The sequence below is a fragment of the Nocardia neocaledoniensis genome (genome assembly GCF_003182135.1).
In the GTDB taxonomy this organism is placed as follows: Bacteria; Actinomycetota; Actinomycetes; order Mycobacteriales; family Mycobacteriaceae; genus Nocardia; species Nocardia neocaledoniensis.
The window spans coordinates 1-56110 of record NZ_QGTL01000020.1 but is presented as its reverse complement, the minus strand read 5'-3'; the positions used below and the strand labels follow the sequence as shown (position 1 = coordinate 56110).

Below are 56110 nucleotides of genomic sequence, written 5' to 3'. Positions count from 1 at the left end.
ATGTTGAACAGGATGTTCTTGGTCCGGATCAGCCGGTGCGCGAGCCCGGCGGGCAGCAGCTCGCGGATCTTGTCGGCCTGTTTGTCGCGGCCGGGGACGGCGCTGATCCAGGTGGGCGTGCGCTGCAGCATGGTGACGTGCTCGGCCTCGTCGGCCAGCGAGGGCACCAGGGTGACCGCGGTCGCGCCGCTGCCGATGACGACGATCCGCTTGTCACGCACGTCGAGGTCGGTGGGCCAGAACTGCGGGTGCACCAGGGTGCCCGCGAAATCCTCGCGGCCGTCGAAGTGGGGGTCGTGCGGCTGCTGATAGTCGTAGTAGCCGGCGCAGGTGTAGAGGAATCCGCAGGTCAGGGTGCTCAGCTCGGGGCCGTCGGGACCCTCGTGGGCGATGGTGAGCTGCCAGCGCGCCCGCGCCGACGACCAGTCGGCGCCGATCACCCTCGACCCGTAGCGGATGTGCCGGTCGATCCCGTTCTCGCGCGCGGTCTCGCGGATGTAGTCCAGGATCGAGGCGCCGTCGGCGATCGACTTGGCCGCGCGCCACGGCTTGAACGGGTAGCCGAGGGTGAACATGTCGGAATCGGAACGGATGCCCGGGTACCGGAACAGGTCCCAGGTGCCGCCGAGATCGGCGCGGGCCTCGAGGATCGCGTAGCTGCGCCCGGGGTGTTCGGTCTGCAGCCGGTAGGCGGCCCCGATCCCGGACAGTCCGGCCCCGACGATGACGACGTCGAGGTGTTCGGGGGCAACGGCGGAGTCGGTCATGGGGTCCAGTGTGCCGTGTCTCGCCTATTCTCGGTGCCGTGTCGATCTTTCGCCGGGCGGGCTGGTCGTTCGTCGGCGTACTGGTCATCGCGGTGACGGCCGCGGTCGCCGGGTGGCCGGTGTTCGTCCGGCCGCAGCTGGATCCGTTGCGGCGCGCCGAGGTGATCGTCGTCCTCGGCGGTGTGCCCTACGAGCGGTTCGACCTCGGGATCGAGCTGGCCGAGCGCGGTTTCGCGCCCGAGGTGCTGATCGCGCAGACCTCCCCCGACGATCCGAACATGGATCGATTCTGCGGCGGGCGCTTCGCCTTTCGCGTCTCGTGCTTCGTGCCCGACCCGACGCGCACCGACGGGGAGGCGAGGGAGATCGTCCGGCGGGCGACGATCTACGGCTGGCGTCATCTGATCGTCGTCACCGCGACCACGCACGTGTCGCGGGCGCGCTACCTCGTCGGCCGGTGCTACGACGGCGAGCTCACGATGGTGGGCAGCGGCGCCGGGGACGGCCTCTCGTTCTGGTCCAGGGTGTACGTGCGCCAATCCGCCGGGTATGTCCGGGCTTTCGTGAACCAGCGGTGCGACGAGGTCGTTTAGGCTGGTCGGGTGCCGGACTCGCCGATCGACACCCACCCGCACGAACCCCACGCCGAGGGGCTGGCCTCCCGGCTGAACTGGCTGCGCGCCGGGGTGCTCGGCGCCAACGACGGCATCGTGTCCACCGCCGGACTGGTGGTCGGCGTCGCGGCGACGACGAACGACAGCACCACGATTCTCGCCGCCGGTGTGGCCGGACTCGTCGCCGGCGCGATTTCGATGGCGGCCGGTGAGTACGTGTCGGTGAGCACCCAGCGGGATTCGGAGAAGGCGCTGCTGGCCAAGGAACGGCGCGAGCTGGCCGACTTCCCCGACTACGAACTCGCCGAGCTCACCGAGATCTACGAGGCCAAGGGCCTGAGCCCGGCGACCGCGCGGCAGGTCGCCGAGGAGCTGACCGCGCACGACGCCTTCACCGCGCACGCCGAAGCCGAACTGAAGCTGGACCCGGACGAGCTCACCAACCCGTGGGCGGCGGCCGGATCCTCGGCGATCGCCTTCACCTGCGGCGCGCTGTTGCCGCTGCTGGCGATCGTGCTGCCGCCCGCGCAGTGGCGGGTGCCGGTGACGTTCGTGGCGGTGCTGGTCGCGCTCGCGCTCACCGGCTCGCTCAGCGCGCGACTCGGCGGCAGCAGGCGCGGCAGGGCGGTGTTGCGGGTGGTCGTCGGCGGTGCGCTCGCGATGGCGATCACCTACGCGATCGGCACGCTCACCGACACGCTCGGCGGCTAGCGCATCGGGCCGAGATCGAGCCTGCGGGTGACCCGGTCGACGACATCGGGCGGCATCCCCGGTTCACGGCGCGCCGCGAGCGCCTCGCGGCGGCCCGCCTCGACGACCGCTTCCCTGGCCGCGCGCATCCGCGCGGCGAACTTGCGCTCGTTCTCCATGGCGGCCTTGGCGTCGGCGTCGGCGGCTTCGGGGTCGGCCTTGGCGGAGACCTGGCGCATCCGATCGCGCAGGTTGTCGTAGACGTCGGGCGGCAGGTCCTCGGTGTCGGCGATCCGCTGCAGTTCGGCCAGTTCGGCGCGGCGCACCCGGATCCACAGTTCTTTCTCGAGCGCGCGTTCCCGCTTGGTGTCGGCGTGCACGCCGGTGATCCGGACGACCAGCGGCAGGGTGGGCCCCTGCACGAGCAGGGTGAACAGCACGACTGCGAAGGCCACGAACAGGATCTGCGAGCGGGCGGGGAAATCGGCGCCCGACTCGATGGTGAACGGCACGGCCAGCGCCAGCGCCACCGTCGCGACGCCGCGCATCCCCGCCCACCAGGTGACGATCACCTCGCGCCACGTGAACGGCTCGTCGGTGAGCCGTCCCAGCTTCCTGCTGATCACCCAGGTGGCCAGCAGCCAGGCCAGCCGCAGCAGGACCACGACCGCGAGGACGGCGACGGTGACGCCGGCCAGCCCGGACCAGTCGTGGCCGGTGGTCTCGATGACCACGCGCAGTTCCAGGCCGATCAGCGCGAACGCGAAGCCGGTGATCAGCATCTCGGCGATGTCCCAGAAGGCGTCGGCGACCAGCCGGTATTCGCGATCCCCGATCTCGGTGACAGCGTCGGTCAGATACAGCGCGCACACCAGCACCGCGAGGACGGCCGAGCCCTCCCAGTGCTCGGCGACGCCGTAGGCGACGAAGGGCAGCAGCAGGCTGAGCGCGACCTGGCCGGTGGCGTTGTCGAGGTATCCGGTGAGGCGACTGCCCAGCCAGCCGAGGGCGAGGCCCACGACGAGCCCGACCACCGCGGCGAGCACGAAATCGCCGAGCGCGTGCCACGGCGAGAACAAGCCCGTGACCACGGCCTGGATGCCGACGGTGTAGATGACGATCGCGGTGACGTCATTGAACAGGCCCTCGCCGCCGAGGGTGACGATCAGGCGGCGCGGCAGGCCGAGGCGACTGGCCATCGAGGTCGCCGCGACCGGGTCGGGCGGCGCGACCAGCGCGCCGAGCACCAGGCCCGCGGCGACGGCGGTCGCCGGGTTCCAGGCATGGAACACCGCGGCGACCGCGACGGCCGTGACGATCACCAGGCCGACCGCGCGCAACGCGATGATCTGCCAGTTCTCGGCGAACTGCCGCCACGAGGTGCGCCGGGCCGCGGCGTAGAGCAGCGGCGGCAGCACCAGCGGGAGGATGAGTTCGGGCGGCACGTTCAGGCTGGGCACCGCGGGAATGAGCGCGAGCAGGCAGCCGAAGACGGTCATCAGGATCGAGGGCGCGACCCCGATGCGGCCGCCGAGCGATTCGGCCAGTACCGCGGCGAGCAGGATCACCAGAGTGAGCACCAACTGGTCCATAGCGGATCAGTCTCATCGACGGCGACGGCGTGCGCGGGGCGACCCGCCGACCGTCAGGGCCGAACGGCGGCCGCGGGCGGGACGAAGATCGGCGGCAGCGGGAACGGCAACTGGATGACCGGCGGCGGGGGCGGCGGCGGGGGCGCGGGCAGCGGCTCCGGCGCGGGTACAGGTTCGGGTTCCGGCGGCGGGGGCGGCTCGTAGGCGGGCGGTTCGTAGACCGGCGGCTCGTTGACGGGCGGCGGAGGCGCCTGGATCGGCTCCGGTTCCGGCGGCGGGGGTGGCGGCGCGGGGGCCGGCGGGACCGCGGCGTCGGGCGTGGTGACGGTGCAGTTCCAGGCGCCTGCCTCGTCGACCCGCCAGTGCGCGACGATGCCGCCCGCCGAACAGTTACCCCCGACGCGCCGCGCGGGCCACGGCGGCGCGAAGGCCACGGCCTGCCCGGAGGCCTCGTCCGCCGAGACCGGGGATTCGGCGCCCATCTGGTTGACCCGGTCGTTCTCGTCGCCCTGGTTCGCGCGCATGACCAGGCCGAGCGCGACGACCAGCGCGAGCAACGCGGCGAGTACCGCCGCGATCGCGATCACCCGGGTTCTGCTGCTCTCTGCCATCACACCGCCTTCGCCCGCGGATCTGGACTCCCCTCGTCCAGCAGGCTACCGCACGGTTGCTCGATGACGACCCTGGTCGAGTGGACTGCACTGGCCAGGGCACATACGTATATTCAGTGGTTGCCAGATGTTTACTTGATCGCGACCCGCACCTTCACCGCGTCGGCGTCGGTGTTGTGCAGGGCCTGGGCGATCAGCGCGCTCAGATCGAGTTGTGGCCCGGTCGCGGTGATCGACTCGGTGAGCGGCCGCAGCCCGGGCAGCAGGGCGGAGAGTTCGGGTCCGATCTCTTCGAGCTTGGCGGTGAGCTCCTGCAGGAACGGCACGAGGCCACCCTCGCGCAGGTACATCTCCGGGTCGCCACCTGCGGCGCTGACCCGGCCGACCGACTCGACGAACTCGTCGATCACCTGGCTCAGGCGCACGAACGCCGGCGCCGCGGCGGAGGTGGCCGGGCCCGCCCAGCCGATGTCACCGGAGACGTACTCGAAGTTGTTCTGCAGCTCGGCGATCGCGGGCGCGCGGCTCATGATCGCCGCCGCCAGCAGGTCGCCGGCGCGCGCCAGCTCCGGGATCACGTTCTCGGTGCCGGTCATCGCTTGACCGAGCGTGTCGACCAGCGATCCGACGACGGCGGGATCGAGCTGCTCGACGGTCTTGGTGACCAGCCGCGCGACCTCGGGGATCGACATCGGGGTGCGCACGTTCTCCCCCGCCAGCCGCTGCCCGTCGCTCAGGTAGGGGCCGTTCGCGTCGCGCGGCACGAACTGCACGTACGGCTCGCCGAGCGAGGACAGGTGCTCGATGGTGACGATGCTGCTCATCGGCACCTTGTTCTCGGCGCCGAACCGGAAGCCGACCTCGACGCCGCCGGACGCGGCGGTGTCGACGGCGGTGACCTTGCCGATCTCGATGCCGGTCAACAGGATCGGCGAGCCGACGCTGAGACCGCCGGAGTTGGCCAGCTCGATCGAGGCCTCGGTGTAGTCGGCGAACGGGTCGACCTTCACGACGCCGAAGGTCAGGTAGCTCGCGCCGAGCACCGTGATGGCGGCGATCCCGGTCAGCGAGGCGAGGGCACCGATCTTCATCGCACCATTCCGATCATCCGCAGCGCGGTCACGATCTGCTCCACCTGTTCCTGCTCGGACAGCTGGACGCTGGTGACGTTCACCTTCGGCCCGCGCTCGGCGAAGGGAATCACCTTGTCGCGCAACAGCGCGGTGAGCAGCGCCATGTTGGTGGAGGAGCGCAGGTCGGCCGAGCCACCCGTGGCCAGGGGCAGGAAGGCGGTCGCCGCCGCGTCGCCGGCGCCCGCGATCGGGGCCAGCCAGGTCAGCGAGGAGCCGACCGGGCCGAGCGCCTGGAAGATCGTCATGGTCTTGGCGATCGAGTCCTGGTTGCCCGTGAGCGAGCGCACGGCCTCGGGGGTGAGGATGTTCGTCAGTTCGGCCTCGATGCCCACCATGACCTCGGCGTTGGCGGCCAGCCCGTTGACCAGCAGGTCCACCTGGTCGAGGTTGGCGGCGAGGTCGGCGGCGTCGGCGCCCATGACGGCGGAGATGCGCGCGGTCTCCTTCGGATCGCGCGGCATCACCGAGTTCACCCGCCCGATCATGTCCTGCAGCTGACCGATCGCGCCGCCCTGCACGAACAGGGCCATGGTGGCCATCGTGTCCTCCAGCTGCACCGGCGGTTTCGTCTGGTCGATGCCGATGGTGCCGCCGTCGCGCAGCAGCGAGCCGAAGCCGTCCTTCGGGGTGGTCAGCGAGACGTGGATGTCGCCGAGGATGGTGTCCTGGCGCAGCTCGGCGATGGTGGAGGTCGGCAGCTGGACCGAGTCGCGGATGTCGGCCTCGACGACGACGTAGCCACCGCGGCCGGCGGGCGCGTCGGCCGGCTGGATCACCCGCACCTCGTCGACGGTGCCGATCTCGGCGCCGTTGGCGATGACCTTCGACTTGGCGGGCAGGTTCAGCGCGCTGCTGAACTCGATCTGCACCCGGTAGGTCGGTCCGCTCACGCTGGAGCCGGGCACCGGCACCTCGGCGGGGTCGAAACCGCAGCCGGCGACCGCGAGCCCGGCCGCGAGCGCGAGGGCGATCGCGGTGCGCCGCACACTCTTCCGTCGCACGTTCATCGGGCACCTGCCATTCCCAGCACCACCTGGACGAGGTTCACATCGGTCAGTCCCGCCGCGGGATCGGCGCACTGCCCCGGGACGAGCGCGTTGAGCGCGCCGCACACCTGGTCGGCCTCGGCGGTGGGCAGCGCCACCTTCGGCGGGGCGTAGGTGATCGCGGTGCCGCCGGCGACGCTCTGGAACGCCGAGGTCAGCGCGGGCATCTTCAGGACCACCTCACGCAGCGATCCGACGTTGGCGCGCAACAACTTCACCAGCGGGACCGCGCCGTCGAGCGCGCCGATCAGCGGGTCACCGAGGATGGTGGCGAAGTCGTTGAGCATCGGCAGCAGCTCGCGCAGGCCGTCGAACAGCGAGGTGGCGGGGCCGAGCAGGTCGTCGGAGGCCTGGTTGAGCAGCGGCGCCAACCGCACCAGCATGGTCTGCAGGTCGCCCCAGTTGGCGGCGACCCGGTTCGAGACCGAGGCGAACGCGTCGAAGAGCCCGGCCAGGTGGCCGATGTCGGCGTCGGGCTGGTTCATCGCCGAGCCGAGCTTGTGCACCAGTTCGTTGATCGTCGGGCCGGTGCCGACGGTCGCGCGGTCCAGCGAGGCCAACCCGTCGACGAGCGCGCTCGGCTGACCGGCCTCGGCGCCGGAGAGCTGTTCGGACAGGCTCGCCAGCGCGGTGAGGGTCTCGGTGATGCTCTTGGGGGTCAGCGTCTTGGTGATGCACCCGCCCGACAGCCGCTCGGTGTTCGCGCCGCTGGCCAGCACGGCCAGATTGCGGTCGGCGGCAACGGAATACGCGACGGTGGTCGCGGAAGCGTCGGCGTAGACCGGGTATTCGGCGTCGACCTCGAACTCGACCCGCACCTTGGGGCCCTCGTTGCGCACCGCGGTCACCTCGCCGACATCGATGCCGCGCATCGTGACGTGGTTGCCCGGGTAGAGCCCGATCGCGTCGGGCATGAGCGCGCAATAGGATTCGGTCTTCTTCAGCGGATCGAAGGCGACGAAGTAGCCGCCGATCACCAGGGCCACCAGCACGGCGACGCCGGCGATCGACATGAACGCCTGGGATCCGAGGAGTCGTTTCAGCATCAGCACGCCTTCCCCGGCAGCGGCACACACACGGCGGACTGGTCGACCACGATGCCCGCCTCCGGCGTCGCCAGTTCCGAGAGCTTGGTCTGCAGGCTCGACACCGTCCCGAGCAGCGGCTCGAACCGGCCCTCGAGTTCACGCAGGCGCGGCAGCGCGTCGGCCAGTTCCTGCGCCTTCGGTTTCAGGGTGGAATCCCAGCTGGGGGCGAGCCCGGCGAGCCGGTTCACCACCGAGACCAGCAGGCGGACGGCCTCGGCCAGTTCGGCCTTCTTGCTCAGCAGCACGTCCTCCAGCAGGTTGACGTTGTCCATGAGTCTGCCGAGATCGGACTTGGCGCCGTCGTACATGGAGATGTACTCGTCGAGGATCGCGATCGAGGTCGACACCTGCGAGCGCTGGCGATCGAGCATGTCGACGTACTTGCCGACAGTGTCGAGGGTGGAGCGCAGCGCCTCCGGGGAGGCGGCGATCGCGGAGTTGGCCGCGGCCAGGTTCTGGCGCACGGTGTCGCCGTCGACGGCGGCCAGCGGCGCGGTCGCGTCCTGGAAGGTCTCGATCAGGCTGTAGGGCAGGCGGATCCGGTCCGCGTGGATCGGCTCGTCGCCCAGCGGGCGCGAACCTGCCGGGTACAGCGCGACGTAGTGGCCGCCGACCACGGTGAGCATCCGGATGTCGAGGGAGGTCTGGTCGCCGACGAACACCTCGCGGTCGACGGTGAACTCCATCAGCACCTTGTCCGGCTTCAGCTCGAGCGAGGTGACGCTGCCGACGGAGATGCCGGCCAGGCGCACGTCGTCGCCCTCGCGCACCGACTGCGCCTCGCTGAGCTCGGCGGTGTAGGTGTGCTTGCCCAGCGGCACCACGTAGACGATGCCCGCGCCGATGATGAACAGGACGACCAGGCTCAGGCCGATGATGCCCATCCGCAGTTCGCGGGCGCGCTTGCTGGCTTCGTCCATGATCGGGCGATCGCCCGAGAAGAACTTCAGGCGTTGCATACCGTCACCTTCTGTCCGGCGATCAGCACCTGCAGCGGGGCCGGCACCTCGGCGGCGCCGTTGCTGCAGGTCGGCGTGAAGTCGGCGAAATCGCGCGAGAGCGTGGAGTCGACGGTGGCCAGCAGGCCGGGCAGGCGCCCGAACACGGCGACGGCTTCCCCCGGATCCGGGAACAGGCCGCGGATCAGCGCGTCGACCTCGGCGCTGCCTCCCTCGACCAGGCCGAGGGAGGCGAGCAGCCGGTCGACCGGCGCGAGCACCGAGGGCGCGGTGGCCGCGAACTGCGCGACGCCGCCGATGTTGCGCTGCATCGCCTCGAAGATGTCGGTGAGCCGGGCCAGCAGCGGTAGCAGGTAGCCGACGCGGCCGCCGTGCCGGTCGCCCAGCGTCGACAGGTTGCGGATGAGGGTGTTGATCACCTGCTGGCGGTCCTCGGCGTAGCTCGCGAGCTGGTCGATCGCGGTGAGCGCGGGGCCCAGGCCGCTGCCGTCGCCCTCGATGACGGCGAGCATGCTGGCGGTGAACTGGTTGATCGCCTCCGGCGACAGCGTCGCCAGCACCGGCTTGAGGCCGCTGAACAGGCTGGTCACGTCGAAGGACGGCACGGTCATGTTCGCGCCGATCCTGGCGTCGGCCGCGATCCGGTTGCCCGGGGTGGGCGCCTGCTGCAGGTCGATGTAGCGCTGGCCGGTGAGATTCTGGTAGCGGATGGCCAGCTTGCTGTTGTCGTAGATCGGGGTGTCGGTCTTGACCGTGAGGTGCACCTTGGCCTTGTCGCCCTCGAGGCTGATCTTCTCGACCTTGCCGACCTGCACGCCGAACATCCGCACGTCGTTGCCGACCTTGAGGCCGTTCGCGTCGGTGAACAGCGCGTCGTGGGCCTCGGTGTCCCCGGAGACCGGGCGCTTGATCAGGGTGAAGACGAGTCCGAGCACGGCCAGCATGACCAGCGCGAACACACCGAGTCGCAGGGCGACGCCACCGACCTTCATCACGCACCGGCCTTTCCGAACAGCGGCACCGCGATCGCGGGCACGCCGCTGAGCTCGACGTCGAGGTTGAGGACGGGGCCGTTCGGACCGTCGGGCATGGCGCCGCGCAGGTTGGCGAGCAGGGCGGCCAGGTCGGCGCCGGTCTGCCGTGGGTTGGGCGACATCTGGGCCAGCGCGTAGAGCATCGGCGCGAGCATGTCGGTGGTCTCGGCGAAGTGGCCGCCCGCGGTGGTCAGGGTGGTGGTCAGGGCGGGCAGGATGTCGCCGCCGATCACGCCGACGCCGATGTCGTAGCGCTCCTTGTCGACCTGGGTCACCTTGATCTCGCTGAGCCGGTCGATCACCTGCATGGTGGCGCCGGCGAACTGGCCGCCGCCGTCGAAGGCGGCACCGAGCTTGCCGAACAGTTCCGAGGGCGCGACGTCCTGGTTGTCGGCGATGGTCTTGGCCACCGTGATCAGCGCCTGGACCAGCGGGGTGAACGCCTTGAAGTCGGCGGCCAGCTGGGAGACGACCGTGGCCATCTGCGGGCTGGTCACGGTCATGCCGACCTGGGAGAGACTGCGCAGGATGGCGCTCATCGTGGCGTCGTAGACGCGGCCGGAGTTGGCGCCGGTCAGATCGAGCTCCGCGCCGGGGCGCAGCGGGCTGCCGCCGGCGCCACGGCGCAGTTCGATCTCGGCGATGCCGAACAGGTTGGTGGGGGCGTAGTCGACGGCGAGGCTGTCGTCGACGCCGTGCAGGCGGTCGGCGTCGAGCAGCAGCGAGATCCGCTGGGTGCCGCGCTCACCGGGGGTGACCTCGGCGACCTCGCCGACGGTGACGCCGTCGACGCGGACCTGGCTGCCCGCGCTGATGCCGTCACCGAGGTGCTCGGTGCGCAGCGCGATCCGCAGGCCCTCCTCGGTCTTCAGATTGTTGTAGGCGACGGTGGCGAGCAGGACCGCGGCGATGACGCCGAGGATGATCGCGCCCGTCAGCCGCGACGTGCGCCGATCGGCCGCGACGCCGGGCATTCCATAGTTAGGCACGCACTCACCCCGTAAAACTGATCGCCGAGTTGAAGCCCCACAGCACGATCGACAGCACCATGTCGATGGCGACGATGGCCACCGAGCTGGCCCGCACCGCGCGGCCCGACGCGATGCCGACGCCCTCGGGGCCACCGGTGGCGAAGAAGCCGAAATAGCTGTGCACCAGGATCACGACCGTGCCGAACACGGCGACCTTGATGACGGCCGCGATCATGTCGAAGCCGGAGATGAACTGGAAGAAGTAGTGGTCGTACACGCCGGCCGACTGCCCGTAGACCATCGTGAGCAGTCCGCGGCAGGCGCCGTAGGACAGGATCAGCGCGATCAGGAAGGTCGGCACGATGGCGATGGCGCCCGCGATCACGCGGGTGGTCACCACGAACGGCACCGAGCGCAGGCCCAGCGCCTCGATCGCGTCGATCTCCTCGGAGATGCGCATCGAGCCGATCTCGGCGGTGATCCGGCAGCCCGCCTGGGCGGCGAAGCCGATGGCGGCCGCGATCGGGGCGAGCTCGCGGGTGGTGGCGTAAGCCGAGATGACGCCGGTCACCGGGCCCATGCCGAGCATGTCGAGCGAGGCGAAGGATTCGACGCCGACCGAGGCGCCCATCACCAGGCCGAGCACGATCATCATCGGGACGGTGCCGCCGCCGACGATGATCGACCCGCGGCCCCAGGTCATGTCGGTGACCGCGCGCAGCGTCTCGTCGCGGTAGCGGCGCAGCGTCAGCGGCACCGAGGACAGCACCTGCCAGACGAAGACCGCGATGAAGCCGAGTGATTCGCCCGCCGAGGCGATGCGCTTGCCGACGCGGGCGGGCTTGCGCAGCCAGTGCAGCGAGGTGGGGATGTAGGAGGAGGCAGCCATCACGCCAGCTTCGTCGGCAGGAACATGGCGCTGATCTGCGTGCCGAGCAGATTCACGATGGCGATCGAGACCACCGAGAGCACGACGGCGGCGTTCACCGCGTCGGCGACACCGCGTGGTCCGCCCTTCGCCTCGAGCCCTCGCTGGCAGGCGATGACGACGACGAGGAAGCCGAAGATCAGCGCCTTGAGCAGGGACACCCACACGTCACCGACGGTGGCGAAGGAGCCGAAGGTCGACCAGTAACTACCGGGCGTCACACCCTGGCCACCGACGGCGACCGCGTATCCGGCGATCACGCCGACGAAGATGATCAGCACATTGAGCATCGGCGCGACGATCAACATCGCCGCCATCCTGGGAATGACCAGCCGGTGCACCGGGCTGATGCCCATGGTGTTGAGAGCGTCGATCTCCTCGCGGATGGTGCGCGCGCCGAGATCTGCCGCGATCGCGGCGGCGCCTGCGCCACCGAGCAGGAAGCCGGTGGCGATGGGCGCGCCCTGCTTGATGACGCCGAGACCACCGGTGGCGCCGAGCATCGAATCCGCGCCGAGGCTGTGGATCAGATTGCCCACCTGCAGCGAGACGATCACGCCGAACGGGATCGCCATCAGGATCGCGGGAATCGCGGTGACCGTGATCAGGCGCCAGGCCTGCAGGAGGGTCTCGCGCCACTGGAAGTGGCCCCGGGCGACATCGGAGACCGAGCCGGTGACCGATTCCTTGGCGAGGTCCACGGCCCGCCCGAAAGTCCGCAACGACGACACGATGGTGTCGGTGAAGTTCTCGCGGACGATCCGGGTGGCGGAATCCGGCTTCGCGGAATGCAGATCGGCGGACATCAGAAACGTCCCCGGCCCGCTCGCGAAGCGCGGTGCATGGTGAATTTCATACCGCACTCTCTGGCTTCGGCGTCGGTGCCAACTCCAGCAAGCTAACCGGTACTCTGCGTCACAACAAAATTTCGGGGTGGTGACCCTCGTCGCTTTTCGACGGTTCCGATGACAAAACCATTGTTGATGTGATCTGCCACACCCGCACTACGGACTTGCGGCGAGGAACACGAAAGCGGCGAACAACGCCAGGTGAACGCCGCTCTGCAGCAGGGTGGCACGGCCGGGAACGACCGTCAGGGTGCCCACCACGACCGTCAACGCCAACAGCACCATCTGCGTGGCGCCCAGTCCCAGGATCAGCGGACCACTCAGCCAGATCGAGGCCACCGCGATCACCGGGATGGTGAGACCGATACTGGCCATCGCCGAGCCGAGCGCCAGATTCAGGCCGATCTGCACCTGGTGACGCCGGGCGGCGTTGACCGCGGCCAGCGTCTCCGGCAGCAGCACCAGCATCGCGATCACCACACCGACCGCCGAGGGCGGCAGGCCGGCCGAGGCGATCGCCGTCTCCAACGCGGGCGAGACCACCTTGGCCAGCCCGACCACGCAGACCAGGGCGAGCACCAGCAGCCCGAGGCTGGTCAGCGCGGCGCGAGCGGACGGCTTCGCGTCGTGCGGATCGGTGTCGTCCACCGCGCCCGCGTCCTCGACCGGCAGGAAGTCGTCACGATGACGCACGGTCTGCACCATCACGAACAGGCCGTACAGCGCCAGCGAGGCGACCGCGGCGAAGGCCAGCTGCGCGGGCGAGAACTCCGGCCCCGGCAGGCTGGTGGTGAAGGTCGGCAGCACCAGACTCAAGGTGGCCAGCGTCGCCACGGTGGCCAGCGCGGCGCCGGTACCTTCCGAGTTGAACACCGCCACCCGGCGCCGGAGCGCGCCGACGAGCAGGACCAGGCCGAAGATGCCGTTACAGGTGATCATCACCGCGGCGAAGACGGTATCGCGGGCCAGCGAGGCCGCCTTGTCGCCACCGGAGATCATCATCGTCACGATCAAGGCCACTTCGATCACGGTGACGGCGACCGCGAGGATCAGCGAGCCGAACGGCTCACCGACCCGGTGGGCGACCACCTCGGCGTGATAGACCGCGGCCAGCACCACCCCGACCAGCGCCACACTCACCACGGCCACGACTCCCCCGGGCACATCGCGACCCCAGGTGAGCAAGAGCAGGAGGGCGGCTAGGAAGGGGGTGAACATGGTCCATCTGGTCGTCAGTGCGGCGATCATGACCTCCATCGTTCCAGGTCCGCGCGCGTGACCCCGGATACGCGGAGCGAAGATCGCCCGATGGATTCCCCGGGACCGCCCCCATGGGGAACAATTCAGCCCGTGCGGACCCAGTTCACCCTCGAGCTCGTTGCCCTGTCCAACGATCTCACCCTGATGTCGCGCCTCGCCCACGATTCGACACAGCGGGTCACCGAGGCACTCGCCGGGGCCGACCTCACCGCGGCCTACGAGGTCTTCGCCCTCGACGAACAGCTCCAGGAGATGTTCGCGGCCTGCGAGAATCGCACGATGGCGCTGCTGGCCCTGCAGGCGCCGGTCGCGCGCGACCTACGCCATGTGGTGACCGCGATCCAGATCGCCGGGGAACTCTCGCGCATCGGACGACGCACCGAAACCGCCGGTCAGTACGTGTATCGGGCGCATCCGCGCGCCGTCGCGCCGGAGCCGGTCGTCGACCAGCTGGTGGCGATGGGCACCCTCACCGCCGAATGCGTTGCCCGCGTTGGCGCTTCGGTGGCCACCGGCCGCTTCGTCGCCGACGACGGGACCGCGGCCGCGACGATGGAGCAACGCTGCCGCGAGTTGCGCACGATGCTCGCGGACACGGAGACGGGCGTCGACGCAGGCGCGGCGATCGATCTGGCCTTGCTGGGCAGTCAATTCCAGCGCTGCGTCGACCACGCCGCCCGCATCGCCCGGCTGATCCGATTCCTGGACACCGGCATCCCACCGGAGACCGGCACCCTGCCCGACTGATCCACCCGTGATGTGATGTCGGTCACTCCGGGTTTACGCCGCGTTCCGGCAGGTCACCTCCGTCGATAGGTGAACGCTATTGAGCCGCAATTCCTTTGCGCTGTCCTGTGCCGAAGGTCATAGCCGACAATCGGATACGACGCCGCGCGCGGCCGTTAGGTTGTGCCGGTTCATTTTCGACGAAGCGTGTGGGTGGTACGGGCATGAAGTGGTCCTCGATCAGTGGCTCTCCTCTGGGCAGGGCGCTGTTGGCGCTGGCAGGCGCGGTGCTGCTCGCCGTCGTACTGACCGTCGCGAACTCGTTGCTGGACAAGGTGAATCCCACCGCGCCCGGGCCCGGGTCGGCGACCGCGGCGACGGTCTCGGGCAAGGAGATCGGTGACCTGATCGGCAAGCTCGTCGTCGCGAAGGAAGGCCCGATGACGGGCTACACGCGCGAGCAGTTCCCGCACTGGGACACCAACAAGCCCGAGCACGGCTTCACCGGGGACCTGGCCCAGTACGCCAAATGCACCAGTCGCGAGGTGATGATGCTGCGCGACGCCACCGGCGGGGTCACCCTCGACGCGAAAACCTGTGAGCTGAAGGTGCCTTCGGGCGCCGGCTGGCAGGACCACTACGGGTTCATCGACAAGAAGACCGGTCAGCTCGGCCCGTACAAGTTCATCACCGACCCGGCCAAGGTGGACGCCGAACACATCGTCGCGCTGGCCGAGGCCTGGCGCTCCGGCGCCGCCGACCGCGACGTGGACACCCGCCGTCGCATCGCCAACGACTCGATGAACCTGGTCGCCGCCGATCCCTCGGCCAACCGTTCCAAGGGCGATCAGGACCCCGCGAACTACCTGCCGCCCGGCGAATTCCGGTGCGCCTATGTCGAGCATTACGTGAAGGTCAAGATAAAGTACGCCCTGACCGTTGATACCGCCGAGCACACCGCGTTGCGCACCGCAGTCGACGACTGCCTCCGCCGAGGAGAGTTCAAATAAGCGAGACGATCGAGATCACCGCCGAGAGCGCCGTCATGACCGAAGAGGAAGGGACGGTGTCCGGCGAGCTCGACGTCATGCTCGACGACGCGGGCCACGGTCTCGTCCGCTATCGCGGCACGGACACCTGGTACACCATCGGCAACATCGAGGGTGAGCCACCGCGGGTGTGGGACTGCGTCGCCGACCTGGTGAAGGCCATCAAGAAGATCGCGGGCACCCGCGATGTGGCCGGGAACACCGTGGTCTTCGAGGCCTGACGCCGCGCCTGGCAATCTGGTAGCTATGCCGATTGCCTCTTTCCGACCCCCTACCTGTGAGCTCGCGTGGTCGACCCTGGGCCGCAGGCTGCCGCTGGCCGCGACACTGCTGGCCGTCGCCCTGACCCTCGTCGGCGTGCTCACCTGGCAGGTCAACAACGACGCCGGGATCATCCGGATCGATCCGCGGGTGCTCGACTGGATGATCGCCCACCGCGGCGAACCGCTCACCTCGATCGCCCGGTTCGTCACCGACCTGGGCGACACGCTGTCGATGACGATCCTCGCCACCCTCACCGTCGCGTGGTTCGCCGCGCGCCGGGACTGGGCGACGGTGGCGCTCGTCGCGCTCACCTCGGCGGGCGCCGGCGTGCTCGTAGTGGTGATCAAACGGCTCGTCGGCAGGCATCGGCCGCCGGAGGTGTCGCGGCTGGTCGCCGAGCCGAGCCTGTCGTACCCCTCCGGTCACACGCTCGGCACCACGGTGGTGGTCGGCATCGTCGCGCTGACCGTCATCCCCGGCCTGCGCCGCCGATGGCTGCGCGTGGCCGCCACCGTGTTCGCGGTGCTGTTCCCGATCGCGGTGGGCCTGTCCCGGATCTACCTGGGCGTGCACTGGTCCACCGACGTGCTGGCGGGCTGGATCTTCGGCCTGGCCTGGCTGACCCTGTGCGTCACCGTCTTCGCCTGGGTGTATCGCGAACACTTCGCCTCGGCTGCCCCGGCCGAGGTCCCGGTGGCGGTGTCCGGACGGAAATAGCGCGGCGCGCTGTCAGCGCGACCCTCCGATGAACTGGTGGTCGGTGAACGCATCCCGCGTCTGCGGGCCGAGCGTCGCTGAACCCCGACAGCAGGCCGGCCGCGGCGATCCATAGGGAGTCGCTATCGATACCTCCGGTCGGCCCCGAAGTCCTCGCCCCTCGACAACCTCGGGGGCGAGGACCATGCGATCAGCGGTCGGCGGTCACCAGCTCGCGCTGCACCGGCGCGTCCCAGTCGATGCGGTAGCGGCGTTCGGCGCCCATCGTCTTCTCCGGGTTCATCACCGTCCGCACCATCAGCGGCATCAGGGCGTTCATCACCTTGCGGGCGAACGGGCCTGGCGTCTTGCTGTGGTTGATCTTCGCGGCACGGGCGGTGATGCCCTCGACGCGGGACCGCCGCAACCGCTCGTAGGCCGCGAAAGCCTCGGTGGGCGAGTCGATGTCGCGCAGGCACCGGGCCAGCTGCACGGCGCTCTCGATCGCCAGCGAGGCACCTTGACCCGAGCTGTTGGACGGCGCGTGCACCGCGTCGCCGACCAGGACCATCCGGCCGCGGTACCAGTGCGGTACCGGCGGCATGATGTGCAGCGCCCCGGTGACCTCCAGGTTCTCGGCCGTGGTGCGGCGCGCGAATTCGCCGCCGGGGGTGTCGGGCGCGTAGGTCTCACGCAGGATCCGCAGCCACTGCTCGGCCGGGACCGCGCGGGCTTCGGTCAGCGAGAGATACTGCTTGCTCGGCAGATTCGCGCCCCAGGTGACGTGCCCGTCGGCCTCCTTCCAGTACAGGTAGTAGGCCTTGGCGCCGAACGCGAACACCATGGTGTCGTCCGGCAGGTCGAGGTCGTACTCGACGCGCGCGCCGAAGCCGAGCATGCCGGTGTAGCCGGGGCCTGGCGCGGCCGGGTCGATGAGTCCGCGCACGGTGGACCGGATGCCGTCGGCGCCGATCAGGAGGTCGGCCGTGGCGGTGGTGCCGTCGGTGAAATGCGCGGTGACGCCGTCGGTGTGTTCGTCCACGCGGACCAGTCGCTTGTCGTAGGTGAACGGCACGCCGGCCGCGACCGCGTGATCGTGCAGCACGCGGTGCAGTTCGCCGCGATCGACGACCTGCAGCGGCGGTTGATCGGCCAGGACCGGCAGGATGTGCTCGCGGCCGCCGACCGACAGGCGCGACCCGGCGACGGGGAGCGCGATGGCGCGCACCGCGTCACCGGCGCCGAGCAGATCGAGCGCGGCGACGCCGTTGGGGGCGAGCGCGAGCCCGGAGCCGATGCCCTCGGACGGGCCCGAATAGGCCTCGTACACCTGGGCATCGATGCCGGCTTTGCGCAGGGCGGTGGCGACGACGGGACCGGCGATGCCGCCGCCGATGACGAGTGCGGAACGAGTGGTGGACATGGGTGATCTCCAGATCTGTTCTGCGCGTCACCCAGCTATCCTGTGGTTGCCAGCCTCGTAGCCGGGTGCGCGTGCGTACTTCAGGTGTCGGGACGGTTCCCGGGCTCGGTGGGGTGTTGCCGCACACCACCGGGTCCGGGTTTTCTGTTCGCGGGAGCTAGTCGTTCCCCCTTTCGCCGAGCTCGGCGATCCGCGCGGCCGGCATGCCCTCGGCGTGCCACTGCTGCCAGCGGTCGAGTCCGTCGAACGTGCCGTCGCGCAGTTGCTCGCGCAGCGCGCGCGTCCACGCCGCTTCGGCCTCCAGCATCGCCAGCCCGTATTCGGATTCGATGACGAACAGCCTGGGCAGGGTGCCGGTGAGCGCGGCGAGGTCGGTCCGGGTGCGCTCGATGATCTGGTCGAGCGCGGCGATCCGGTCGCCGAGCAGCTCGATCACCTCGTCGGGCGGCAGGACGGCCAGCACGGAAAGGCCCGCGGTGAAGCGGCGGGCCTCGGGTTCGGGCGCGGCGATCAGTTCCCTGGTCCAGTCGGCCATCTCGGCGCGGCCCGCGTCGGTGATCCGGTAGATCACCCGTTCGGGCCGGGCGCCGTCGCGCTCACTGCCGACGACCTCGAGGAATCCGGCCTTCGCCATGTTCTGGACCACCGTGTAGAGCGAACCCCACTTGATGTCCATGTCCTTGTCTTTGCCGTGGGCGCGCAGGGTGGCGGCGATCTCGTATCGGTGCATCGGCCGCTGCACGATCACCGACAGCACCGCGAGCGCCAGCAGATTGTTGACTTTGCGCTTCGTGGCCACGGCTGCCTCCTTACTCGTCTACGAATATACGTCTACGAGTATTCGGCTGACAAGGTCAGACCTTCACCGGCTCGGCGTCGGCGCCCTGTTCGAGCAGCTTGCCCGCGATGTTCGACAGGGCCTCGTCGAGCAGCGCGCGGTCGGCGGGGTCCTGGTAGTTCCAGTCGTCGAGGCGGTCGCCGAGCCAGCGGCGCCAGCCGGTGCGCAACAGTTCGACCTCGGTGTCACCGCGCTCGGTCAGCGTCAGGGTGCCCGTGTCGTCGCGCAGCAGACCGTCGTCGACCGCGCGCCGGAAGACCGGCGAGAGCACCTCCACCGGCAGCCGGTGCCGGAACGCGATGGCGTACACCGTGGCGGGCTGCCCCTGCTTGCCGTAGAGGTAGACCTGGGCCAGCGCCCACGCGGTGTCGGGGCCGAGCCTGCTGCCCGCCGCCGAGATCAGTTCCGGGATGATCGGTTTCTGGGCGCGCGCCTTGCGCACGGTCGCCGCGACCGCCCGCTCCAGCTGCACCACCCGGTCGTCGGAGTCGGGCATCGAGAAGCCCTCGCCGATGTCGCCCGCGCCGTGCCTGGCGCTGTCGCGCAGGCGCACCTGCGGCAGGAACCAGGCGACCACGAACCCGAGCAGCGCCACCGGGATCACCCAGCGGAAGACGTAGTCGATCGAGTTCGCGTAGGCGTCGATGATCGGCGCGGCCCGCTCGATCGGTAGTTCGCGCAGGACCTGCGGATTCGCCGCCGCCTCCGGCGGGACACCAGGCGAGGCCCGCAACGCCTCGGCGAGCGCGGGCCCGCTCTGGTTGTTGTAGAGGGTGCCGAACACCGCGGTGCCGAAAGCGCTGCCGAGCGTGCGGAAGAAGGTCACGCCCGAGGTGGCCGTACCCAGGTCGGCGTAGGGCACCGTGTTCTGCACGACGATGGTGAGCACCTGCATCGACAGGCCCAGCCCCGCGCCCAGGATCAGCATGTACAGCGATTCCAGCCATACGCTCGTCGCGCGGCCCATCGTCGACATCAGGGCCAGGCCGAGCGCCATCACCGCCATGCCGACGATCGGGAAGTAGCGGTAGCGACCGGTGCGCCCGACCACCTGCCCGGAGAAGATCGAGGTGATGAACAGGCCGACGACCAGCGGCAGGGTGCGCACTCCGGACACCGTGGCCGTCGCGCCGTCGACGTACTGCAGGTACGCGGGCAGATAGGTCATCGAGCCGAGCATCGCGAAGCCGACGATGAAGCTGAGCACCGACGACACCGTGAACACCCGGCTGCGGAACAACCGCATCGGCAGCATCGGCGCCACCGCCCGGTTCTCCACCAGCACGAACCCGATCAGCAACGCTGCGGCCAGCACGAACAACCCGATGATCTGCCAGGACCCCCACGGATACTCGTTGCCGCCGAACTCCAGCCCGAGGATCAGCGCGGAGACGCCGAGCGCGACGAGGCCGATGCCCAGGTAGTCGATCACCGGCCGCGCGACCGAGCGCAGCCGGGGCAGGGTGCGCGCGGCCATCGCGATCATCAGGATCGCCAGCGGCACGTTGACATAGAAGCACCAGCGCCAGCTCGCGTGGTCGGTGAACAGCCCACCCAGGGTCGGCCCGACGACGGTGGTGATGCCGAAGACCGCGCCGAGCGCGCCCTGGTATTTGCCGCGCTCGCGCAGCGGAATGGTGTCGGCGATCAGCGCCATCGAGGTGACCATCAGTCCGCCCGCGCCGACGCCCTGGATGCCCCTGGCCACGATCAGCACGCCCATGCCCGGCGCGAGCCCGGCCAGCGCCGAGCCCGCGATGAAGATCAGGCCGCTCACCTGGAAGAGCAGTTTGCGGCCGAACAGGTCACCGAGCTTGCCCGCGAGCACGGTCGCGACGGCCTCGGCGAGCAGGTAGGCGGTCACCACCCAGGCCATGTGGCCCGCGCTGCCGAGGTCGGCCACGATCGAGGGCAGCGCGGCGGAGACGATGGTCTGATCCAGGGCTGCCATGAGCATGCCGAGCACGATCGTCGCGAAGATGATGTTGATCTTGGCCTTGCTCATCGGCGCGACGGGCTCGTCTACAGCGACACCATCCGGCATGGCCCCAGTATGGGCTTTTCCACCGCGCCCCGGACTTCAGTGACACGGCAGCAAATCGTCAACGATCCTCAGCGCACGGCGTACCCGCCGAGCCCCGGTTCGAGCGCGGCGAAGGCGACGCGCGCGTAATCGACCATGGCCGTGGCGATCTCGTCGTTGGGCTCACCGGCGAGGGTGCGGCGCAGGATCTCCTCGAACAACACCCGGTGCACGCCGGCGAGCTGGGCCGCGGCCACCCGCGGGGTGATGTCGTCGGGCGCGGCGCCGGTGTCCTCGGCCAGCGCGCGGGCCAGCGCGGCCTCGCGGTCCTCGTTGAACTCGCGCAGCCGCGCCACCAGCGCCGGACTGTCGGTGATCATCTTCGCGAACGGCAGGCCGCTGAAGCCGATCACCGGGTCCTGGGCCGCCACCGCCGCGAGATAGGCGCGGCGCAGGGCGGCCAGCGCCGACTCCCCCGGCGCGCGATCGCGCACGATGGCGGCGAGCTGCTCGGCGTAGACCTCGCCCAGGTCGAGGGCGAGATCCTCCTTGCGCGGGAAGTAGTTGGTGACGGTCATCTTGGCCACCTCGGCGGCCGCGGCGACGTCGGCGATGGTCACCCGGTCGAATCCGCGGGCCAGGAACAGCTCGGTCGCCCGGTGCGAGATCTGCTCCCTGGTCTGCTGTTTCTTCCTGGCGCGGAGCCCCTGCTGCGTGGTCATGACATCACCATAGCTGAAGTCGTCATAAATTTATGCTTGACATATTTTTAGGTCGGATCTAAGTTTGTGTTCGTCGCCGAGCGCGACACCGATCGAAGGAGACAGCGCGTGCCGCACGGACCCGATATCGCCGCCCGACCCCGACTCATCCGCACCACCGACGAAGGAGCAGCCGATATGGCCCGATACACGACGATGCGACCCACCCTCGACGACGCGGTCCGCGAGATCCTGACCGCGTCCGCGACTCCGCCGAGCCCACGCCGCGCCGGCACGCCCGGTGCCGCCGCGACCTACCCGGCGGCCCGGCGCCGCGGCACCGGCTCGGCCATCCGCGGCGCGCAGACCAGGTCGACGACCGTGCGCAAGCCGCTGCGGATCCCCGGCCGCTGATCTTCTCCGGGGGTGGGGGCGCACCGTCGCCCCCACCCCCACCTCCCCCGATACCGCCGCTGCCTGGGAGTTCTCTTGTCTGTCACCACCGATCCCGTCCGCGACTACCTGACCGCCATCGCCCGCACTCCCCTGCTCACCCCCGCCGAGGAACACGCGCTCGCCGTGCGCGTCGCCGCGGGGATCGAGGCGCGCGCCGAACTGGCCGAGAACGCCGCGGCCGGTGTCGAACCGAGCGCCGCGCGGCGAGAGCTGTTGCGCCGCATCGAGATCGACGGCCTGCGCGCCAAGGACCACATGGTGCGCGCGAATCTGCGCCTGGTCGTGTCGATCGCGCGCCGGTTCCCCACGAACACGGGGATGTCGCTGCTGGACCTGATCCAGGAGGGCACGCTCGGGTTGATGCGCGCGGTGGAGAAGTTCGACCACCGGCGCGGGCTCAAGCTCTCGACCTACGCCACCTTCTGGATCCGCCAGTCGATCGGCCGCGCGCTGACCGATCAGGGTCGCGCGATCCGGCTGCCCTCGAACGTCGCCGACGTGCTGCACCGGGTGATCCGCGTCCGGCGTGAGCTCACCCATCAGCTGGGCCGCTCGGTCACCGTCGAGGAGCTGGCCGCGGCCGCCGAGCTCACCGTCGCCCAGGTCGAGGCGATGCTGCGGTACGAGGCCGAGCCGGTGTCGCTGCACGCGCCCGTCGGCGAGGACACCGAACTGGGCGCGCTGCTTCCCGATGCCGCGCCCGCGCCCGCCGAGGTGGTCGCGCGGCGGATGATCCCGGGCCATCTCGCCACCGCGCTGGCCGGGCTCACCGAGCGCGAGTCCACGGTGATCCGGCTGCGCTACGGCCTGGATCGCGGCGAGGGCCGCACGCTGGAGGAGGTGGGATCCGAACTCGGCGTCTCGCGGGAGCGGGCCCGCCAGATCGAGGCGAAGGCGATGACCAAGCTCCGCAGGCCCGGCTGCGCCCGTACGCTGGCGGGGCTGCTCGACTGAACCCTATGCGCCGATCTTACCGAAGAGTAAGATCCGGGGCATGGCATGGAAACCAACTGACATCGCGGACCAGACCGGGCGCACGTTCGTGATCACCGGGGCCAACGGCGGCCTCGGTGCCGAGACCACCAGGGTGCTGGCGGACAAGGGCGCCACCGTGATCATGGCCTGCCGCAACGCGGCCAAGGCCAAGCCGATCGCCGACGCCATCCCCGGCGATGTCCGCGTGGCCGCCCTCGATCTGGCCAGCCTGGCTTCCGTGCGCGCGTTCGCCGAGCAGCAGGGCGAGTTCGACGTGCTGATCAACAACGCGGGCCTGATGAACATCCCGTTCTCGCGCACCGCCGACGGGTTCGAGACCCAGTTCGGCGTCAACCACCTCGGCCACTTCGCCCTCACCGGCCTGCTGCTGGACAAGATCACCGATCGGGTGGTCACCCTGGCCAGCATCGCCCACAAGCAGACCCCCAAGCTGTGGATCGACGACCTCAACTACGAGAACCGCCGCTACCAGCGCAATCTCGCCTACGCCCAGGCCAAGCTGGCCAATCTCATGTTCGGTCGCGAACTCCAGCGCAGGCTCAGCGAGGCGGGGTCGCCGACGAAGTCGTACGCCGTGCACCCCGGCGTCTCGGCGACCGACCTGTTCGCCCGCACCGAGACCCCGCTCGACCGGGTCAGCAAGCCGTTCATCAAGCTCATCGGCCATCCGCCGGCCAAGGCCGCGCACTCCACCCTGTTCGCCGCCACCGAACCCGACGCCGATCCGACCGTCTACTGGGGTCCCAACCGGTGGATGCAGTCGCAGGGCCCGGTCGAGGCATGCCCGTCGAGCGGCATCTCGCGCGATCCGGAACTGCTGCGCAGGCTGTGGACCGAATCCGAGCGGATGACGGGGATCACCTACAAGTTCTGACCTCGCGACCTGCTCCTACGCCGCGTGTAGTAGGCGGGTACCGTGGAGCGCGTGTCCGCTTCACCCGAACGCCCCGCGCACAACAAGCCGGCCCTGATCGCGCTGGTCGTTGTCGTCGCCGCGGGCTGCCTCGCGCTGGCCTGGTGGCAGTGGGAACGGTTCGAGTCGGCGTCGGGCACCGGACAGAACCTCGGCTACGCGCTGCAGTGGCCGCTGTTCGCCGCGTTCGCGGTGTTCGCCTACGTCCGCTTCGTGCGGCTCGAGCGCGAGGCCGAGGAACCGGCGACGGCCGCCGACAAGGCCCGTCCGGAGGCGCCGCGCGAGATCCCCGCCGGGATCCTGCCCGAACGCCCGAAGGCCGCGCCCACCGACGACCCGGAGACGGTCGCCTACAACGAGTACCTGGCGAGTCTGCACGCCAACGACATCGACGCGCACGTCCGCTCGGCCGGGCCGCGCGCCACGGAGAGGAACGCCGGGTGACCACCGACAAAGACACCACCGCACCGTCGCTCGACCAGGATCGGGCGCCCGCGGCGGGCGCCGCCAAGATCCGCCCGGCGCTGCAGCGCTACCGGGTGCTGGCGTGGGTCACCGGCCTGTGGCTGCTGCTGCTCACCATCGAGATGATCGCCAAGTACGGCTTCGGCGTCGACACCCCGAGCTGGATCGCGGTCGTGCACGGCTGGGTGTACTTCGCCTACCTGCTCGTCACCGCCGACCTCGCGGTCAAGGTGCGCTGGCCCATCGGCCGTACCGTCGGCACCCTGATCGCAGGCACCATCCCGCTGCTCTCGTTCTTCGTCGAGCACCGCAACGCCAAGGACGTCAAGCAGCAGTTCGGCCTCTGATCCCACGACAAAAGCGCCGCCGCCCCGGATTCCGGAGCGGCGGCGCTGTCGTTGGCCCAGTTGATCACGCGAGCACCAGGCTTCGGTGGAGAAACGGCTTTCACCCGATGCCGCCGCAGGCGCCCGATGATCTCGAGCGTGCGTTTACGCCAGCGCGGCGAGGGTGGGAATGAGCTGAGTGAGTGCCCGGCCGCGGTGGGAGACGGCGTCCTTCTCCTCCGGGGTGAGGTCGGCGGCGCTGCCGGTGCCGCCCTCGGGGAGGAACAGCGGGTCATAGCCGAAGCCGCCCGCACCGGAGGGCTGGCGGGCGATGCTGCCGCGCCATTCGCCGCGGACCACGGTGGTGGTGCCGTCGGGCAGCACGAGAGCGCAGGTGGAGACGAATGCCGCGCCGCGCCGCTCGTCGGGGACGTCGCCGAGCTGGCCGAGCAGCAGGGCGTTGTTGGCCTCGTCGTCGCCGTGCCGGCCGGACCAGCGGGCCGAGAGCACGCCGGGCATCCCGTTGAGCGCGTCCACCTCGATCCCGGAATCGTCGGCCACACAGGGCAATCCGGTGGCGACGGCGCCGTCACGCGCCTTGGCGATCGCGTTCTCTTCGAAGGTGGCGCCGGTCTCGGGCGCCTCCTCGTAGGGCGGCACGTCGGCCAGGCTCACCAGTTCGATCCCGGCCACGCCGGCCTCGTCGAGGATGCGGCGCAGTTCCTTCAGCTTCTTGGCATTCCGGCTGGCGACCAGCACGCGCACGGCCACGGGCTACTTCTTTCCCGCGGGCTCGGGCAGCACGCCCGGGTACGGCAGCGCCAGCACTTCCTTCTGCACGGCGAACAGCTGCTCGCAGCCGGCCAGCGCGGAATCGAGCAGCTTGTCCAGGGTCGAGCGCGGGAACGTCGCGCCCTCGCCGGTGCCCTGGATCTCGACCAGGGTGCCGGTGTCGGTGGCGACCACGTTCATGTCGACCTCGGCGCGCGAATCCTCCTCGTAGGGCAGGTCCAGACGCACCCGGCCGTCGACGACGCCGACGCTCACCGCGGCGATCATGCACGAAATCGGCTGCGGGTCGGCCAGTTTGCCCGCGGCGGCCAGATAGGTGACCGCGTCGGAGAGCGCCACGTAGGCGCCGGTGATGGCGGCGGTGCGGGTGCCGCCGTCGGCCTGCAGCACGTCGCAGTCGAGGGCGATGGTGTTCTCGCCGAGCGCGGCCAGGTCGATGCAGGCGCGCAGCGAGCGGCCGATCAGCCTGCTGATCTCCTGGGTGCGGCCACCGACCTTGCCCTTCACCGACTCGCGTCCGCTGCGGGTGTGGGTCGCGGCGGGCAGCATCGCGTATTCCGCGGTGAGCCAGCCCAGCCCGGAATCCCGGCGCCACGGCGGCACGCCCTCGGTGACGCTGGCCGTGCACATCACCCGGGTCTGGCCGAACTCCACCAGCACCGATCCCGCCGGATGCGTGGTGAAGCCACGGGTGATCCTTACCTCGCGGAGTTCGTCATCCGCCCTGCCATCGGCTCGTCTCGACACGAGCCTGAGTGTATTGGCCGACGGCGATCCGGGGCGGGCGGGGGCTAGAGGTCGAAGGTTTCGCCCGGTGCCACCGCGTGGACGGGACCGGAGAAGGCGGCCTTGGCCTCGGCGATGACGTCCTCGCGCGAAGTCCACGGCGGAATGTGGGTGAGCAGCAGTTCCTTCGCGCCCGCGCGGGTGGCGATCTCGCCGGCCTCGGTGCCCGAAAGGTGAATGCCGGGAGGACGATTCGCGGGATCGTGGGTCCAGGAGGCCTCGGACATGAGCACGTCGGCGCCCTGGGCCAGCTCGACGACGGCGTCGCACATCGCGGTGTCGCCGGTGTAGACGAAGACGCGGCCGTCGGCCGCGGTGATCCGCAGGCCGTAGGACTCCGGCGGGTGGTACATGCGGCGGGCTTCGACCGTGTGGCCCGGCCCGAACGGCACCGGGACGTTCTCGGCCCAGGCCTGCGAGTCGATCACGTCGGACCAGTCGTCGGTCTCGCCGCCGATCTCGGCGGAGGCGTTGCCGATCCGCAGCGCGGCGTCGGACGGGCCGCGCACCAGCGCCCGGCCCTGCGGCGGGTTCGGGTGGTAGCGGCGCCAGACCAGCAGCGCGGGCAGGTCGAGGCAGTGGTCCGCGTGCAGGTGGGTGAGGAAGATGTCGACGTCACCCGGGTTCATGTGCTTCTGCAGCGCGCCGAAGACGCCGGGGCCGAAGTCGATGACGGTCGGCCTCATGTCAGGGCCGGTCAGCAGGTACCCCGACGCTGGGGAGTCCGGGCCGGACACGCTGCCCGAGCACCCGAGGACGGTAAGGCGCATGCCCCCATGCTGCCACGACGTGCTGGTGCTCAATGCAGGATCCCCCCATATTCCAGACCGGACCCCCGGCTACCGCGTTGGTACTGCGCGGCCGACCGATGCTCCACGGCGGCGTCGACGTTCATCACCAGAGAGTACCCAGCCCGCCAGGACTCCACCCACCGCCCCGAAAAGATGTCCCTGCCAAGAAATTAGGGGATCGCTGGGCAGCACGCCCCACAGCATCGAGCCGTAGAACAGGAAGATCACCACGCCGAGCACGATCTGCCCCACATTGCGGGCGAACCACCCACGGCAGATCAGATAGGTCAGCCAGCCGAACACCAGCGACGACGCGCCCACGTGCACGCTGCCGGTGGAACCCGTCAGCCAGGTGCCGACCCCGGCGACCACCCACACGATCGCGGTGGCCGCGATACCGCGCCCGATCCCGGACAGCAGCACCAGGAATCCGAGCACCAGCAGCGGCAGGGTGTTGGCGAGCAGATGGTCCCAGCCACCGTGCAGCAGCGGCGCCCACAGGATGCCGTCGAGCCCGTCGACCTCGCGCGGTTCGATACCGCCCGCGTCGAGTTGCCCCGGCGCGCCCGCGGGCCGGTCGGCCGAGAGCACCGCGTCGACGCCCTCGATCACATACAGCGACCCGACGAATCCGACGATCACCACGGCCGCGCGCGTCCACGCCTTGACCAAGCCCCGCCGCTCGGGCGGCTGCGCACCGGTCTGCCCGCGCAGCCCGGCGATCCGATCCGGATCGAACGACGCCCCTACCCCACCGCTCACCGACATCGCCTCCGTTCGGGCCGGGCTCGTCACGGAGCCCACTCCCTCCCAAGGGTACCGATCAGGCCCAGAGCTGCCCGTCGAGTTTCTCCTCGGCTTCGTCGAGGGTGCCGTCGTAGGCGCCGGTGGACAGGTACTTCCAACCGCCGTCGGCGACGACGAAGGCGATGTCGGCGCGCCTGCCCGCCTTCTGCGCCTTCTTCGCCACGCCGAGCGCGGCGTGCAGGATGGCGCCGGTGGAGATCCCGGCGAAGATGCCCTCCTCGCCGACGAGTTCGCGGGTGCGCTTGACCGCGTCGTACGGGCCGACGGAGAAGCGCGTGGTGAGCACGGTCTCGTCGTAGAGCTCGGGGATGAAGCCCTCGTCGATGTTGCGCAGGCCGTAGACGAGTTCGCCGTAGCGCGGTTCGGCGGCGACGATCTCGATGCCCGGCACCTTCTCGCGCAGGAACCGGCCGGTGCCCATCAGGGTGCCGGTGGTGCCGAGTCCGGCGACGAAGTGGGTGATCTCGGGCAGGTCGGCCAGCAGTTCGGGGCCGGTGGTCTCGTAGTGCGCGAGCGCGTTGGCCGGGTTGCCGTACTGGTACAGCATCACCCAGTCGGGATTCTGCGCCGCGATCTCCTTGGCCATCGCGACGGCTTGGTTCGAGCCGCCCGCCGCGGGCGAATCGATGATCTCGGCGCCGAACATGGTGAGCAGCTGACGCCGCTCCACCGAGGTGTTCTCCGGCATCACGCACACGATCCGGTAACCCTTGAGCTTGGCCGCCATGGCCAGCGAGATCCCGGTGTTGCCGCTGGTCGGCTCGAGAATCGTGCAGCCGGGCGTGAGCCGCCCGTCGGCCTCGGCCTGCTCGATCATCCGCAGCGCGGGGCGGTCCTTGATCGAGCCGGTCGGGTTGCGGTCCTCGAGCTTGGCCCACAGGCGGACGTGGTCGTCACCGTCCCACTGCGGGGACAGGGTGCGCAGCCCGACCAGCGGCGTGTTGCCGAGGGTCGCGATCAGCGATTCGTAGCGGGCCACGTCAGCGCGCGCCGCCGGCCACGGCCGGAAGGATGGTGACCGACGCGCCGGCGGGGACCTCGGCGTCGAGGCCGCCGGCGAAGCGCACGTCCTCGTCGTCGACGTAGATGTTGACGTAGCGGTTCAGCTTGCCGTCCTTGAGCAGCCGCTCGGCCAGCCCGGGGTGGTTGGCCTCGAGGTTCTCGATGAGCGCCGAGAGGGTCTCGCCCTCACCCTGGACGCGCTTCTCGCCTCCGGTGAGACCTCGCATGATGGTCGGAATGGACACGGTTACCGGCATGGGGACTCCTCGGGTGTGACTGTCGTTCGTTGGGGTTCAGGCGTCGTAGGACTCGACGACCCGGACGGGCTCTTCGGTGACCTCGCCGTCGACGATGCGGTAGCTGCGCAGTTCGTGCACTTCCGGGTCGCGGGTGGAGATCAGCACGTAGTGCGCGAACGGCTCGGAGGCGTAGGAGATGTCGGTGCGGCTCGGGTAGGCCTCGGTGGCGGTGTGCGAGTGGTAGATGACGACGGGGGTCTCGTCGGCGTCGTCCATCGCGCGCCAGACCTTCAGCTGTTCCCCGGAATCGAAGCGGTAGAAGGTGGGCGAGCGTTCGGCGTTGAGCATGGCGACGAAGCGCTCCGGCCGGTCGCTGCCCTCGGGCCCGGCGATGATCCCGCAGGCCTCGTCGGGGTGGTCGGCGCGCGCGTGCGCCACCATCGCGTCCACGAGATCGGCCCTGATCACCAGCACTTCCTCGACCCTTTCCACAAACCGTCCAGCGTGCTGTCGAGCACCACCTCGACAACGACTCACCCTATTCGGGTATTCCAGGCGCCGCGCACACCGGTCCCCATCAGCGCGGGAACAGATCCCGGTAGGCGGGGATGCCCGCGATCGAGGTCGCGCTGAGCACCGCGTCGACGACCGCGCGTTCCACCGCCACCGCGGCGGCCGTGCACAGATCGTCGAGCAGCAGCAGATCGCCGGGGAAGGCGCCGGGCAGTGGGACGGGCGCGACCTCGATCGCGCCGGTGGACAGCGCGAACAGGGTGTCGCCGTCGAGCGGTGAGTGCACGGGACGGATCGCGCGGGCCAAGCCGTCGTGCGCGGTGGCGGCGAGGCGGCGGCACGATATCGGGTCGAGCGCGGCGTCGGTGGCGATCACGCCGATCGTGGTGTTGAGCACGATGCTCTTCACCGGCAGCGCGTTGAGCGCGGCGATCTCGGCGTCGGTGCCGGGCCGCAGGCCGAAGAATTCGGGGCCGTCGGTGCCTGCGCCCCACGGCAGGCCGGTGCGCGGATCGACCACGGACCCGACGGGATTGGCGACGATCACCGCGCCGACGGTGACGCCTTCGCCGGGCCCGTCGGTGAGAACCACACTCGCCGAACCGATTCCGCCCTTGAGCGCACCGGCCCGCGCGCCGACCCCCGCGCCCGCCGTGCCCCGCGCGAACTCGGTCGAGGCGGCCTCGGCGGCGCGGAAGCCGAAGTCGGCGTCGGGGCGGATGTCCCACGCGCCCACCGGCAGATCGAAGATCACCGCGGCGGGCACGATCGGTACCACCCGGCGCGGGTCGGTGGGGTCCATCGGGATGCCCTCGCCGTGTTCCTCCGCCCAGCGCATCACGCCGTCGGCGGCGGCCAGGCCGTAGGCGCTGCCGCCGGTGAGCAGCACCGCGTTGAGCTGACGCACCGTATTGGCCGGATCGAGCAGATCGGTTTCCCTGGTGCCGGGCCCGCCGCCGCGCACATCGACCGAGGCGGTCGCCCCGCCGGGCACCCTGATCACGGTGCAGCCGGTCGCGGCGCCGGTGCCGAGGGTGACGTCGTCGTCGAGCACGTGGTGGTGGCCGACGAGCACGCCCGCCACATCGGTGATCGCGTCGCGTGGACCGGGGGTGCTGCGCATCTGTCGACCCTCCTGGGCGATTCGTGCGGGTGCGGAAGGCCAGGAAATCAGGGGGCGAGCGCCTGCAGCAGCGAATCCTGCATCCAGGTCAGCCAGTGGTAGACGTCCAGGTGCGGCGCCCGCGGATCGCTCGGATCGAAGTGGTCGGGCGTGTCGTCGTCGATGTCGAGCAGGGTGCCCAGCGCCAGGCGGACATCGGTGAGCGCGGCCAGCCACGCGTCGGCCTGCTCCGGGGTGAGCACGATCTTGCCGCCCGCCTCGGGGCAGCTGTCCAGGACCACCCGGCCCGCGGCCAGCTTCGCGTCGATGATCTCGGGCTCGTGCAGGCTACGCAGGGCGGCGTTGAGATCGGCGCGCTTGGCGTCGGGCGAGCCCGGCTCGGCCCGGTGGAAATCGGGCAGCAGACGCAGCAGTTGCGGGTCGTCGGGTGGGGTGGAGTTGCCGGTGCGCAGGCCGGTGAGGGCGGCGAGTTCGTCCTCGGGGGTCTCGGCGGCGCGGTCGCTGAGCAGTCCGGAGACGGCGCCGATCAGGGAGCGCAGAACCGTGGCCTCGTGCTCGTCCATCTCGGACCGCAGTTTGAGGCCACTCAGTGAGTTCTTCCTGCTCCACTTCCGCACAGGGTTACACGGTACTCAGTCGTCGCGCTGCATGGTCGCCCAGAGCCCCGCGGCGTGGAGCCGCCGCACATCCTGTTCCATCTTGTCGCGGGAGCCGGAGGACACGACCGCCTTGCCTTCGTTGTGCACCTGCAGCATCAACTCGGTCGCCTTGGCTTTGCTGTAGCCGAAGAGCTTCTGGAAGATGTAGGTGACGTAGTGCATGAGGTTCACCGGGTCGTCCCAGACGACGGTGACCCATGGTCGGTCCTCGGCCTCGAGGATCTCGGTGTTCTCGACGGCCTCCGGAGTCGCCTGCGCCGCGGACAGTGCGGCGTTCACGGCGTCGGTGGCGGCGCCGGCTCGAACGGAATTGCACACGGCCATAAACCCCAGGGTACGACGCGGCCCCACAGAAACAACACCCGGCGTGACTACAGTTTCGGGTGTGCAGATCCGTGACGAGGCCAGCACCGCGCTGCTGACCGACCAGTACGAGCTGACCATGCTGGCCGCCGCGCTGGCCGACGGGTCGGCCCATCGCGCGTGCACCTTCGAGGTGTTCGCCCGGCGCTTGCCCAACGGCCGTCGCTACGGCGTGGTCGCGGGCACCGGCCGGGTGCTGGAGGCGCTGACCCGATTCCGCTTCGGCGAGCCCGAGCTCGCGATCGCGGCGAAGTTCCTCGACCCGGCCACCGTCGACTGGCTGCGGTCCTACCGCTTCACCGGCGACATCGACGGCTACGCCGAGGGCGAGCTGTACTTCCCCGGCTCGCCGATCCTCACCGTGCGCGGCAGCTTCGCCGAATGTGTGCTGCTCGAGACGCTGATCCTGTCGATCCTCAATCACGACAGCGCCATCGCCTCGGCGGCGGCGCGGATGGTGAGCGCGGCGGCGGGCAGGCGGATGATCGAGATGGGCTCGCGCCGCACCCACGAGCTGGCCGCGCCGTCGAGTTCGCGCGCCGCCTATCTGGCCGGTTTCGACGCGACCTCCAATCTGGAAGCCGTGCGCAGCTTCGGCGTGCCGGGCGCGGGGACCAGCGCGCACGCGTTCACCCTGCTGCACAGCGGCGCCGACGGTGAGCACGAGGCGGCCGCCTTCCGCAGCCAGGTCGAGGCGCTCGGCGTCGGCACCACGCTGCTGGTGGACACCTTCGACATCACCAGGGGCGTCGCGACGGCGATCGAGGTCGCAGGCACCGAGCTCGGCGGCGTGCGGATCGACTCGGGTGATCTCGGCGTGCTGGCCAGGCAGGTCCGCGATCAGCTCGACGGCCTCGGCGCCACCGGCACCCGCATCGTGGTCTCCGGCGACCTCGACGAATACGCGATCGCGGCCCTGCGCGCCGAGCCGGTCGACGTCTACGGCGTCGGTACCTCGCTGGTGACCGGGTCCGGCGCGCCGACGGCGGGGATGGTCTACAAGCTGGTGGAGGTGGAGGGCGTTCCGGTCGCCAAGCGCAGCAGCCACAAGCAGTCGCGCGGCGGCACCAAGAAGGCGGTGCGCCTGGCCCGCGCGACCGGCACCATCGTCGAGGAGATCGTCTATCCGGAGGCGGGAGAAGCGCCGTCCACCAACGGATTCCAGGTGCGCGAGCTGCAGGTGCCGCTGGTGCGCGACGGCGCGGTGTGCGACGGGACCGCCACGCTGGCGCAGAGCCGGGAGCTGGTGGCGCGCGGGCTGGTCAGCCTGCCGTGGGAGGGGCTCAAGCTGTCGGCGGGCGAACCCGCGGTGCCGACGACGTTCCTGGGCTGAGTGGTCCGCGCGCGCCTGCCTCGCGGATCGGTGCCCCGGCGCCCGCCGACGAGGGGATCCGGCGCCGGCGGGCGGACCACCTCGACCGGGTGGCCGACCCGGCGGGGTGGGCGGAGAATGAGGGCGTCGGACCCGGCGGGCAGAGGCGCGGGCCAGCGCGATCGTGGAGTGGAGGACAGTATGGGACGCGGTCTGGTGATCGTGGACGTGCAGAACGACTTCTGCGAGGGCGGTTCGCTCGCGGTGACCGGCGGCGCCGCGGTGGCCGCGGCGATCAGTGAGTTCGTCGCCGGGCAGGACTACGACGCGGTGGTCGCGACCAGGGACCATCACGTCGATCCCGGTGAACACTTCTCCGCGGAGCCCGACTATGTCGACACCTGGCCGCCGCACTGCCGCGTCGGCACGCCCGGCGCCGACTTCCATCCGGCGCTGGACACCGGCCTGGTGGAGGAGGTCTTCTCCAAGGGCGAGTACTCCGCGGCCTACTCCGGTTTCGAGGGAGCCGCCGCGGACGGCACTCCGCTGGCCGACTGGCTGCGGGCACGGGGGATCGACTCCGTCGACGTGGTCGGCATCGCCACCGACCACTGCGTGCGCGCCACCGCGCTGGACGCCCGCACCGCGGGGTTCGACACCAGAGTGCTGCTCGATCTCACGGCCGGTGTCGCGCCGGACACCGTCGCCGCCGCCCTCACCACCCTGCGTGACGCCGGGGTCGAGCTGTCGGGCACCCTGCCCGCCTGACCTACCCTGCACGCATGGACTACCGATTCCCGGCGCCGACGCGCGACCGGCTGACGACCGCGCTGGCCGAGGTCGACAGCATCCACGACGCCGCCGACATCGTGTTCTGGTCCAACCCCGGCACCGAGGAGCTGCGGCGGCGCGGCATCGGTGCCTTCGCCGAACTGCCGCCCGCCTTCGCCCACCTGCTGGCCCTGGCGAGCCTGCACGCCACGGTCCTCGACGCCGGCTTCAGCGGTTACCTGCGCACCCGCCGCAGCGAACTGCCCTGGGCCACAAGGGGTCTGCGCGCGGCCGGGATGCCGCAACTGGCCGCGGCCGCCGTTCTGACCGCCCGCGACTTCTCCCCCAGCTCCCCCGACGACGACCTCGACCGCTTCTTCGACGACGAGCACCAGACCCTCGCCGCCCCCGGCCGCATCCGCCGCCCCGACGGCGACCGCGCCGACGACCCCGACGAGATCTACGACATCAACGAGCCCGCCGATTTCGAACACCGCATCCTCGACTACATCCGCGCCAACCTCGACGACTTCGTCCGGGAGTACTGAGGCGGACGGACTTGTCGTGGGAGGCGGATAAGCTGCCTGCGTGCCCGAACTTCCTCCCGTCGCCGAACTGCTCGCCACCGCCGTGCACGCGCTGGGAGGGAAGGAGCGCACCGGGCAGACCACCATGGCCACCGCCGTCGACCACGCGATCGACACCAAGGAGCACCTGGCCGTGCAGGCCGGGACCGGCACCGGCAAGTCGCTGGCCTACCTTGTGCCGAGCCTGCGGCACGCGGTGCGGACGGGGCGCACGGTGGTCGTCTCCACGGCGACGATCGCGCTGCAGCGTCAGCTCGTCGACCGCGATCTGCCGCGGCTGGCCGAGGCGCTGAGCAAGCCGCTCGGCCGCACGCCGCAGTTCGCGATCCTCAAGGGCCGCAACAACTATCTGTGCCTGAACAAGATCAACAGTGTCATCCCGGAGGACACGGGCGAGGCCGAACTGTTCGACGCCTTCGCCATCTCCAAGCTGGGCCGCGAGGTGCAGCGCCTCAACGAGTGGGCTTCCGACACCGAGACCGGCGACCGCGACGAGATCGCGCCCGGCGTGAGCGACCGGGCCTGGCGGCAGGTGAGCGTGTCCTCGCGCGAATGCCTGGGCAAGACCCGCTGCCAGTTCGGCCAGGACTGCTTCGCCGAGAAGGCGCGCACGGAATCGGCGCAGGCCGACGTGGTGGTCACCAATCACGCTCTGCTCGCGATCGACGCGATCAGCGGCATCCAGGTCCTGCCCGAGCACGATGTCGTGGTGATCGACGAGGCGCACGAACTGGTCGACCGGGTCACCGGCGTCGCGACCGCCGAACTGGCCGCGACCGCGATCAGCGCCGCGGCCCGCCGCTGCACCAAGCTGATCGACGAACGCGAGGTCGACCGGCTCGAGGGTGCCGCCGAGGCCTTCCACGAGGCGCTCGAGGACATGCCGCCCGGCCGCTGGGACCAGCTGCCCGACGGCATCGCCCCCGTGCTCGCCCTGGTCCGCGACGCCGCGTGGAACGCGCGCACCGCGATCGCGCCGCAGGGCAGCGTCAAGGCCACCGACGATCCGGACAACGCGGCGGCCCGCACCATGGCGGTGGCCGCCATCGACGAGGTGCACGATGCCGCCGTGCGCGCCCTGACCGCGTTCGAGGAGGCGGATCCGGCCGCGCGCCGCGACGTCATCTGGCTCTCGGCCGACGAGATCCGCGGCGTCGCGCGGCGCACCCTGCGGATGGCGCCGCTGTCGGTGGGCGGGCTGCTGCGCAGCAGGCTGTTCGGCACCGCGACGGTCGTGCTCACCTCGGCGACGCTGCAGATCGGCGGCTCCTTCGACAGCCTTGCCATCACCTGGGGACTGCCGTCGCAGGCCGCGGGCAAGGTCGATCCCGCGTTGGCCAACGGCGCCACCGCGCCGGCCGATACGGAGTCGGTGCGCTGGAGTTCCCTCGATGTCGGCTCCCCGTTCGATCACGCCAAGTCCGGCATCCTCTATGTCGCCAAGCATCTGCCCCCGCCGGGTCGCGACGGCCTCTCGCCGGCCTATCTCGACGAGATCGAGCAGCTGATCACCTCGGCGGGCGGCCGCACGCTGGGGCTGTTCTCCTCGATGCGCGCCGCCAAGGCGGCCACCGAGGCACTGCGCCAACGCCTCGACACCCCGGTACTGTGCCAGGGCGACGATTCGATGGGCGCGCTGGTCCGCAAGTTCGCCGACGACCCCGAGACCTCGCTTTTCGGCACACTCACCCTGTGGCAGGGCGTGGATGTGCCCGGCCCGTCGCTGAGCCTGGTGATCCTGGACCGCATTCCGTTCCCCCGCCCCGACGATCCGCTGCTCACGGCGCGCCAGCGGGCGGTCGAGTCGCGCGGCGGCAACGGGTTCATGACGGTGGCGGCCAATCACGCGGCCCTGCTGCTCGCACAGGGCACCGGCAGGCTGCTGCGCAGTGTGGACGACCGCGGTGTGGTCGCCATCCTGGATTCGCGCCTGGCGACCGCCCGCTACGGCGGATACCTGCGCGCCTCGCTGCCGCCGTACTGGGAGACCACCGATCCCGAGGTCGTGTCGAAGGCGTTGCGCAGGCTCACCGCCTCGGCCTAGCGCGACCGAGTCGTGCAATTCGCATGACCACAACGGTGAATTCGCTACCGGGCGAAAGCATCTCATGAGAACGTTGGCAGATGAAGCACCACGCCGATGGCGAGGTACTCGGCGAATTTCTGGTCAGCGCAAGATCTTTGGCCGAGTACCGCGCGATGTTTCACCTGTCCGACGACGATCTCACCGGTCGCCGAATCCTCGATTGTCCCGGCGGCGCGGCGAGTTTCACCGCTGAAGCCAGCGCGCTCGGCGCCGCGGTCACCGCGGTCGACCCCATCTATGCGCGTCCCACCACCGATCTGGCCGAAGACGCCGTCACCGAGAACGACCGCGCGGTGGCGTGGGCCGCCGCCAACGCGCACCGCTACCGCTGGGACTGGTACGGCTCCCCCGACGGGCACGCCGCCATCCGCCGCGGCGCCGCCCGGCGCTTCGCGGCCGACGTGCGCACCGAGCCGCACCGCTACATCGCGGCGAGCCTGCCCGAGCTACCGTTTCCGGACAAGTCCTTCGACCTGTCGCTGAGCTCGCACCTGCTGTTCAGCTACGCCGACCGCCTCGACGCCGAATTCCACCTGGCGGCGCTGCACGAACTCGCGCGGGTCACCGCCGGGGAGGCGCGCCTGTATCCCCTGCTCGACTACACCGGCGCGCCCCTGGACGACCTGGTCGGCCACCTGCGCACCGAACTGCACGACAAGGGCATCCCCACCGCGCTGCGCAAGGTCCGCTACGAGTTCCACCACGGCGCCGACACCATGCTGGTCCTGCAACCCGCCGCCTGACCTGGCCCGGACCGGGCGAGCTGATAGGGATCGCCTACCAATGGCGGGCCGCGACGCGAACCCGGTCGGGGCGGCGGTAGGTTCTTAGACGTGCATACGATGCGAGCCGAGCGGTAGCACGGCTGTGGTGGAGAAAAATCGACGCGCGGTGCTCCCGCACAAGATCTCGACGCTCCTCCTGCTACTCGGCACCGCCGTCGCCGGCGTGACGCTGTTGTTCGCCACCATGGACCCGCACATGATCAGCGGCGGCATCCTCGCCGGCGGTCTCGATGTCCACATCTACCGCGACGGCGGCTGGCGGGTCCTGCACGATCGGGCGCTCTACATCGAGCCGACCCATCTCGGACTGCTCTACACCTACACCCCGTTCTCGGCGCTGGTGTTCCTGCCGCTGCTGCTGATCCCGTGGGGCGCGGTCACCAACACCTGGATGGGGCTCAATCTCCTGGTGCTGTTCGCGGTCGTGCTGCAGAGCTGGCGCATGCTGGGCTACCGGGTGACCACTCGTCTGGTCCTTGTCAGCATCTTGATCACGCTGGCCTGCACGTTCGCCGAGCCCGTGCGCACGACGCTGTACTACGGCCAGATCAATCTGTGGCTGATGCTGCTGGTGCTGTGGGACTTCTCCCGGCCCGAGGGCAGCAGGCTGCGCGGGCTCGGGGTGGGCATCTCGGCGGGCATCAAACTGACGCCGCTGTACTTCGTCGCCCAGTACCTCGCGCAGCGGCAGTGGCGCGCCGCGGCCACCGCGGCGCTCACCTTCGTGGCGACGATCGGACTCACCGCGCTGGTCCTGCCCCGCGATTCCTATCAGTACTGGACCTCGACGTTCTTCCAGTCGGGCCGCATCGCCCCCGACGCCCACCCGTCGAACCAGTCACTGCGCGGCGCCATCGCGCATCTCGTGCACGGGCCCGCGCCGATCTGGTTGTGGCTGCTGATCGCGGTGCCGGTGGCGCTGCTGGCCATGTGGCTCGCGGCCGCGCTGGCCCGGCGCGGTGAACAGCTGCTGTCGGTGACGCTCGGCGGGCTCACCGCCTGCGCCGTCTCCCCGTATTCCTGGGGCCACCACTGGGTCTGGTTCGTCCCGCTGATGGTGTATCTGATCCACCGCGCGCAGGGCCGTGGCCGCTGGTGGCTCGCCGCGGGCGCGCTGTATGTCGCCATCGCGGCCTGGACCTACACCTACACGCCCACGTGGGTCAGCGTCGGCACGTTCCTGCTCCCACCGTGGTGGCCGGGCATCCAGCTCCTGATGAACGTCTACGTGATCATCTATCTGCTGGTCCTGGTCGGGGTCGTCCAGCTGCTCCGTGCCGAGCCACCCGCGCCGATCGAACCGATCATCCTCGATCCGCCTGCCGCTGAACGGGTTTCGCACGCCATCCGGCCGCCGAAGGTCGTCGGCGGGGCGCACCCTGACGACGACCGCCCGGCGATGGTCGACTGAGCCCTAGCCGCAGGCCCAGTCGAACACGCCCGATTCCAGGTCGAGCTGGGCGTTGCCGCCGCCGAAGTTCATGCCCGAGACCTCCTCGATCTCCAGGTAGTACGGGGTCAGCCCCTCGGGCAGCGCCTGCACGGGGAACGCGGTGCCGCCCAGATGGGAGCGGCCGAAGAGCGGTTCGGCCCACGGGGTCCAGCCGGAGTCCTCGGTGAGCGGGTCCTGGTAGCGGGTGTTCGGTTCGTACTCGACCGGCGGGATGCCGACATTCGGATCGGCGACGCGCTCGGCCAACCAGACGCCGACGGTGGGATGCAGGTCGTCCCAGGCGTTACAGCCCTCGTCGCTCGCGACCGGGGAGCCGGGCGCGCGCACGTCGGCGGGCGGGGCGACCGGACCGCCCGCGAACTCCTCCTCGGTGAGCCAGATCAGCGCGAACACCCCGCCGATCTCGTCGTGCAGCAGCTGCAGCTGCGAGTGCAGGCGGGTGGCGGCCAGATCGCGCGCGATCGGGTCGTCGGAGGCGGCGTCAGGAGCCACCGGATCGTTCGCGTCGGCGAACTGACCCTCCCCCTGGAAGAAGGCGATGGCGGGGAATTTCGGGCCACGCCGCTGGAAGTCGGCGGGCAGTCGCAGGGTGAGCGCGTGCATCATCGGCAGCCCGGTGACCGGCCCGCGCGGCCAGGTGGCCGGGTCGATCGCGGGGCCCTCGCTGCCGATCCAGCCGGAGCGCACCGGCGCGTCGAGGGTCAGCGGTTCCCCGCCGGGCGTCTCCGCCAGCTTGTCCGCCGAATCTCCGAAACCCAGGTCGTAAGCCTTCATCGCAGCTCTCCTCTTCGACGCGCGGACGATGCCGTGGCGCCGCTTCGACCGGCGCCGACGCCGAGGGTAATCGCCGCCGCCGACAGATGCGGGGCCTGCGCCCAACCGCGAGCGTCGAGCTGGTGACGAAAAAGCGGCGCGGTGACCGAAACCCGGTCACCGCGCCGCCCGCGACGGTTGTCGCCTGATGTCAGAGGGCCCACTTGAGGATCAGCGTGAGCACCGCCGTGACGACGGCCAGCGCCACCGCGGCCGCGCCCCACACGACGCCCTGGCGCGCCCACGGCCGGCCGGCGTCGAGCGAGTAGACACCGGGGCCGGTGAAGGCGAGCACCGCCGCGACGATGGCGAACAGCAGCGGGGTCGAGAAGCCCATCACGCTGGGATCGGCCGGGAAGAGCCCGCCGCTCCAGAGGACGTTGATCGCGTTGATCATCGTGCCGAGGACGATGGCCGCGGCCAGCGGGGTGAACAGCCCGGCGACGAGCAGCAGTCCACCGACCAGCTCGGTGAGACCGGCCAGGGTGCCGAAGAGCGCGCCGGGGTTGTAGCCCATCGCGTCGAAGCCCTGCTGGGTGGCCGTCAGGCCCTGTCCGTTGAACCAGCCGAACAGTTTCTGGGTGCCGTAGGCGGCCATCAGGCCGCCGAAGCCGACGCGGAGGACGAGCAGGCCGATGCCGCTGGCATCGAGCGCGTCGGCGGTCTTCGTGATTGTCGAGGGAGTGGTGCGGGTAGCGGTGTCGGTCATCGTGTCCTCATCTGCGATTCGAAACATGCCCGCAACCGGACCACGGTCCGGTTGCCTGTCCGTGCACAACCCTGGGCCCGGGACAACTATTTCACGAGCGCGCCCCGGAGTTCCGTGACGCTCGTCACGAGAAAGCGAAAGGCCGCCCCGAAAGGGGCGGCCTCTACCGGTGCGAAATCACCACGCCATGGTCGCGTAACCGACCAGTTCGCTCTCCGACTCCTGCGACAGCTTCCAGGTGCCGTCGATGTTCTTCCAGGTCACCGGAATCGGGTAGGTGTAGTCACCCAGGCGGCTGTTCAGCGTGGCCGAGAGGGTGTCGCCGTCAACGGTCACCGGGCCCGAGACATCCCAGCTGTAGCCGGGGATGCGGTTCACGGTGTCGCGCACCACGGCCAGGCTGCCCGCATTGCCGGACTCGAGCTCGGCGCCCGAACCGTTCATGGCGGCCTGCAGCTTGCCCTGCAGCTCACCGGCCGACGGAGTGGCCGGGGCGGCGATGGCGGCGGGGGCGGCGACGACGGCCGCGGTGACCGGCGCGAAGAGGGCGGCAACCGCCATCGACGCGGCGAAGAGCGAGCGCTTCATGAATACATCTCCTTCGAGCTTGGCTAGGCTAGCCTAAGTATAGGCACACCTATGGTGCGGACACCTACTCGACGAGGAAAGCGAAGTACCCGAGGAACAGCACCATCAGGACCCACATGGCCGGATGGACCTCCTTGGCCCGGCCCCTGGCGACCATCACGACCGGGTAGAAGATCATGCCCATGGCCAGGCCGTTGGCGATCGAGTAGGTCAGCGGCATCATGATGACGGTCAGGAACGCCGGCACCGAGTACTCGAGGTGCTGCCAGTCGATGTCGCCCAGCGCGCGCGACATCAGCACGCCGACCACGATCAGCGCGGGCGCGGTGATCTCGGCCGATCCGGCGATCACCGAGAAGATCGGATAGCAGAACATCGCGAGCAGGAACCAGCCCGCCGTCGTCACCGCGGTCAAGCCGGTCCGGCCGCCCGCCGACACACCCGCCGTCGATTCCACGTACGCCGTGGTGGTCGAGGTGCCGATGATCGCGCCCGCGGTGGTGCCCACCGAGTCGGCGGCCAGTGCGCTCGCCGCGCGCGGCAGCGTGCCGTCCTTGTTCAGCAGCCCGGCCTGGTTCGCGACGCCGATGAGGGTGCCCGAGGCGTCGAAGAAATCCACGAACAGCACCGTGAGCACCACGACGATCATCTCGCCGGTGAACACGTCGGGCAGGTGGATGATCGCCTGCCCGAAGGTCTGATCCAGGCCCTTGGGCAGCTCGGCGATTCCGCTCGGGAGATCGACCAGGCCGGTCACGATGCCCAGGATCGTCGTCGCCACGATGCCGTACAGCACCGCGCCGTGCCAGCCGCGCACCAGGAAGATCACCGTCATGACCAGGCCGAAGATCGCCAGCAGCGTGGTGCCCGCGGTGAGATCGCCCAGGGTCACCAGCGTCGCGTCGCTGTTGACGACGATGCCCGCGTTCTTCAACCCGAGGAACGCGACGAACAGGCCGATGCCGGCGCCGACCGCGAACTTCATCTGCAACGGGATGGCGTTGAGGATCTTCTCCCGGATCTTGGTGACCGCGAGCACGAAGAAGATGACGCCCGAGACCAGCGTGCCCGACAGCGCGACCTGCCACGGGATGCCCATGCCGAGCACCACCGTGTAGGCGAAGAACGCGTTGAGACCCATGCCCGGCGCCAGCGCGATCGGGTAACGCGCCCAGATGCCCATCACCAGCGTGCCGAACACCGCGGCGACGGCCGTCGCGGTGAACACCGCCTGCATCGGGATGCCCTTGTCGCCCAGGGCGCCCTCGTCGCCGAGGATCGACGGATTCACCGCCAGCACATAGGACATCGCGAGGAACGTGACCGTGCCCGCCATGATCTCGCGCCGGTAGGTGGACCCGCTCGACGTGACACCGAAGTATCCGTCGATGCGCCGTCGGGCGCGGGTTACGAGATCGCTGGCCATGACTCTCCAGTCCGCGGATTCAAAGAAGAAGGATGCGAGGGAACGTTAGCGGAAAGTTCACTGAATCGAACAACCCGCGGCGCCCGATACGGCGCAGGTCACGCGCCCGCCACCGCCACCAGCCCCAGTTCGGCGTCCGAGGCGAGCAACGCGTTGTGCGGCAGCACACGCACGGTGTAGCCGACAGCGCCCGACAGCGGCACCGGCGAACGCACCTCGTAGCGCTCGATGCCCTCCTCGGTGCCGGTGTGGGTCATCTCGATGGTGGTGGTGTCGGACAGGTCGTCGGTCGGCGACACCCGGCCGAGCACCGCCTGCACCACCACGTCCGCGGGTGCGAGCCCGCCGAGTTCGATCCGCGCGCGCAGCTCCAGCTCCGCGCCGATCACCGGGGTGTCGGGCAGCCCGGAGCTGTCGACCTGGGCGACCCGCACCGCGGGCCAGGCCGCCTCGACCCGCTTGCGGTACTCGGCGACCCGCGCCGCGCCGGCGAAATCGTCGGCCGCCGCGCGCGCGAAGGCCGCCGCGGCGGGGCCGTAGTACTGCTCGGCGTAGTCGCGGACCATGCGCGAGGCGAGCACCTTCGGGCTGGTGGTCTGCAGGGTGTGGCGCACCATCTCGGTCCAGCGGACCGGCACGCCCGCGGCGTCACGGTCGTAGAAGCGGGGCGCGACGGTGCGCTCGACGAGTTCGTAGAGCGCCGCGGCCTCGAGGTCGTCGCGGCGGTGCTCGTCGCGGACGCCGTCGGCGGTGGGGATGGCCCAGCCGTTCTCGCCGTCGTACATCTCGTCCCACCAGCCGTCGCGGATCGACAGGTTGAGCCCGCCGTTGAGCGCGGACTTCATGCCGGAGGTCCCGCAGGCCTCGAGCGGGCGCAGCGGATTGTTCAGCCACACATCGCAGCCCCAGTACAGGTAGCGGGCCATCGACATGTCGTAGTCGGGCAGGAAGACGATGCGGTGGCGCACCGCCGGATCGTCGGCGAAGCGCACGACCTGCTGGATCAGGGCCTTGCCGCCGTCATCGGCGGGGTGGCTCTTGCCCGCGACCACCAGCTGGACCGGCCGCTCGGGGTCGAGCAGCAGCGCGCGCAGCCGTTCGGGATCGCGCAGCATGAGGGTCAGGCGCTTGTAAGTGGGCACGCGGCGGGCGAAGCCGACGGTGAGCACGTTCGGGTCGAAGACCTCGTCGACCCAGCCGAGCTCGGCCTCGGCCGCGCCGCGCTGGTGCCAGGACTCGCGCAGCCTGCGGCGCACCTCGTCGATCAGGATGCCGCGCAAGGTGTTCCGCGTCGACCACAGCTCGCCGAGGTCCACGTCGCGGAGCTTCTCCCAGCCGCGCGCCTCCTCGACCAGCTCGGGGCCGACGTGTTCGCGGGCCTTGTCGATCCATTCGCGCGCGGCCCAGGTCGGCGCGTGCACGCCGTTGGTGACCGACCCGATCGGCACCTCGGCGGCGTCGAAGCCAGGCCACAGCCCGGCGAACATCTCCCGGCTGACCTCACCGTGCAGCCGCGAGACGCCGTTGGCGCGCTGGGCCATCCGCAGGCCCATGTGCGCCATGTTGAACACCGAGGGATCGGATTCGCGGCCGAACGCCAGGATGCGGTCGACGGAAAGGCCGGGCAGCAGCGCGGATTCGGACTCACCGTGCGCGCCGCCGAAGTAGCGGCGTACCAGCGGCATCGGGAACCGGTCGATGCCGGCGGGCACCGGAGTGTGCGTGGTGAAGACCGTCCCGGCCCGCACCGTCGCCAGCGCGGTGTCGAAATCCAGTCCGCCCGCGACGAATTCGCGGATCCGCTCGACGCCGAGGAAACCGGCGTGACCCTCGTTCATGTGGAACACGTCGGGGTCGGGCAGGCCGTTGGCCCTGGTATAGGCCCGCACGGCGCGTACCCCGCCGATCCCGGCCAAGATCTCCTGCTTGATCCGATGATCCTGGTCGCCGCCGTAGAGCCGGTCGGTGACCGCGCGCAGTTCCGGATCGTTCTCGGCGATGTCGGAATCGAGCAGCAGCAACGGGATCCGGCCGACCTGCGCGATCCACACCCGCGCCCGCAGCACCCGCCCCTCCGGCATCCCGACGTGCACGAGCACCGGTGAGCCGTCGCTGGTGAGCAGCCGCAACGGCAGCCCCTGCGGGTCGAGCGCCGGGTAGTGCTCCATCTGCCAGCCGTCGGCCGACAGCGACTGCCGGAAGTAGCCGGAGCGGTACAGCAGCCCCACCCCGATCAGCGGCAGGCCGAGATCGGAGGCGGCCTTGAGGTGGTCACCGGCGAGGATGCCGAGCCCGCCGGAGTAGTTCGGCAGCACCTCGGTGACGCCGAACTCCATCGAGAAGTAGGCGATGCCCGCGACGGTGGTCCCGGTCTGCTCCTGGAACCAGCGCGGCCGGGTCAGGTAGTCGGCCAGCCCGGCGGCGGCCGCGTCGACGCGCGCGGCGTAGGCGGGGTCGGCGGCGAGCTCGTCGAGCCGCGCCGCGGGCACCTCGCCCAGCATGCGCACGGGGTCCTGGCCGACGGAGCGCCACAGCTCGGGATCGAGCTCGGCGAACAGATCCTGCGTCGGGCCGTGCCACGACCACCGCAGGTTCGTCGAGAGCTCGCCCAGCGCGGCGAGCCGCTCCGGCAGATGGGCACGGACAGTGAACCGACGGAGTGCCTTCACCAGCCGAACCCTAACGGATACCGCCGTCCGCGGCTGCCCGGACGCGTGCTCCTCCCGCCACCCGGCGGCCGAATCCAGTAGGTTTGTGCGGTGACCGGCCGGATTGCCATCGATGACATCGCCCCGTCGATTCCCGGCGGCCGCCCAGCGAAGGCCGCGGTGGGCGAGGTGTTTCCCGTGCGCGCCGTGGTGTGGCGGGAGGGCCACGATGCCGTGGCGGCGACGCTGGCCGTCCGCGCGCCCGGTTCGTCCCGGATCACCCGTATCCGGATGACACCCGAGTACGAACCCGACGTCTTCAGCGCGGTGTTCACCCCGCATCTGCCCGGCACCTGGACCTTCCGGATCGAGGGTTGGAGCGACCCGATCGCCACCTGGCGCTCGGCGGTGGAGGCCAAGCTCGCGGTCGGCCAGTCCGCCGCCGACCTCGCCAACGACCTCGAGATCGGCGCCGCCCTCTTCGACCGCGCCGCCCAGGCCGTCCCCAAGAAGCAGTTCGAGCGATTGCGCGCGGCGGCGGCCGCCCTGCGCGGCGACGAGCAGCTCCCGGCCCGCGTGGCGCCCGCCTTCAGCACCGAGGTCGCCGAGATCCTGCGCGCCACCCCGCTGCGCGAGCTGGTGACCCGCGGCACCCAGCACGCGGTGTTCGTGGAGCGCCGCCGCGCGCTGGTCGGCTCCTGGTACGAGTTCTTCCCGCGCTCGACCGGCGGCCGCGACGCCGACGGCGAGCCGGTGCACGGCACGTTCGCCACCGCCGCCAGAGAGCTGCCGCGCATCGCGGGCATGGGTTTCGACGTGGTGTATCTGCCGCCGATCCATCCGGTCGGCGAGATCAACCGCAAGGGCCGCAACAACAGCCTCACCACCGAGCCGGGCGACGTCGGCTCGCCGTGGGCGATCGGTTCGGCCGACGGCGGCCACGACGCGATCCATCCCCGGCTCGGCACCGAGGCCGATTTCGTCGAATTCGTCGCCACCGCGCGGGAACTCGGCCTCGAGGTCGCGCTCGATCTGGCCCTGCAGTGCGCGCCGGACCATCCGTGGGTGGCCGCGCACCCGGAGTGGTTCACCGCCCTGCCCGACGGCACCATCGCCTTCGCCGAGAATCCGCCGAAGAAGTACCAGGACATCTACCCGGTCAACTTCGACAACGACCCCGACGGCATCTACGCCGAGGTGCTGCGGGTCGTGCGGCACTGGATCTCGCTCGGCGTCACCATCTTCCGCGTCGACAACCCGCACACCAAGCCCGCCGACTTCTGGGAATGGCTGATCGCCGAGGTGCGCCGCACCGATCCCGACGTGATCTTCCTGTCCGAGGCGTTCACCCGCCCCGCGCGCCTCTACGGCCTGGCGCGGCGTGGATTCAGCCAGTCCTACACGTATTTCACCTGGCGCGTGCACAAGTGGGAGCTCACCGAGTTCGGCTACGAGCTGGCCGCCAAGGCCGACGAGGCCAGGCCGAACCTGTTCGTCAACACGCCCGACATCCTGCACGAGAGCCTGCAGCACGGCGGCCCCGGCATGTTCGCCATCCGCGCCGCCCTGGCCGCAACCCTCGGGCCAACCTGGGGCGTCTACTCCGGCTTCGAACTGTTCGAGCACGAGGCGGTGCGCCCCGGCAGCGAGGAGTACCTGAACTCGGAGAAGTACGAACTGCGGCCGCGTGATTTCGCCGGCGCGCTGGCCAGGGGCGAATCGCTCGAGCCATGGCTGACCAGGCTCAACGAGATCCGCCGCGCCCATCCCGCGCTGCAGCAGTTGCGCTGCATCCATTTCCATCATGTCGACAACGACGCGCTGCTGGCCTACTCCAAGTTCGATCCGGCCTCCGGTGACGCGGTCCTGGTGATCGTCAACCTGAATCCCTACGGCGCCGAGCAGGGCCACATCTCGCTCGACCTGCCCGCGATCGGCCGCGAATGGCACGACCATCCGGTGGTCTTCGACGAGGTCAGCGGCGAGGAATACCACTGGGGGCAGCACAATTTCGTGCGCCTCGACCCGGCGCGAGCCGTCGCGCACATCCTGGCGCTGCCCGCCGTGCCCGCCGCCGCCCGCGCCCCGCTGGCCTACCGCCGGAGCTTCTGATGAAGCGCAGGGACCTGATGTTGCTCGCGGCGGGCACCCATCCCGACCCGCACACCGTCCTGGGCGCGCATCCACACCCCGACGGCACCGCGGTGCGTGCCCTGCGCCCGCAGGCCGAGACGGTGACGGTGCTCGTCGGCGGCTCGGAGCATCCACTGAAGTCGTTGGGCCACGGCGTCTTCGCCGCCGTATTGCCCTACCCGCAGATCGACGACTACCGCCTGCGCACCACCTATCCGGGCGGCCAGACGGTGCTCGCCGCCGACGGCTACCGCTTCCTGCCGACGGTCGGCGAGTTCGATCTGCATCTGATCGGCGAGGGCCGCCACACCCGGCTCTGGGAGGTGCTCGGCGCGCACCCGCGCCACTACACCACCCTCGACGGCGACGTCGACGGCACGTCGTTCGCGGTCTGGGCGCCGAATGCCCGCGGCGTCACCGTGTTCGGCGATTTCGATCTGTGGGGCGGCGCCTCGGCGCCGATGCGCGCGCTCGGTTCCTCCGGGGTCTGGGAGGTGTTCGTGCCGGGCGTCGGACCGGGCACGCGCTACAAGTACCGAGTACACGGCGCCGACGGCCGCGTCGTCGACCATGCCGACCCGCTGGCTTTTTCGACCGAGGTGCCGCCCGCGACCGCGTCGGTGGTCACCCGCGCCGACCACCTGTGGACCGACAGCTCCTGGCTCGACGCCCGCGCCACCACCGACGCGACCCGCTCCCCCATGAGCGTTTACGAGGTGCACCTCGGGTCGTGGCGGCCCGGCCTCGGCTATCGCGAGCTGGCCGCGCAGCTCGCCGAATACGTGCGCGCGACCGGCTTCACCCACGTCGAGTTGCTGCCCGTCGCCGAGCACCCGTTCGGCGGTTCCTGGGGCTACCAGGTCACCTCGTACTACGCACCGACCTCCCGCTTCGGCAGTCCCGACGATTTCCGCTACTTCGTCGACCACCTGCACAACGCCGGCATCGGCGTCCTGCTCGACTGGGTGCCCGCGCACTTCCCGCGCGACGAGTGGGCGCTGGCCCGCTTCGACGGCACCCCGCTCTACGAGCACCCCGACCCCCGCCGCGGCGAGCAACTCGACTGGGGCACCTACGTGTTCGACTTCGGCCGCAACGAGGTCCGCAACTTCCTCGTCGCCAACGCCGCCTACTGGATCGAGGAGTTCCACATCGACGGCCTGCGCGTCGACGCGGTGGCCTCGATGCTGTACCTGGACTACTCCCGCCCCGAGGGCGGCTGGGAGCCGAACATCTACGGCGGCAGGGAGAACCTCGAGGCCGTCGACTTCCTGCAGGAACTCAACGACACCGTGCATCGCGCGTATCCGGGCGTGGTCACCGTCGCCGAGGAGTCGACCACCTGGCCCGGCGTCACCCGCGGCACCGATGTGGGCGGGCTCGGTTTCACCATGAAGTGGAACATGGGCTGGATGCACGACACCCTCGGCTACCTGGGGCGCGACCCGATCCACCGGTCCTGGCACCACAACGAGATGACCTTCTCCCTGGTCTACGCGTGGAGCGAGAACTACGTGCTGCCGATCAGCCACGACGAGGTCGTGCACGGCAAGGGCACCCTGTGGACCAGGATGCCCGGCGACGACTTCACCAAGGCGAGCGGCGTGCGCGCGCTGCTGGCCTACATGTGGGCCCACCCCGGCAAGCAGCTGCTGTTCATGGGTCAGGAGTTCGGCCAGTTCCGCGAGTGGGACAACGACCGCGGCCTGGACTGGCACGAGTTGGACAACCCCCTGCACCAGGGCATCTCCACCATGGTCGCCGACCTCAACCGCACCTACACCGCGCACCCGGCGCTGTGGAGCCAGGACACCACGCCGGGCGGGCACTCCTGGATCGAGGCCGACGACAGCGCCGCCAATGTCTTCGCCTTCCTGCGCTGGGGCTCCGACGGCAGCGCGGTCGCCTGCGTCTTCAACTTCTCCGGCTCCACGCGGGAGAACTACCGCGTCGGCCTGCCTGCCACCGGGAGCTGGCGCGAGATCCTCAACACCGACGCCGCCGAGTACGGCGGCTCCGGTATCGGCAACCTCGGCGCCGTCACCGCCGACGACACCCCGTGGCACGGCCGGCCCGCCTCCGCCACGGTCACCCTGGCGCCGCACAGCGCCGTCTGGCTGGCCGCCGAGCGCTGAGCTCAGTGCTCGAGGTCTACGCGGATCGTCAGCAGGTCGGTACCGACCGCGCGCACCGCGGCGCTGTTGTAGCGCGGGAGCGCGCGCAGCCGGGCACGCGGGTCGTCCTCGCGCACCAGATGGGCGGTGCCGTTGTGCCAGCGTCCGCGCAGCCGCACCCGAACCCGGTTGTCGACCATGATGTTGCGCACGTACTGCGAGCGCTCACCGAATTCGGAGACCAGCCAGAACTGGTCCCCGACCCGGCGCCCACCGATCGGCGTCGTCCGCGGCTGCCCGCTCACCCGGCCGGTGGTCTCGATCAGCTGGTGCCCCGGCAGCCTGCGCACGACCCGGTTGAGCCGCCGCTGGACCGTGGTCACGACCCGGTGCTGAACATCCTTCTTGGAGCGCATGTTTCGACGATAGTTCAGCCCATGGTCGCGACGTAGTAGGTGTTGAGCGGATCACCGTCGACATGATGGGTCCGCACGTCGGTGAACCCCGCGTCGGCCAGCATCGACAGCGCACGCTGCTCACCCCACACCGTGCCGAGTCCGTCACCGCCCTGCCCCAGCGAGACCGACATGCAGTGCATCGTCGACACCGTGTAGAGGAACGGGCCGAGCGGAAGGTCGGCGTTCTCCTCCAGCCTGCTCGACGCGTGGATGTCGACCATCAGGAAGACGCCGTCCGGGCGCAGCGCCTCGGCGATGTTGGCCAGCACCTCGGCGGGGTGCGCCTGATCGTGGATCGCGTCGAACACGGTGATCAGGTCGCAGGATTCGGGCGCGTGCAGCCGCGCGACGTCCTGCTCCACGAACTCCACGTTCGTCAGGCCCATCGCCTCGGCCTCGGCCCGCCCGGCCGCGATCGCGTCGGCGGAGAAGTCGTAGCCGCGGAACCGGCTGGCCGGGAACGCCCGCGCCATCAGGTTCACCGCGTGGCCGCTGCCGCACGCGATGTCGGCCACGTCCATCCCCATCAGCAGCCGGTCGGTCAGGCCGGGCGACATCGGCAGCACCACATCGATCAGCGCCGCGTCGAACACCTCGGCGCTCTCCTCGGCCATCAGCGCGTGGAAGCGGGCGTAGTCGTCGTAGGACAGGCCGCCGCCCACCCGGAACCGCTCGACGATCTTGGGTTCGACCTCGCCGAGCTGGGCGATGAACTGCATGACACGGGCCAGATTGTTCGGCCCCGCGGCCCTGGTCAGGCTGGCGGCGTGCGCGGGCGGCAGGGTGTAGGTACCGGTCGCCGCGTCGTAGTCGACGATGCCCGCGGTGGTGACGGCGCCGAGCCACTCCCGGACATACCGCTCGTTCAGCCCGGCCGCCGCGGCGAGCTCCTTGCTGGTCGCGCCCGGAGTGGCGGCCATGGTGTCGAACAGGCCGACCTGGTGTCCCATGCTGATCATCAGCGCGGCGGCCGCGTGGTCGAGGACCTCGATCATCGTCCCGGCGAAGGCTTCCACCTCGGCCTGATCGGGTGCGGCGGCGTGGTCGAGTGAGGTCATCGCGTTCTCCTCGCGTCAGCTCGCGGCGGCGCCGCGGGTCGACCCGGACATACGAGGAGGCCGCCCGGGCGGTTCAGCCCGGACGGCCTCGAGGAGGCTCGCGATCAGTACAGCGCGGCGGCGAGCTTGCGGCGCGCGGCCACGACGAACGGCTCGGCCTGATCGAACAGCTCGAACAGCTCGAGCAGGCGGGTGCGCGCCTTGGTGCGGTCGTCGCCCGCGGTGCGCTTGATCACGGCGATGATCCGGTCGAAGGCCGCCTCGGGGCGCTGCTCGAGCAGTTCCACGTCGGCGGCGTCGAGGGCGGCGTCCAGGTTGCCCGGCTCGGCGTCGGCGGTGGCGACCACGGTCGGGTCGATCTGCTGCGCCCTGGTCAGGAAGCGCAGCTGACGCAGCGCCGCCTTGGCCTCTTCGTTGGCGGGCTCCTCGGCCAGGATCGCCTCGTAGGCTGCCTCGGCGCCGGCGATGTCACCTTCGGCGAGGGCGTCCTCTGCGGCGGTGAAGCGCGGGTCCTCCGCCTCGGGCTGCTCGGCCTGGTTCGGGTCGCCTTCGAGCTTGCCCGCGGTCGCGTCGAGCACCGCGTCGATCCACTGCCGGACCTGCGCCTCGGGCTGGGCGCCCTCGAAGTCGGCCAGCGGCTGCCCGCCGGCGACCGCGATCACCGTGGGGATGCCCTGCACGCGCAGGGCCTGCACGATGTTCATGTTCGCCTCGGCCTCGATCACGGCCAGATCCCAGCTGCCGCGATCGTCGGCGTTGAGGCGTTCCAGCGTGCGCATCAGCTCGACGCTGCCCGGGCTGCGCTGCGAGAACAGCGCGACCACCACGGGCACCTGCATCGAGCGACGGATGACCTTGGTCTCGAAATCCGCCTCGGTGACCGAGTGGTTCCCCGGGGCGGCGGCCGCACCGCCGGGGGCGGCGGGCGGCTGCTTCAGCGCGGACAGATCCACCGCACCGGACATGGCGGCGGCGACGGCGGGCGAAGGACGACGGGCAGCGGGTCGAGTCACGCTTCCCAGTTTGTCACGAAGCCGCGGGAGCGGCTGCCGGGGAGCCCTTGCTCAGCTCACCGAGCTGCCCGGTGCGCACGGCCCAGACCTCGAAGATCACGGTGAACAGCGGCGGGATGCTGGACGCGAGCGCCAGCACGGTGGTCTTCCAGCTCCAGTTCAGCTCGCGCGCGGTCAGCAGCGCGGTGATCACGAACAGCACGAAGATGACGCCGTGCACCGGCCCGAAGATCTTCACGCCGATCTCGTTGCCCTCGGCGGGCAGGTACTTGAACGCCATACCGGTCAGCAGACCGATCCAGGACAGCGCCTCGAGCACGGCCAGGAACCGGAACCGGCTGGCAGTGGTGCGCAGATCGAAGAAACCCATACCAGCCATTGTGCAGCATGACCTACGACACTGTGTAGTTGGACGGGTCACACGACGGGCCCCGGCGCCACCCGGCACCGGGGCCCGTCGTCGAGCGATGAATCAGGCGGGCACGCGGATGATCAGCGCGTCACCCTGACCGCCGCCACCACACAGCGCGGCCGCGCCGACACCGCCACCGCGGCGCTTCAGCTCCAGCGCCAGGTGCAGCAGGATGCGCGCGCCGGACATGCCGAGCGGGTGACCGATGGAGATGGCGCCACCGTTGACGTTCACCTTCTCCGGGTCGTAGCCCAGCTTCCTGGTCGAGGAGACACCGACCGCCGCGAAGGCCTCGTTGATCTCGATCAGATCCAGCTCGGCCGGGGTGATGCCCTCCTTGGCGCACGCCGCGAGGATGGCGTTGGCCGGCTGGTCCTGCAGCGTCGAGTCGGGACCGGCGACCTGACCGGCGGCGCCGATCTCCGCGATCCACTCCAGGCCCAGTTCCTCGGCCTTGGCCTTGCTCATCACGATCACGGCGGCCGCGCCGTCGGAGATCTGCGAAGCGGTGCCCGCGGTGACGGTGCCGTCCTTGCGGAAGGCCGGGCGCAGCTTGCTCAGCGACTCGACGGTGGTGTCGGCGCGGATGCCCTCGTCCTCGGTGACGTAGACCGGGTCGCCCTTGCGCTGCGGCACGGGCACCGGCACGACCTCGTCGGCGAACAGCCCGTTCTTCCACGCGGCGGCGGCGCGCTGGTGCGAGGCCGCGGCGAAGGCGTCCTGCTCCTCGCGGCTCACCTTGTCCAGGTCGTTGCGCTCCTCGGTGAGCAGGCCCATCGCCTGGTCGGTGATCACGTCGTGCAGGCCGTCGTAGGCCATGTGGTCGACGAGCGTGGTGTCGCCGTACTTGAAGCCCTCGCGGCTCTTGGGCAGCAGGTGCGGCGTCTGGCTCATCGACTCCATGCCACCGGCGACGACGATCTCGTGCTCACCGGCGCGGATCAGCTGATCGGCCAGCGCGATCGCGTTGATGCCCGACAGGCACACCTTGTTGATCAGCAGCGACGGCACGTCCAGCGGGATGCCCGCGGCCATCGCGGCCTGCCGCGCCGGCAGCTGCCCGGCACCGGCCTGCAGCACCTGGCCGAGGATGACGTAGTCGACCTGCTCGGGCGCCACACCGCCCTTCTCCAGCGCCGCCTTGATGGCCACACCGGCCAGATCCGAGGCCTTGAAGCCCTTCAGGCCGCCGAGCAGCCTGCCGACCGGGGTACGCGCACCGGACACGATGACAGAAGTCGTCACGAAAGCCTCGCATTCATTGAGTCGAACCTCGCCACGACGCACACGGCGGCGCCGGGCGCGTCGAGGAGTCGCACTCCACGGTAACCGCTACGGGGTCGTGACCCGCACGCAGGTTGGCGCTAACTTCGAGTGGTGACCAACGTGAACATCATCCCCGCCGACTACGTCATCGCCGTCGACCATGTGGGCATCGCCGTGCCCGACCTCGACGCGGCCGTGGCCTGGTACACCGACAACCTCGGCATGGTCGAGACCCACCGCGAGGTGAACGAGGCCCAGGGCGTGGTCGAGGCGATGCTGTCGTGCCCGGCCGCGGCCGACCGCGCGACCGCCCTGCAGTTGCTGGCCCCGCTGACCCCGGAGTCGACCATCGCCAAGTTCCTCGACCGCAGCGGACCTGGCTTGCAGCAGTTGGCATTTCGGGTCACCGACATCGAGGCCGTTTCGGCCTTCCTGCGCGACCGCGGCGTGCGTTTGCTGTACGAGGCCCCGCGCCACGGGACCGCCGATTCCCGCATCAATTTCATCCATCCGAAGGATGCTGGCGGTGTGCTGGTGGAGCTCGTCGAGCCGAACCCGAATGTTACGCACTAGTAAGCGGATACGGTCGGTAAATCTCGGCGCGATCACAATCGCGGTCGAGTCTCCATCCGCTCGCTCGAGGCTGTATTTTGTGTGCCATGTCGTCACCTGAGTCCGATCGCAATCGCTTCGTTGCACTGCCCTTCACCGTTGTGCGCAAGGGTTATGCGCAAGACGAGGTGCGCAACTACTTCGACCGCTTCGACGCGGAGCTCCGCGTCACCGCCACCGACCGGGATGCCGCCGCGGCGCAGGCCCGTAATCTCGCCAGCCAGCTGGAAGACGCGCGCGACGAGATCGACGAGCTCCGCAAGGAGGTCGACCGGCTCTCCGTGCCGCCGACCACCGCCGAAGGCATGTCCGACCGCATCTCGCGCATGCTGCGCCTGGCCTCGGACGAAGCGTCCGAGGTCCGCGCGCTCGCGCAGGCCGAGGCCGCGGAGATGGTGTCGATCGCCGAGCAGCAGGCCACCGAGATGCGTGGCAAGTACGAGTCGCTGCTCGCGGAGACCAAGGAGAAGCGCGAGGCACTCGAGATCGAGTTCGAGCAGACCCTCGCGAACGCGCGCACCGAGTCCGCCAAGATCATCGAGGCCGCCCAGGCCGATGTGGAACGCCTGGCCAAGGAGGCCGAGGCCAAGCGCAAGGCCACCCAGCAGGACTTCGAGGCCACCATGAACGATCGGCGCACCAAGCTGACTCGTGCCATGGAGGAGCTCGAGGCCACCAGTCGCGCCGAGGCCGCCCAGCGGATCAAGGACGCGACCGATGAGTCCAACCGCCTCATCAGCTCTGCCACCCAGACCTCCGAGCGCAAGATCGCGCACGCGAAGGAACTGGCGGAGGAGATGCGCGTGCTGCGCGGCCGGGTCCTGGCCCAGCTGCTCGGCATCCGCGGCCAGCTCGACTCGGTGCCCGCCATGCTCGCGGCGGTCAACCGGGAGAGCGAGCTGCTCGACGGCGCCCCCGAGCGCAAGTCGATCAGCAACAACGGCAACAACAAGTCCGTGTCCGGCTCCCGCCAGACCAAGGCCATCCCCGAGGTCGCCGACGCCGACGAGGACATCGTCGACGAGGACCGCGAAAACGCCGACATCAGCAACTGACGTCGGACCTGCGACGACATCGGCTCCACCGATCATCGAAGAACCGAAGGCCGCCTCGAACATTCGAGGCGGCCTTCGGTTTTTGTCGTCTTTTCGCGGATCAGGACCAGCGGCGGGTGATGCCGCGGGTGCGCCTGCCGTTCCAGCAGCCCTGATGCCAGTGTCTGCGATCGTCCTCGCCGCCGTCGGCGGCCCAGGCCACGATGTGCGCGACGCCGGGGGCGATCTCGTGGTCGCACCCGGGGCACCGGTAGGTCTTCACCGCTCTGGCGCCGGGAACCGTTCGGACGATGTAGGTTTCATCGCCGGGCCCGTCCTCGGTGCGCCCGTAGACGTCACCGAGCGGCGCGGGCTCGCTGCGTCGCCCTGAGCGTGGTTTGCGTCGCGGCATGGTTCCCAGCCTAGAAGAGGCGGAAAACGTTGCTCTCCGTGCCGCGCAGCTCGTCGTAATCGAGCGTGAGGCAGCGGATCCCCCGGTCCTCGGCGAGCGTGCGCGCCTGCGGCTTGATCTGCTGGGCCGCGAACACCCCGGCGACGGGCGCCAGCAGCGGATCGCGATTGAGCAGTTCGAGGTAGCGGGTGAGCTGTTCGACGCCGTCGATCTCACCGCGCCGCTTGATCTCCACCGCCACCGTGGCGCCGTCGGCGTCGCGGCACAGCAGGTCCACGGGGCCGATGGCGGTCATGTACTCGCGCCTGATCAGGGTGTAGCCCTCACCGAGTTTCGTCACGTGTTCGGCGAGCAGCTCCTGCAGGTGGGCCTCGACGCCGTCCTTCACCAGACCGGGGTCGATGCCGAGGTCGTGCGAGGAGTCGTGCTCGATGTTCTCGATGGTGATCCGCAGTTCCTCGCCGGCCTTGTTGGTCACCACCCACAGCGCCTTGATGTTCTCCGGCAGTGCCGTCTTACCCTCCCGCAACGGCGTCACGCCGTCGGGAAGCTCCGCGGGGACGAGGGTCGCGATGTCGCGTTCCTCGAGCCAGCACGGCGGGCTCATCCAGTTCAGCGGCTTGTAGGAGCCGCCGTCGGAGTGTACGAGCACCGAGCCGTCGGCCTTGATCATCAGCAACCGGCGAGCCATCGGAAGGTGGGCGGTGAGGCGGCCGACGTAGTCGACCTGGCAACGAGCAATGACGAGGCGCACCCCGAGCACTCTAGGTGACGGGTCCGCGAACGCAAAAAGGCCCTCCAACCGAAGTTGGAGGGCCTTTCGCAAAAAATTGTCCGGCGGTGTCCTACTCTCCCACACCCTGTCGAGTGCAGTACCATCGGCGCAGGTGGCCTTAGCTTCCGGGTTCGGAATGGGACCGGGCGTTTC

General features: G+C 70.1%; 59 protein-coding genes and 1 rRNA gene (1 of these 60 cut by a window edge). 21 read left to right on the top strand and 39 right to left on the bottom strand.

The genetic code is table 11. The features are described from left to right. Positions 1-767 carry the 5' portion of a flavin-containing monooxygenase gene (locus tag DFR69_RS32980; RefSeq protein WP_110041613.1) on the bottom strand. Its footprint begins 730 nt before the window's first position, so 767 of the gene's 1497 nt are visible here — the first part of the coding sequence; the start codon lies at positions 765-767; the stop codon falls past the left edge of the window. Between the two features lie 38 nt (positions 768-805). Here DFR69_RS32980 and DFR69_RS32975 point away from each other — a divergent pair, with 38 nt between their 5' ends. Both DFR69_RS32975 and DFR69_RS32970 read left to right on the top strand, forming a co-directional pair. Then, entirely contained in the window at positions 806-1360 is a 555-nt protein-coding gene (locus DFR69_RS32975; RefSeq protein WP_110041612.1) for a YdcF family protein, read from the top strand. Between the two features lie 9 nt (positions 1361-1369). Then, positions 1370-2092 (top strand): VIT1/CCC1 transporter family protein, encoded by a 723-nt coding sequence (locus DFR69_RS32970; protein WP_110041611.1) that lies wholly within the window; start codon positions 1370-1372, stop codon positions 2090-2092. Here the strand turns inward: DFR69_RS32970 and DFR69_RS32965 are convergent. From DFR69_RS32965 to DFR69_RS32915, 11 genes are all read right to left on the bottom strand, one after another. After that, positions 2089-3663: a Na+/H+ antiporter gene (locus tag DFR69_RS32965; RefSeq protein WP_110041610.1), complete on the bottom strand. Its 1575-nt coding sequence runs from the start codon at positions 3661-3663 to the stop codon at positions 2089-2091. The two genes, DFR69_RS32970 and DFR69_RS32965, sit on opposite strands and share 4 nt — an antisense overlap. A 53-nt stretch (positions 3664-3716) precedes the next feature. Next, positions 3717-4274, bottom strand: coding sequence for a hypothetical protein (locus DFR69_RS34925; RefSeq protein ID WP_208644085.1), 558 nt, complete (start codon positions 4272-4274; stop codon positions 3717-3719). 131 nt (positions 4275-4405) lie between these two features. Next, positions 4406-5365: an MlaD family protein gene (locus DFR69_RS32955; protein WP_110041609.1), complete on the bottom strand. Its 960-nt coding sequence runs from the start codon at positions 5363-5365 to the stop codon at positions 4406-4408. Beyond that, entirely contained in the window at positions 5362-6414 is a 1053-nt protein-coding gene (locus DFR69_RS32950) for an MlaD family protein (protein WP_110041608.1), read from the bottom strand. Before DFR69_RS32950 ends, DFR69_RS32955 begins: the two co-directional genes overlap by 4 nt. Beyond that, entirely contained in the window at positions 6411-7499 is a 1089-nt protein-coding gene (locus tag DFR69_RS32945) for an MlaD family protein (protein ID WP_167456494.1), read from the bottom strand. Before DFR69_RS32945 ends, DFR69_RS32950 begins: the two co-directional genes overlap by 4 nt. Beyond that, entirely contained in the window at positions 7499-8500 is a 1002-nt protein-coding gene (locus DFR69_RS32940) for an MlaD family protein (RefSeq protein WP_110041606.1), read from the bottom strand. The genes DFR69_RS32945 and DFR69_RS32940 overlap by 1 nt, the downstream gene beginning before the upstream one ends. Next, positions 8488-9492, bottom strand: coding sequence for an MlaD family protein (locus DFR69_RS32935; RefSeq protein WP_110041605.1), 1005 nt, complete (start codon positions 9490-9492; stop codon positions 8488-8490). The genes DFR69_RS32940 and DFR69_RS32935 overlap by 13 nt, the downstream gene beginning before the upstream one ends. After that, entirely contained in the window at positions 9492-10523 is a 1032-nt protein-coding gene (locus tag DFR69_RS32930) for an MlaD family protein (protein ID WP_244198580.1), read from the bottom strand. Before DFR69_RS32930 ends, DFR69_RS32935 begins: the two co-directional genes overlap by 1 nt. 4 nt (positions 10524-10527) lie before the next feature. After that, positions 10528-11394, bottom strand: coding sequence for an MlaE family ABC transporter permease (locus DFR69_RS32925; protein WP_110041603.1), 867 nt, complete (start codon positions 11392-11394; stop codon positions 10528-10530). After that, a complete protein-coding gene (locus DFR69_RS32920) occupies positions 11394-12239 on the bottom strand; it encodes an MlaE family ABC transporter permease (protein WP_110041602.1) in 846 nt (281 codons plus the stop codon). Before DFR69_RS32920 ends, DFR69_RS32925 begins: the two co-directional genes overlap by 1 nt. Positions 12240-12437: 198 nt before the next feature. Further along, positions 12438-13529 carry a calcium:cation antiporter gene (locus DFR69_RS32915; protein ID WP_110041601.1) on the bottom strand — a complete coding sequence of 364 codons (1092 nt, stop codon included), beginning with the start codon at positions 13527-13529 and terminating at the stop codon, positions 12438-12440. 102 nt (positions 13530-13631) lie between these two features. Between DFR69_RS32915 and DFR69_RS32910 the strand changes: the two genes are divergently transcribed. The 4 genes from DFR69_RS32910 to DFR69_RS32895 all read left to right on the top strand — a co-directional run bounded on the left by DFR69_RS32910 (position 13632) and on the right by DFR69_RS32895 (position 16297). Next, positions 13632-14288 (top strand): phosphate signaling complex PhoU family protein, encoded by a 657-nt coding sequence (locus tag DFR69_RS32910; protein WP_110041600.1) that lies wholly within the window; start codon positions 13632-13634, stop codon positions 14286-14288. Positions 14289-14491: 203 nt separating this feature from the next. Next, a complete protein-coding gene (locus DFR69_RS32905; RefSeq protein WP_110041599.1) occupies positions 14492-15277 on the top strand; it encodes an HNH endonuclease family protein in 786 nt (261 codons plus the stop codon). 35 nt (positions 15278-15312) lie between these two features. Next, positions 15313-15537 carry a hypothetical protein gene (locus DFR69_RS32900; protein ID WP_110041598.1) on the top strand — a complete coding sequence of 75 codons (225 nt, stop codon included), beginning with the start codon at positions 15313-15315 and terminating at the stop codon, positions 15535-15537. Between the two features lie 25 nt (positions 15538-15562). Beyond that, complete coding sequence (locus tag DFR69_RS32895) at positions 15563-16297, top strand: phosphatase PAP2 family protein (RefSeq protein WP_167456493.1); 735 nt, start codon at positions 15563-15565, stop codon at positions 16295-16297. 190 nt (positions 16298-16487) lie between these two features. Here the strand turns inward: DFR69_RS32895 and DFR69_RS32890 are convergent, their stop codons facing one another. The 4 genes from DFR69_RS32890 to DFR69_RS32875 all read right to left on the bottom strand — a co-directional run bounded on the left by DFR69_RS32890 (position 16488) and on the right by DFR69_RS32875 (position 21282). After that, positions 16488-17699: an FAD-dependent monooxygenase gene (locus DFR69_RS32890; protein WP_110041596.1), complete on the bottom strand. Its 1212-nt coding sequence runs from the start codon at positions 17697-17699 to the stop codon at positions 16488-16490. Positions 17700-17856: 157 nt separating this feature from the next. Beyond that, complete coding sequence (locus DFR69_RS32885) at positions 17857-18498, bottom strand: PadR family transcriptional regulator (protein WP_110041595.1); 642 nt, start codon at positions 18496-18498, stop codon at positions 17857-17859. A gap of 55 nt (positions 18499-18553) precedes the next feature. After that, on the bottom strand, positions 18554-20581 hold the full coding sequence (locus DFR69_RS32880) for an MDR family MFS transporter (protein ID WP_244198579.1): 2028 nt from the start codon (positions 20579-20581) through the stop codon (positions 18554-18556). 68 nt (positions 20582-20649) lie between these two features. After that, positions 20650-21282 carry a TetR/AcrR family transcriptional regulator gene (locus DFR69_RS32875; RefSeq protein WP_110041593.1) on the bottom strand — a complete coding sequence of 211 codons (633 nt, stop codon included), beginning with the start codon at positions 21280-21282 and terminating at the stop codon, positions 20650-20652. Between the two features lie 177 nt (positions 21283-21459). On the opposite strand from DFR69_RS32875, the gene DFR69_RS32870 reads away from it, so the two are divergent. From DFR69_RS32870 to DFR69_RS32850, 5 genes are all read left to right on the top strand, one after another. Next, on the top strand, positions 21460-21675 hold the full coding sequence (locus tag DFR69_RS32870) for a hypothetical protein (RefSeq protein WP_146229485.1): 216 nt from the start codon (positions 21460-21462) through the stop codon (positions 21673-21675). Between the two features lie 75 nt (positions 21676-21750). Further along, a complete protein-coding gene (locus DFR69_RS32865; protein WP_110041591.1) occupies positions 21751-22671 on the top strand; it encodes a sigma-70 family RNA polymerase sigma factor in 921 nt (306 codons plus the stop codon). A gap of 40 nt (positions 22672-22711) precedes the next feature. Next, the gene (locus tag DFR69_RS32860) at positions 22712-23587 is read left to right on the top strand and encodes an oxidoreductase (protein ID WP_110041590.1); all 876 of its coding nucleotides are present in this window, start codon (positions 22712-22714) and stop codon (positions 23585-23587) included. A gap of 51 nt (positions 23588-23638) precedes the next feature. Next, a complete protein-coding gene (locus DFR69_RS32855) occupies positions 23639-24070 on the top strand; it encodes a transcriptional regulator (RefSeq protein WP_232997022.1) in 432 nt (143 codons plus the stop codon). A 68-nt stretch (positions 24071-24138) separates the two neighbouring features. Beyond that, positions 24139-24438 carry a DUF3817 domain-containing protein gene (locus DFR69_RS32850; RefSeq protein ID WP_110041621.1) on the top strand — a complete coding sequence of 100 codons (300 nt, stop codon included), beginning with the start codon at positions 24139-24141 and terminating at the stop codon, positions 24436-24438. A 144-nt stretch (positions 24439-24582) separates the two neighbouring features. Here DFR69_RS32850 and rdgB read toward each other — a convergent pair whose 3' ends face one another. From rdgB to clpS, 10 genes are all read right to left on the bottom strand, one after another. Continuing rightward, complete coding sequence (gene rdgB / locus DFR69_RS32845; RefSeq protein ID WP_110041588.1) at positions 24583-25188, bottom strand: RdgB/HAM1 family non-canonical purine NTP pyrophosphatase; 606 nt, start codon at positions 25186-25188, stop codon at positions 24583-24585. A 3-nt stretch (positions 25189-25191) separates the two neighbouring features. Next, positions 25192-25956: a ribonuclease PH gene (gene rph, locus DFR69_RS32840; RefSeq protein ID WP_110041587.1), complete on the bottom strand. Its 765-nt coding sequence runs from the start codon at positions 25954-25956 to the stop codon at positions 25192-25194. A 44-nt stretch (positions 25957-26000) separates the two neighbouring features. After that, positions 26001-26765 (bottom strand): cyclic nucleotide-degrading phosphodiesterase, encoded by a 765-nt coding sequence (locus tag DFR69_RS32835; protein WP_167456492.1) that lies wholly within the window; start codon positions 26763-26765, stop codon positions 26001-26003. A 69-nt stretch (positions 26766-26834) separates the two neighbouring features. After that, the gene (locus tag DFR69_RS32830; RefSeq protein WP_244198582.1) at positions 26835-27554 is read right to left on the bottom strand and encodes a rhomboid family intramembrane serine protease; all 720 of its coding nucleotides are present in this window, start codon (positions 27552-27554) and stop codon (positions 26835-26837) included. 55 nt (positions 27555-27609) lie between these two features. Then, positions 27610-28572: a PLP-dependent cysteine synthase family protein gene (locus DFR69_RS32825; RefSeq protein ID WP_110041585.1), complete on the bottom strand. Its 963-nt coding sequence runs from the start codon at positions 28570-28572 to the stop codon at positions 27610-27612. 1 nt (position 28573) lies between these two features. Further along, positions 28574-28852 (bottom strand): MoaD/ThiS family protein, encoded by a 279-nt coding sequence (locus DFR69_RS32820; RefSeq protein ID WP_110041584.1) that lies wholly within the window; start codon positions 28850-28852, stop codon positions 28574-28576. Positions 28853-28888: 36 nt separating this feature from the next. Next, positions 28889-29308, bottom strand: coding sequence for a M67 family metallopeptidase (locus DFR69_RS32815; protein ID WP_110041619.1), 420 nt, complete (start codon positions 29306-29308; stop codon positions 28889-28891). A gap of 103 nt (positions 29309-29411) precedes the next feature. Next, positions 29412-30470 carry a P1 family peptidase gene (locus DFR69_RS32810; RefSeq protein WP_110041583.1) on the bottom strand — a complete coding sequence of 353 codons (1059 nt, stop codon included), beginning with the start codon at positions 30468-30470 and terminating at the stop codon, positions 29412-29414. A 47-nt stretch (positions 30471-30517) separates the two neighbouring features. Continuing rightward, on the bottom strand, positions 30518-31087 hold the full coding sequence (aosR, locus tag DFR69_RS32805; RefSeq protein ID WP_110041582.1) for an oxidative stress transcriptional regulator AosR: 570 nt from the start codon (positions 31085-31087) through the stop codon (positions 30518-30520). Between the two features lie 15 nt (positions 31088-31102). Next, positions 31103-31453 carry an ATP-dependent Clp protease adapter ClpS gene (gene clpS, locus DFR69_RS32800; RefSeq protein WP_110041581.1) on the bottom strand — a complete coding sequence of 117 codons (351 nt, stop codon included), beginning with the start codon at positions 31451-31453 and terminating at the stop codon, positions 31103-31105. Positions 31454-31514: 61 nt separating this feature from the next. On the opposite strand from clpS, the gene DFR69_RS32795 reads away from it, so the two are divergent. From DFR69_RS32795 to DFR69_RS32770, 6 genes are all read left to right on the top strand, one after another. Continuing rightward, a complete protein-coding gene (locus DFR69_RS32795) occupies positions 31515-32825 on the top strand; it encodes a nicotinate phosphoribosyltransferase (RefSeq protein WP_110041580.1) in 1311 nt (436 codons plus the stop codon). Positions 32826-33005: 180 nt separating this feature from the next. Next, positions 33006-33572, top strand: coding sequence for an isochorismatase family protein (locus DFR69_RS32790; RefSeq protein WP_110041579.1), 567 nt, complete (start codon positions 33006-33008; stop codon positions 33570-33572). 14 nt (positions 33573-33586) lie between these two features. Then, a complete protein-coding gene (locus DFR69_RS32785) occupies positions 33587-34123 on the top strand; it encodes a DMP19 family protein (RefSeq protein ID WP_110041578.1) in 537 nt (178 codons plus the stop codon). Between the two features lie 40 nt (positions 34124-34163). After that, a complete protein-coding gene (locus tag DFR69_RS32780; protein ID WP_110041577.1) occupies positions 34164-36206 on the top strand; it encodes an ATP-dependent DNA helicase in 2043 nt (680 codons plus the stop codon). An 80-nt stretch (positions 36207-36286) separates the two neighbouring features. Beyond that, a complete protein-coding gene (locus tag DFR69_RS32775; protein ID WP_167456491.1) occupies positions 36287-36991 on the top strand; it encodes a methyltransferase domain-containing protein in 705 nt (234 codons plus the stop codon). Between the two features lie 127 nt (positions 36992-37118). Beyond that, positions 37119-38444 carry a glycosyltransferase 87 family protein gene (locus DFR69_RS32770; protein WP_244198578.1) on the top strand — a complete coding sequence of 442 codons (1326 nt, stop codon included), beginning with the start codon at positions 37119-37121 and terminating at the stop codon, positions 38442-38444. Between the two features lie 3 nt (positions 38445-38447). Here DFR69_RS32770 and DFR69_RS32765 read toward each other — a convergent pair whose 3' ends face one another. The 5 genes from DFR69_RS32765 to glgP all read right to left on the bottom strand — a co-directional run bounded on the left by DFR69_RS32765 (position 38448) and on the right by glgP (position 44691). Further along, positions 38448-39260 carry a hypothetical protein gene (locus DFR69_RS32765; protein ID WP_110041576.1) on the bottom strand — a complete coding sequence of 271 codons (813 nt, stop codon included), beginning with the start codon at positions 39258-39260 and terminating at the stop codon, positions 38448-38450. A 190-nt stretch (positions 39261-39450) separates the two neighbouring features. Then, a complete protein-coding gene (locus DFR69_RS32760) occupies positions 39451-40008 on the bottom strand; it encodes a DoxX family protein (protein WP_110041575.1) in 558 nt (185 codons plus the stop codon). Positions 40009-40185: 177 nt separating this feature from the next. After that, entirely contained in the window at positions 40186-40596 is a 411-nt protein-coding gene (locus tag DFR69_RS32755) for an MTB12 C-terminal domain-containing protein (protein ID WP_110041574.1), read from the bottom strand. A 64-nt stretch (positions 40597-40660) separates the two neighbouring features. Continuing rightward, positions 40661-42022: an NCS2 family permease gene (locus DFR69_RS32750; RefSeq protein ID WP_110041573.1), complete on the bottom strand. Its 1362-nt coding sequence runs from the start codon at positions 42020-42022 to the stop codon at positions 40661-40663. Between the two features lie 98 nt (positions 42023-42120). Next, positions 42121-44691, bottom strand: coding sequence for an alpha-glucan family phosphorylase (gene glgP, locus DFR69_RS32745; protein ID WP_110041572.1), 2571 nt, complete (start codon positions 44689-44691; stop codon positions 42121-42123). A 90-nt stretch (positions 44692-44781) separates the two neighbouring features. On the opposite strand from glgP, the gene DFR69_RS32740 reads away from it, so the two are divergent. Then, positions 44782-46782 carry an alpha-1,4-glucan--maltose-1-phosphate maltosyltransferase gene (locus DFR69_RS32740; protein WP_110041571.1) on the top strand — a complete coding sequence of 667 codons (2001 nt, stop codon included), beginning with the start codon at positions 44782-44784 and terminating at the stop codon, positions 46780-46782. Continuing rightward, entirely contained in the window at positions 46782-48938 is a 2157-nt protein-coding gene (gene glgB / locus DFR69_RS32735) for a 1,4-alpha-glucan branching protein GlgB (protein WP_110041570.1), read from the top strand. Before DFR69_RS32740 ends, glgB begins: the two co-directional genes overlap by 1 nt. Before the next feature lie 2 nt (positions 48939-48940). Here the strand turns inward: glgB and DFR69_RS32730 are convergent, their stop codons facing one another. From DFR69_RS32730 to DFR69_RS32710, 5 genes are all read right to left on the bottom strand, one after another. Next, complete coding sequence (locus DFR69_RS32730; RefSeq protein ID WP_110041569.1) at positions 48941-49333, bottom strand: nitroreductase/quinone reductase family protein; 393 nt, start codon at positions 49331-49333, stop codon at positions 48941-48943. A 14-nt stretch (positions 49334-49347) separates the two neighbouring features. Continuing rightward, positions 49348-50433, bottom strand: a complete 1086-nt coding sequence (locus DFR69_RS32725) for a class I SAM-dependent methyltransferase (RefSeq protein WP_110041568.1) — start codon at positions 50431-50433, stop codon at positions 49348-49350. Between the two features lie 104 nt (positions 50434-50537). Next, positions 50538-51398 carry a tetratricopeptide repeat protein gene (locus DFR69_RS32720; protein WP_110041567.1) on the bottom strand — a complete coding sequence of 287 codons (861 nt, stop codon included), beginning with the start codon at positions 51396-51398 and terminating at the stop codon, positions 50538-50540. A 61-nt stretch (positions 51399-51459) separates the two neighbouring features. Continuing rightward, complete coding sequence (locus DFR69_RS32715; RefSeq protein ID WP_110041566.1) at positions 51460-51825, bottom strand: DUF3817 domain-containing protein; 366 nt, start codon at positions 51823-51825, stop codon at positions 51460-51462. Positions 51826-51918: 93 nt separating this feature from the next. Continuing rightward, on the bottom strand, positions 51919-53103 hold the full coding sequence (locus tag DFR69_RS32710; RefSeq protein ID WP_110041565.1) for an acetyl-CoA C-acetyltransferase: 1185 nt from the start codon (positions 53101-53103) through the stop codon (positions 51919-51921). A gap of 132 nt (positions 53104-53235) precedes the next feature. Between DFR69_RS32710 and mce the strand changes: the two genes are divergently transcribed. Beyond that, entirely contained in the window at positions 53236-53697 is a 462-nt protein-coding gene (mce, locus tag DFR69_RS32705) for a methylmalonyl-CoA epimerase (RefSeq protein ID WP_110041564.1), read from the top strand. Positions 53698-53783: 86 nt separating this feature from the next. Further along, complete coding sequence (locus DFR69_RS32700; protein ID WP_110041563.1) at positions 53784-54791, top strand: coiled-coil domain-containing protein; 1008 nt, start codon at positions 53784-53786, stop codon at positions 54789-54791. Between the two features lie 100 nt (positions 54792-54891). Here the strand turns inward: DFR69_RS32700 and DFR69_RS32695 are convergent, their stop codons facing one another. From DFR69_RS32695 to rrf, 3 genes are all read right to left on the bottom strand, one after another. Next, entirely contained in the window at positions 54892-55182 is a 291-nt protein-coding gene (locus DFR69_RS32695) for an ATP/GTP-binding protein (RefSeq protein ID WP_110041562.1), read from the bottom strand. 10 nt (positions 55183-55192) lie between these two features. Further along, complete coding sequence (nucS, locus tag DFR69_RS32690; RefSeq protein WP_110041616.1) at positions 55193-55936, bottom strand: endonuclease NucS; 744 nt, start codon at positions 55934-55936, stop codon at positions 55193-55195. Between the two features lie 78 nt (positions 55937-56014). After that, positions 56015-56110: ribosomal RNA gene (gene rrf, locus DFR69_RS32685) — 5S ribosomal RNA — on the bottom strand; the annotation flags it as partial.

Bases quoted from the DNA above. Each gene is read 5' to 3' on its own strand.
- DFR69_RS32945 (WP_167456494.1), bottom strand. From the start codon at position 7,499: ATGCTGAAACGACTCCTCGGATCCCAGGCGTTCATGTCGATCGCCGGC.
- DFR69_RS32915 (WP_110041601.1), bottom strand. From the start codon at position 13,529: ATGATCGCCGCACTGACGACCAGATGGACCATGTTCACCCCCTTCCTA.
- DFR69_RS32830 (WP_244198582.1), bottom strand. From the start codon at position 27,554: ATGTCGGTGAGCGGTGGGGTAGGGGCGTCGTTCGATCCGGATCGGATC.
- DFR69_RS32820 (WP_110041584.1), bottom strand. From the start codon at position 28,852: ATGCCGGTAACCGTGTCCATTCCGACCATCATGCGAGGTCTCACCGGA.
- DFR69_RS32955 (WP_110041609.1), bottom strand. From the start codon at position 5,365: ATGAAGATCGGTGCCCTCGCCTCGCTGACCGGGATCGCCGCCATCACG.
- DFR69_RS32835 (WP_167456492.1), bottom strand. From the start codon at position 26,765: ATGCGCCTTACCGTCCTCGGGTGCTCGGGCAGCGTGTCCGGCCCGGAC.
- DFR69_RS32940 (WP_110041606.1), bottom strand. From the start codon at position 8,500: ATGCAACGCCTGAAGTTCTTCTCGGGCGATCGCCCGATCATGGACGAA.
- DFR69_RS32920 (WP_110041602.1), bottom strand. From the start codon at position 12,239: ATGTCCGCCGATCTGCATTCCGCGAAGCCGGATTCCGCCACCCGGATC.
- DFR69_RS32720 (WP_110041567.1), bottom strand. From the start codon at position 51,398: ATGTCCGGTGCGGTGGATCTGTCCGCGCTGAAGCAGCCGCCCGCCGCC.
- DFR69_RS32790 (WP_110041579.1), top strand. From the start codon at position 33,006: ATGGGACGCGGTCTGGTGATCGTGGACGTGCAGAACGACTTCTGCGAG.
- DFR69_RS32755 (WP_110041574.1), bottom strand. From the start codon at position 40,596: ATGAAGCGCTCGCTCTTCGCCGCGTCGATGGCGGTTGCCGCCCTCTTC.
- DFR69_RS32870 (WP_146229485.1), top strand. From the start codon at position 21,460: ATGGCCCGATACACGACGATGCGACCCACCCTCGACGACGCGGTCCGC.
- DFR69_RS32950 (WP_110041608.1), bottom strand. From the start codon at position 6,414: ATGAACGTGCGACGGAAGAGTGTGCGGCGCACCGCGATCGCCCTCGCG.
- DFR69_RS32925 (WP_110041603.1), bottom strand. From the start codon at position 11,394: ATGGCTGCCTCCTCCTACATCCCCACCTCGCTGCACTGGCTGCGCAAG.
- DFR69_RS32760 (WP_110041575.1), bottom strand. From the start codon at position 40,008: ATGACCGACACCGCTACCCGCACCACTCCCTCGACAATCACGAAGACC.
- DFR69_RS32730 (WP_110041569.1), bottom strand. From the start codon at position 49,333: ATGCGCTCCAAGAAGGATGTTCAGCACCGGGTCGTGACCACGGTCCAG.
- DFR69_RS32905 (WP_110041599.1), top strand. From the start codon at position 14,492: ATGAAGTGGTCCTCGATCAGTGGCTCTCCTCTGGGCAGGGCGCTGTTG.
- DFR69_RS32965 (WP_110041610.1), bottom strand. From the start codon at position 3,663: ATGGACCAGTTGGTGCTCACTCTGGTGATCCTGCTCGCCGCGGTACTG.
- DFR69_RS32765 (WP_110041576.1), bottom strand. From the start codon at position 39,260: ATGAAGGCTTACGACCTGGGTTTCGGAGATTCGGCGGACAAGCTGGCG.
- DFR69_RS32725 (WP_110041568.1), bottom strand. From the start codon at position 50,433: ATGACCTCACTCGACCACGCCGCCGCACCCGATCAGGCCGAGGTGGAA.
- DFR69_RS32715 (WP_110041566.1), bottom strand. From the start codon at position 51,825: ATGGCTGGTATGGGTTTCTTCGATCTGCGCACCACTGCCAGCCGGTTC.
- DFR69_RS32750 (WP_110041573.1), bottom strand. From the start codon at position 42,022: ATGGCCAGCGATCTCGTAACCCGCGCCCGACGGCGCATCGACGGATAC.
- DFR69_RS32775 (WP_167456491.1), top strand. From the start codon at position 36,287: ATGAAGCACCACGCCGATGGCGAGGTACTCGGCGAATTTCTGGTCAGC.
- DFR69_RS32895 (WP_167456493.1), top strand. From the start codon at position 15,563: ATGCCGATTGCCTCTTTCCGACCCCCTACCTGTGAGCTCGCGTGGTCG.
- DFR69_RS32860 (WP_110041590.1), top strand. From the start codon at position 22,712: ATGGCATGGAAACCAACTGACATCGCGGACCAGACCGGGCGCACGTTC.
- DFR69_RS34925 (WP_208644085.1), bottom strand. From the start codon at position 4,274: ATGGCAGAGAGCAGCAGAACCCGGGTGATCGCGATCGCGGCGGTACTC.
- DFR69_RS32900 (WP_110041598.1), top strand. From the start codon at position 15,313: ATGACCGAAGAGGAAGGGACGGTGTCCGGCGAGCTCGACGTCATGCTC.
- DFR69_RS32700 (WP_110041563.1), top strand. From the start codon at position 53,784: ATGTCGTCACCTGAGTCCGATCGCAATCGCTTCGTTGCACTGCCCTTC.
- clpS (WP_110041581.1), bottom strand. From the start codon at position 31,453: ATGGCCGTGTGCAATTCCGTTCGAGCCGGCGCCGCCACCGACGCCGTG.
- DFR69_RS32785 (WP_110041578.1), top strand. From the start codon at position 33,587: ATGGACTACCGATTCCCGGCGCCGACGCGCGACCGGCTGACGACCGCG.
- DFR69_RS32880 (WP_244198579.1), bottom strand. From the start codon at position 20,581: ATGCCGGATGGTGTCGCTGTAGACGAGCCCGTCGCGCCGATGAGCAAG.
- DFR69_RS32890 (WP_110041596.1), bottom strand. From the start codon at position 17,699: ATGTCCACCACTCGTTCCGCACTCGTCATCGGCGGCGGCATCGCCGGT.
- DFR69_RS32875 (WP_110041593.1), bottom strand. From the start codon at position 21,282: ATGACCACGCAGCAGGGGCTCCGCGCCAGGAAGAAACAGCAGACCAGG.
- DFR69_RS32695 (WP_110041562.1), bottom strand. From the start codon at position 55,182: ATGCCGCGACGCAAACCACGCTCAGGGCGACGCAGCGAGCCCGCGCCG.
- DFR69_RS32810 (WP_110041583.1), bottom strand. From the start codon at position 30,470: ATGCGCAGCACCCCCGGTCCACGCGACGCGATCACCGATGTGGCGGGC.
- DFR69_RS32935 (WP_110041605.1), bottom strand. From the start codon at position 9,492: ATGAAGGTCGGTGGCGTCGCCCTGCGACTCGGTGTGTTCGCGCTGGTC.
- glgB (WP_110041570.1), top strand. From the start codon at position 46,782: ATGAAGCGCAGGGACCTGATGTTGCTCGCGGCGGGCACCCATCCCGAC.